We start from the raw sequence: 55,771 nt of genomic DNA, 5'->3' as shown, positions 1-55,771 counted from the left end.
CGTTCACAACGAAATTATCCATGTTTCGGATTAAGCGCTAATGATAGTGCATTCTGACAGAGCGGATCATTGGGAAAGATCACATCAGGCTGCAATTCCTTGAGATGCTTACCGGTGAGGGCGGGAATTTTTTGCGGCCTGGCGAAGACGGTGAGGCCTTTCATTAACAGCGTATCGCGGATGCGGTCGTCTTCGTCGACGGCAATGGCGACAACGGCCCGCGGCTTGAACCGCCCCGAGGAACGGCCCACGCCGACGCGGCCCTGCTGGCACAACCGGTCGAACGCGCGATTGAACTGCCGGATTTGCCAGCCGCCAAAGGCGAGCTGGGTTATCCAGGCGATGGCGGCGACGGTGATAAGTACGGTAACCATAAAAGTCTCCATAAAGTGTGGTGTAGGGAAGACCCGGGTCGCGGCGCGTGCGCCTTACCCGGGCTACGGACCGGCGCGGGTTGCCGGTTTTGTAGCCCGGGTAAGCGCAGCGCAATCCGGGAATCCTGTTTTAAAACATCACCTGCCCGCCGGTGACGTTAATGGACTGGCCGGTGCAGTACGAAGCCTGCGGACTGGCATAAAACATCAACACGTTAAGTACGTCCTGGTAATCGCATCCGCGCTTCAGCGGGACTTTGTCGATGTAATACTGCTCGACCTGCTCCTCCGGGATCCCCAGCTTGGTGGCGTACTGCGGCAGGAGAGACTGGAACATCGGCGACTTCAGCAGGTTGCCGAGCATCAGGGAGTGCACGGTAATCCCGTACTCCGCGAGGTCCAGCGCCAGCGACTGCGTCAGCCCCACGCCGCCGAACTTCGCCGCGCTATAGCCGGAGTTATGCTTGCTGCCCACTTTGCCGGATTTAGAATTGATCTGAATAATGCGTCCTTTAATGCCGTCGCGGATCATCAGGCGGGAAAACTCGCGGGCGCAAAGGAAGTAGCCCACCAGATTCACCTGCAGCGAGCGGTCGAAATCCCCCAGTGCGAAATCGCTGATAAACGCCGCTTTAGCGATCCCGGCGCTATAGACCAGCAGGTCGACGCGGGAAAAAATGTCGTCCACCCCGCGGGCGAGGGCGACGACGCTGGCTTCGCTGGTGGCGTCCGCGCCGAAGCCCCACGCCGTTCCTTCGCCATATTCCGCGTTAATTGACTGCGCGACGCGGGACGCTTTATCGCTTTGAATATCGACCACCGCCACGCGATAGCCTTCCGCGGCAAGCCCGCGACACAGAAACTCCCCTAAGGTTTGTCCCCCACCGATGACAACAGCAACCTGATTCATACTTTTCTCCTTACAGCTTAAGCAACAAATTTCAGTACGCAGCCGGCGGCGATGCCCTCCGGCACCGGGCCAGCCACGTGTACGGTTCCGGGGAATTCCGCTTCGCGGTGACCGTCAAAGCGCAGCGTGATATGGCCCAGCTCGCGCAGGTTCTGCTCGGCGACGTCGCCGACGGCGGTGACCGGGTAGCGCATCTCGCCAAGCTGCAGCTCCGCACCCGGCACCAGCGCGCCGGACAGCTCGCCGTGGTTGTGAATAAAGCAGTACTCTTCGATATCGGCCGGGGCGCCTTCGCGGAAGGTGATCAGCATCTGCTCGTCCAGCGCCATCGCCGCGCTGGCGCCGATATGGGTAATGGTGGTCTGGTAAATCACGGTCATCTTCAGGAACCTCTTATTGGTAAATAAATCCGGAAACGAACCAGGCGATCAGCACCGTTGGCGCGCCGGTCAGGAAGCGGCTCACCAGTACCGACGGTACGCCGACGCGCACGGTGTCCTGGCGCGCTTCCGCCAGCGACAGGCCAACCGGGATAAAGTCGCAGGCGGCCTGGGCGTTAATGGCGAACAGCGCGGGCAGGGCGAGGTGCGGCGGAATATTGCCAAGGCCAATCTGTACGCCAATCAGCACGCCGATGACCTGGGCGATGACCGCGCCGGGGCCGAGAAACGGCGACAGCAGCGGGAAAGAGCAGATCAGCGCCAGGGTGACGAGGCCCAGCGGATGGCTGGCGAGCGGCGCCAGGCCGTGGGCAATCCAGTCGCCGATGCCGGAGGCCATGATGATGCCGATCAGCGCCGCGACGAAGGCCATAAACGGCAGAATAGTTTTCAGCACCGTATCGATGGTGTCGCGACCGGCCTGGAACAGCACCGCCACGACCGAACCCATCCCCATTCCAACTTTGGCCAGCAGGCCGTCGCTCTGCTCGGTTATTTTCTTGCTGGTGTCATAGTCGCGGGCCGCCGGCTGAACAGGCGCGGCCTGCGGGGCCGGGGAGTCGCCATCTTCCAGCGCGATAATGTTCTCCTCTTTGACGCCGGAAACGTAAATATCTTCGACGATGTACTGCGCCAGCGGACCCGATTTGCCGGTCGCGTGAATATTAATGGTCGGAATGCGGCGCTTCGGGTAGATACCGCAGCGCAGGGTGCCGCCGCAGTCGATAATCACCACGCCGATTTCCGCTTCCGGCGGTTCGCCCTCTTTGAAGCCATCGACCGCCTGCCAGCCGGTGAGGCGGGCAATTTTATCGACGATCGCCGGGCGGGTGCCCGCGGTGATATAGACAATCTTTTTACCGGCAACGGCGTCGAGTTCGAGCGGGCCGCCCCAGCCGCCGGCGCCTTTTTCAATGCGAATACGGGTCATGATGTCGCTCCTGACAGATGCACTTTCTGCTCAAGCTGGATAGCCATTTTTTTCTCAAAAATCGACGTGGTCAGGTCGGTCACCCAGCCGCGGAAGAAGTTCGTCACCAGGCCCACCAGCAGATAGCTCACCGCCAGCGGCCCTAACGGCAGACCGAGGGTGGTTAGCCCGTTGGCAATCCCCAGATAGACGAACAGTTCGCCGGGGTTGATGTGCGGAAACAGGCCGTTCATTGAGTGGCAGCTGTAGGAGGCCGCCGCGTAGTAGCTCGGTTTGTATTTCTCGGGCATAAAGCGCCCAAGGCTCAGGGTCATCGGGTTACAGAAAACGAAGGTGCCGATGCAGGGCAGCAGCAGGTAGCGGGAGATCGGATTACCGGCGCAGCGCTGCGCCAGCTTTTCGATCCGCTGCTGACCAATAAAGTTGATCAGCGCGTTCATGATCACCAGCAGACTGATCAGCAAAGGCAGGATCCCGGTGACCATACCGGTGAACACCTCGCCTCCCTTCTGAAACAGGCCGATAAACCATTCGGCGCCGTGGGTAACGACTTCAATCATTGTTCTCTCCTTCAGCGTGTTATTTTTCTTGCTAACTGGCAGCTAATTTTAATCATTTTAAAAGGTTTGAAATTGTTATATTGATCGCAAAATGAAAGATAAATATTTTATTTTGAAAGATTGTGGCTGAAGTGAACGAAGGATCCGACGGGGCGAGAGGAAAAAAGGCGATAAAAAAGAATTTACATTGCCGCCGCTTCCTTGTGAGCGGGCGCATGCTTTACCATAATTACCCCTTGCCGATTTGTTAAATGGATGTCCCATGTTGAAGCGTCGTTCCCTGGCTTTACTCCCCCTGTGCGTTCTCCTCGCTGCCTGCAGCAGCAAACCTCAAACTCCTGCGGAAAAGGAAATGGCGGGCGGTACGGGCGGTTTTTTACTCGAGCCGCAGCATAACGTGATGGAGATGAGCGGCGATTTCGCCAATAACCCGGCGGCGGAACAGTTCATTGATAAAATGGTGAGCAAGCACGGCTTCGACCGACAGCAGCTGCATCAAATCCTCTCCCAGGCCAAACGCCTGGACTACGTGCTGCGTCTGATGGACCGTCAGGCGCCCACCGGACTGCCGCCGTCAGGGCCAAACGGCGCCTGGCTGCGCTACAAAAAGCAGTTTATTACCCCGGATAACGTGCAGAACGGCGTGGCGTTCTGGAACCAGTATCAGGATGCGCTCAACCGCGCGTACCAGGTATACGGCGTGCCGCCGGAGATTATCGTCGGGATTATTGGCGTCGAGACCCGCTGGGGGCGGGTGATGGGGAAAACCCGCATCCTTGATGCGCTGGCGACGCTGTCGTTTAACTATCCGCGCCGCGCCGAGTACTTCTCCAGCGAGCTGGAAACGTTCCTGCTGATGGCGCGCAGCGAACAGGACGACCCGCTCGATCTGAAAGGCTCCTTCGCCGGCGCGATGGGCTACGGTCAGTTTATGCCTTCTTCTTACAGGCAGTACGCGGTGGACTTTAACGGCGACGGGCATATCAACCTGTGGGATCCGGTCGATGCGATTGGCAGCGTGGCGAATTACTTCAAGCAGCACGGCTGGGTGAGCGGCGATCTGGTGGCGGTACAGGCGCTGGGCCAGGCGCCTGGGCTGAACAATGGGTTCAAAACCAAATACAGCGTCTCGCAGCTGGCGGCGGCAGGACTTACCCCGACTCAGCCGCTGGGTAACCATCAGCAGGCGAGCCTGCTGCGTCTGGATATCGGCACAGGCTACCAGTACTGGTACGGCCTGCCGAACTTCTACACCATCACCCGCTATAACCACAGCACCCATTATGCGATGGCCGTCTGGCAGCTGGGGCTGGCGGTTTCTCAGGCCCGCATGCAGTAATCCCGCCTTCTGCGCTCCTCTCCGTGCGGAGAGGAGTCTGTAACATTTTGCAGCATTTCCTTTTGTTGACGCCAATTTACATTCCGCGCTTCTTTTAATATTGTTATGTTATAACATTTTATTGAGGCGTTAACATTGACTTCCTTATTGATGACATCAGGTATAGCCCGGCTGGGGATGGCCTGCGTGCTGCTGGCCGCTCTGTGGCTGGCAACCTGGTGGGCGGTATCGCTGCCATGATTGAGCTCGATCATCTGGTGGCTGGCTATGAAGGGCTGGCGATCACGCCGTCGCTGAGCGGCGCGATTGCAGCGGGGAGTATGACCGCTATCGTCGGCCTGAACGGCTGCGGCAAATCGACGCTGTTAAAGACGCTGGCCGGATTTATTCCGCCGGTCAGCGGCCGCCTGAACTGGCGCGACGGACGGCCGGTTATCGGCTGGCTGGCGCAGCGGCATGCGCTGGAGTCGCAGTTTCCGCTCACGGTGCAGGATGTCGTCAGCCAGGGGACCTGGCCGTGCGTATCGCTGCTGCGTGGGCTCGGAGGAGGGGGGCGTCAGCGCATCGTCGCAGCCATAGAGCGGGTGGGGCTGTTAACGATGGCGAAAACGCCGATTGAGGAGCTCTCCGGCGGTCAGTTTCAGCGCATGCTGTTCGCGCGGGTGATGGTGCAGCGCGCGCCGCTGGTGATGCTCGACGAACCGTTTACCGGCATCGACGAAGCCACCTGCCGCGAGCTGATGGCGCTGATCCTGGAAATGCATCAGCAGGGGCAGACGATTCTGGCGGTGCTGCACGATAACCAGCGGGTCGCCGACTATTTCCCGGAAACGATGCTGCTGACGCCGCAGCGCGCCCGCTGGGGCAGTACGCCTGATGTGCTGCCCGCCTTTCACGGCGCGAGGCTGGCATGATCTGGCATACCTTCATTCAGCCCTTTATCGAATTTGGCTTTATGCGCCGCGCGCTGGTGGTGTGCCTGGCGTTGTCCCTGAGCACCACCATGCTCGGCGTCTTCTTGCTTTTACGCCGCATGAGCCTGATGGGCGATGCGCTCTCGCATGCGATTTTGCCGGGTGTGGCCGCGGGCTATCTACTTAACGGGATGTCGCTGCTGGCGATGACCGTCGGCGGTTTTATCGCCGGGATTGCGGTCGCGCTGGTGGCGGGGTGGGTCAGCCGACGCACGCCTTTAAAAGAGGATGCCAGCTTTGCCGGATTTTATCTTGGCTCCCTGGCGCTGGGCGTGACGCTGGTCTCGCTGCGCGGCTCTAACGTCGATCTGCTGCATCTGCTGTTCGGCTCGATTCTGGCGGTGGACAGCGATTCTGCGTTGTTTGTGAGCGGCGTCGCCAGCCTGACGCTGATCTGCATCGCCCTGTTTTATCGCGGCCTGGTCAGCGAAGCCTTCGACAGCGTCTGGCTTCAGGTCAATGCACGAAGGTTGCCTGCGCTGCTGCACGGCCTGTTCCTCGCCCTGCTGGTTCTCAATCTGGTGGCCGGGTTTCAGGTGCTCGGCACGCTGATGGCAGTGGGGGTCATGATGCTGCCCGCGGTCGCGGCGCGATGCTGGGCGCGGACGCTGCCGGGCATTCTGCTGCTGGCGGCGCTCATTGGCGGTTTTTGCGCGTGGATGGGGCTGAGCCTGTCGTGGGCGGCAAACCTGCCTGCCGGGCCCGCCATTGTGCTGACTGCCAGCGGCATCTTTTTTATATCGGTGTTTTTTGGCACGCGCAGCCGGCTGGTTGTCGGCTGGCGCAAATTAATGGGGTAAGGAATATGATGAAACGTACCGGGATATGGCTAGCGCTGGCGCTGGGTTTGGCATCGCACGGGGTGATGGCGAAAACCCTAAACGTGGTGAGTAGTTTTTCCGTATTAGGCGATATGGTGCAGCAGATTGGCGGCGAACATGTGCATGTGGATACGCTGGTAGGGCCGGACGGCGACCCGCACACCTTTGAACCCTCGCCGAAAGACAGCGCGCTGCTGAGCAAAGCCGATGTGGTGGTGGTGAACGGCCTGGGGCTGGAAGGCTGGCTGGACAGGCTGATTAAGGCATCGGGGTTTAAAGGCGAGCTGGTGGTGGCTTCCGACGGCGTAAAAACCCATACGCTGGAAGAAGATGGCGCAACGGTAACCGATCCGCACGCGTGGAACAGCGCCGCGAACGGTGCGCTGTATGCGCAGAATATCCTCAACGCCCTGGTGAAAGCCGACCCGGAAGATAAGTCGGCGCTGGAGGCATCCGGTCAGCGCTATATCAGCCAGCTCAATGAGATCGATCGCTGGGCAAAAGATCGGTTCAGCGCCATTCCGCAGGCAAAGCGTAAGGTTCTGACCAGCCACGACGCGTTCGGCTATTTTGGCCGCGCCTATGGTGTGACCTTCCTCGCGCCGCAGGGATTGTCTTCGGAAAGTGAAGCCAGCGCGGCGCAGGTGGCGGCCTTAATCAAACAGATTAAAGCCGACGAGGTGCATACCTGGTTTATGGAAAATCAGCTTGATCCAAGACTGGTTAAACAGATTGCCAGCGCAACGGGCGCGCAGCCGGGGGGAGAGCTCTACCCTGAAGCGCTCTCTAAACCGGGCGGCGTGGCGGACAGCTACGTGAAAATGCTGCGTCACAACGTGGAGCTGATTGCGGCGAGTATGAAATAAATGAAGCCGGCCCGCGGCGGGCCGGTTATCTGACCTGATTATTCTTCAAGTATCTTTTTGATTTTTTTGGTTAATGTGAAACCAAAGACAATACAGCCCACCCCCAGCAGGATCTGTACGCCTTCGTACAGCGGGTTGAATGAGCGGGTAAATATATTCAGTAGCGCGGTAAACAGTGACACGACGCCACAGATAAACAGGCACAAGCGCACCTGGCGTATTTTTTTCACGTTCTGCTCTGAGGTAAGCGGTGTTTTGACCATTCCTGGTAACCTCTTATTTCACTCTTCCTGATATGTGCGGTGAATTGTGACACCGGCGACCCCTGGCGGCTATCCGAAAATGCGTCGTCGGACATGGTCGATGTTTTTCTGAAGCAGACTCGTAAATTCGTTACCTCATCCCCATATCTCTGCTGGAAGTGCTATCTTTGATGGCCTGGTTGTACAGCTTACGTGGGGCGACGAATGACAGATTCCGAATTAATGCAGCTGAGCGAGCTGGTGGGGCAGGCGCTGAAAGCGCGCGGCGCGACGGTGACCACGGCGGAGTCCTGCACCGGCGGCTGGGTCGCCAAAACCCTTACCGATATCGCCGGTAGTTCGGCATGGTTTGAGCGCGGTTTTGTGACCTACAGCAATGAAGCGAAATCGCAGATGATTGGTGTCAGCGAAGCGACGCTGCTTGAGCATGGCGCGGTGAGTGAACCGGTGGTCGTGGAGATGGCGATTGGCGCCCTGCGCGCGGCCCGCGCGGACTATGCCATTTCGGTCAGCGGCATTGCCGGACCGGATGGCGGCAGCGCGGAAAAGCCGGTGGGAACCGTCTGGTTTGGCGTCGCCAGCGCCAGCGGACAGGGCGTGACCCGGCGCGAATGCTTTGCCGGAGACCGCGAGTCGGTACGCCGCCAGGCCACGGCCTATGCGCTAAATCTCCTCTGGCAACAATTTCTACAAAACACTTGATACTGTATGACTATACAGTATAATTGCTTCAACAGAACAGAATTCACTACCCGGTTACACCCGGCATGAGAGGAGTAATAATGGCTATCGACGAAAACAAACAGAAAGCGTTGGCGGCAGCACTGGGCCAGATCGAAAAACAATTCGGTAAAGGCTCCATCATGCGCCTGGGTGAAGACCGTTCCATGGATGTGGAAACTATCTCCACCGGCTCGCTTTCCCTTGATATCGCCCTGGGCGCAGGCGGCCTGCCGATGGGCCGTATCGTCGAGATCTACGGGCCTGAATCTTCCGGTAAAACTACGCTGACGCTGCAGGTTATCGCCGCCGCGCAGCGCGAAGGCAAAACCTGTGCGTTCATCGATGCGGAACACGCGCTGGACCCGGTTTATGCACGCAAGCTGGGCGTCGATATCGACAACCTGCTGTGCTCCCAGCCGGATACCGGCGAACAGGCTCTGGAAATCTGTGACGCGCTGGCGCGTTCCGGCGCGGTAGACGTTATCGTCGTCGACTCCGTTGCGGCGCTGACGCCGAAAGCGGAAATCGAAGGCGAAATCGGCGACTCTCACATGGGCCTCGCGGCGCGTATGATGAGCCAGGCGATGCGTAAACTGGCGGGCAACCTGAAGCAGTCCAACACGCTGCTGATCTTCATCAACCAGATTCGTATGAAAATTGGCGTGATGTTCGGTAACCCGGAAACCACCACCGGCGGTAACGCGCTGAAGTTCTACGCCTCCGTTCGTCTGGACATTCGTCGTATCGGCGCGGTGAAAGAGGGCGATAACGTTGTCGGCAGCGAAACCCGCGTTAAAGTGGTGAAAAACAAAATCGCCGCGCCGTTTAAACAGGCTGAATTCCAGATCCTCTACGGTGAAGGGATTAACTTCTATGGCGAGCTGGTCGATCTCGGCGTGAAAGAGAAGCTGATCGAGAAAGCCGGTGCCTGGTACAGCTACAACGGCGATAAAATTGGTCAGGGTAAAGCGAACGCAATCTCCTGGCTGAAAGAGAACCCGGCTGCGGCAAAAGAGATCGAGAAGAAAGTTCGTGAACTGCTGCTGAGCAATCAGGACTCCACGCCGGACTTCGCGGTTGATGGCAACAGCGAAGCGGAAACCGAACAGGATTTCTGATATCGTCTGAACAGACTAACAAGGGGCCGCTTACGCGGCCCTTTTGCTTTTTTGATTAGCGAGGCTGCCCGTGACTGAAACTTCATCCCGCCGCTCTGACTACGCCAGGCTGCTGGATCGCGCGATTCGCATTCTGGCAATGCGCGACCACAGCGAACAAGAGCTAAGGCGCAAACTGGCCGCGCCGGTTATGAGTAAAAATGGGCCTGAAGCGCTGAACGTGACGCCGGAAGAGGTCGATAAAGTTGTTGAATGGTGCATTGAGAACCGCTACCTGGACGACGAACGCTTTGTTCGTCAGTTTATTGCCAGCCGTAGCCGCAAGGGATACGGCCCGGCGCGCGTCCGCCAGGAGCTAAAGCAGAAGGGGATTTCCCGCGAGACGATAGAGTCAGCCATGCGCGAGTGCGTAATCGACTGGGCGCAGCTTGCTAAAGAGCAGGCGCAGCGAAAATATGGCGAACCCCTGCCCACCGTATTTGCCGAAAAAGTCAAAATTCAGCGCTTTTTGCTCTATCGCGGTTATCTGATGGAAGATATTCAGGAAATCTGGCGAAATTTTGCAGATTGACCCATCCGGGATTTTACTTCCCCGTGAAGAAAACTTATCTTATTCCCACTTTATTTTCGTGAGTAGCCTGCCGGTCGATACTGGGCAGTGGCTGCCAGCGACATTTCGTTAGCTTGATTTCAGGATAATTATGAGCAAGAGCACCGCTGAGATCCGTCAGGCGTTTCTCGACTTTTTCCATAGTAAAGGACATCAGGTAGTTGCGAGCAGCTCCCTGGTGCCGCATAACGACCCGACCCTGCTGTTTACCAACGCCGGGATGAACCAGTTCAAGGATGTCTTCCTTGGTCTCGACAAACGTAATTATTCGCGCGCGACCACCGCGCAGCGTTGCGTTCGTGCGGGTGGTAAACACAACGATCTGGAAAACGTCGGCTACACCGCGCGTCACCACACCTTCTTTGAAATGCTGGGCAACTTTAGCTTCGGCGATTACTTCAAACAGGACGCCATCAAATACGCATGGGAACTGCTGACCGGTGAAAGCTGGTTCGCCCTGCCGAAAGAAAAACTGTGGGTGACCGTTTACGAAACCGACGACGAAGCGTTCGACATCTGGGCAAATGAAGTTGGCGTACCGCGCGAGCGTATTATCCGCATCGGCGACAACAAAGGCGCGCCGTTTGCTTCCGATAACTTCTGGCAGATGGGTGACACCGGGCCGTGCGGTCCCTGTACCGAAATCTTCTTCGACCATGGCGACCATATCTGGGGCGGCCCTCCGGGAACACCGGAAGAAGACGGCGACCGCTATATTGAGATCTGGAACATCGTCTTTATGCAGTTCAACCGTCAGGCTGACGGGACTATGGAACCGCTGCCGAAGCCGTCCGTGGATACCGGTATGGGCCTCGAGCGTATTGCCGCCGTTCTGCAGCACGTGAACTCCAACTACGATATCGATCTGTTCCGCGATCTGATTAAGAACGTGGCGAAGGTTACCGGCGCCACGGATCTGTCTAACAAGTCGCTGCGCGTTATCGCCGACCATATTCGTTCCTGCGCGTTCCTGATTGCCGATGGCGTTATTCCGTCGAATGAAAACCGCGGCTACGTGCTGCGCCGCATCATTCGTCGCGCAATTCGCCATGGTAATATGCTGGGCGCGAAGGAGACCTTCTTCTGGAAACTGGTTGCCCCGCTGATTGACGTAATGGGTTCTGCCGGTGATGAGTTGAAACAGCAGCAGGCTCAGGTTGAGCAGGTGCTGAAAACCGAAGAGGAGCAGTTCGCCCGTACTCTGGAGCGCGGACTGGCGCTGCTGGATGAAGAGCTGGCTAAACTGCAGGGCGACACGCTGGACGGTGAAACCGCTTTCCGCCTGTACGATACCTACGGCTTCCCGGTTGACCTGACCGCGGACGTTTGCCGCGAGCGCAACATCAAAGTTGATGAAGCGGGCTTTGAAGCGGCAATGGAAGAGCAGCGCCGCCGCGCGCGCGAATCCAGCGGCTTTGGCGCGGACTACAATGCGATGATCCGCGTTGACGGCGCCTCTGAGTTTAAAGGCTATGACAGCCTGGAACTGAACGGCAAAGTCACCGCGCTGTTTATCGATGGCAAAGCGGTTGATGCGGTTAACGCGGGCCAGGAAGCTGTGGTCATTCTGGATCAGACGCCGTTCTACGCGGAATCTGGCGGCCAGGTGGGCGACAAAGGCGAACTTAAAGGCGCCGGTTTCTCCTTCCACGTCAATGACGCGCAGAAATACGGTCAGGCCATTGGTCATATCGGTAAAGTCACCAGCGGCTCGCTGAAAGTCGGCGACGCCGTGCAGGCCGATGTTGATGAGGCTCGTCGTCAGCGTATCCGCCTCAACCACTCCGCGACGCACCTGATGCACGCGGCGCTGCGCCAGGTACTTGGTACGCACGTTGCGCAGAAGGGGTCGCTGGTTAACGACAAAGCGCTGCGCTTTGACTTCTCGCATTTTGAAGCGATGAAGCCGGAGGAGATCCGCGCGGTAGAAGATCTGGTGAACGCGCAAATTCGTCGCAACCTGCCGATCGAAACCAATATCATGGATATTGACGCTGCGCGTGAATCCGGCGCGATGGCGCTGTTTGGCGAGAAGTATGACGATCGCGTTCGCGTACTGAGCATGGGCGATTTTTCCACCGAGCTGTGCGGCGGTACTCACGCCTCGCGCACCGGTGATATCGGCCTGTTCCGCATTACCTCTGAATCCGGCACCGCCGCGGGCGTGCGCCGTATCGAAGCGGTCACCGGCGAAGGCGCGATGGCGATGCTGCATGCGCAGAGCGATCTGCTGGGCGATATCGCGCAGCTGCTGAAAGGGGATACCCACAGCCTCGGCGACAAAGTCCGCGCCGCGTTAGAACGCAGCCGTCAGCTGGAAAAAGAGCTGCAGCAGCTGAAAGAGCAGGCTGCTGTGCAGGAGAGCGCAAATCTCTCCAGCAAAGCGGAAGAGATTAACGGCGTTAAGCTGCTGGTCAGCGAGCTGGCCGGCGTTGAGCCGAAAATGCTGCGTACTATGGTTGACGATCTGAAAAATCAACTGGGTTCAACGATTGTCGTGTTGGCCACGGTCGCAGAAGGTAAGGTTTCTCTGATTGCTGGTGTGTCTAAGGATGTGACAGACCGCGTGAAAGCAGGGGAACTGATAGGTATGGTCGCCCAGCAGGTGGGCGGTAAAGGGGGCGGTCGTCCGGATATGGCGCAAGCCGGCGGTACCGACGCGTCTGCTCTCCCTGCTGCGTTGGCCAGTGTGAAAGGCTGGGTAAGCGCAAAACTGTAATAACTATAATTGCATAGATGCTGTGATTCTCGGATTACAGCATCTTGCGCGAGAAGCACTGATAACGATAAAGTCGGGTTGAAGTTGTGTATATCGGCTAAACTTAGGTTTAACAGAATGTGATGCCGTGACTGCTTACACCGTAGGGTGTTTGTCATCGCTTACTTTTTGGCGTTATATGATGGATAATGCCGGGATACGAGAGACCCGACTCTTTTAATCTTTCAAGGAGCAAAGAATGCTGATTCTGACTCGTCGAGTTGGTGAGACCCTCATGATTGGAGATGAGGTCACTGTGACAGTTTTAGGGGTGAAGGGTAACCAGGTACGTATTGGCGTTAATGCCCCTAAAGAAGTCTCCGTGCATCGTGAAGAGATCTACCAGCGTATCCAGGCTGAAAAATCCCAGCAGTCCAGTTACTAAGGTTTTCGCGCCTCGCTGTTCGGTGAGGCGCCTCCTTCTATCCCCCATTTGTGCCACTTTTCCTCTCCGATAGCTTCTCTTTTTTGTCTCTTTCTCAGCGTCCGCGACAGTTATCTTTTGCGTTAGCCGCGGCGTAATCGCCAATTTCTTGTTGATAAAATACTCTTTTTGCCGTTTTCACAGGCTAATTGCGCGGGAAGTGTGCAAACGAAAAAAAGGTCTCGAAAAAAGGTTTGACTTATAAGTACCAGAAAGTAATATGTGCGCCATCGCAGCGACGAAGAGCAGAAACAAGTTCTTCGAAGCACTCGTAAGAGGCGTGTGGTGAGGTGGCCGAGAGGCTGAAGGCGCTCCCCTGCTAAGGGAGTATGCGGTCAAAAGCTGCATCCGGGGTTCGAATCCCCGCCTCACCGCCATTTTGCATCCGTAGCTCAGCTGGATAGAGTACTCGGCTACGAACCGAGCGGTCGGAGGTTCGAATCCTCCCGGATGCACCATATTCTCCATACCTTCAGCAACGAAGGTGTGGATGAGGTGGCGGTATTAGCCGCAAGCACCAGAGAGGATAACGTTGCTTTAGCAACGGCCCGAAGGGCGAGCCGCAAGGCGAGTCATCCTCCCGGATGCACCATCTTACTTGATACGGCTTTAGCAGCGGTATCAAAATCTGCAGTAAAGTAAGTTTCCCGATGCATCCGTAGCTCAGCTGGATAGAGTACTCGGCTACGAACCGAGCGGTCGGAGGTTCGAATCCTCCCGGATGCACCATATTCTCCGAGATAGCAGCCACGCTGTTGTTTCACGGTCTGCGAGATAATCGCCAGCACCAGGGAGGATAACGTTGCTTCAGCAACGGCCCGAAGGGCGAACCGAGTGAGTCATCCTCCCGGATGCACCATCTCTTACTTGATACGGCTTTAGTAGTGGTATCAATATCGGCAGTAAAGTTAGTTTCCCGATGCATCCGTAGCTCAGCTGGATAGAGTACTCGGCTACGAACCGAGCGGTCGGAGGTTCGAATCCTCCCGGATGCACCATATTCTCCAAGATAGCAGCCACGCTGTTGTTTCATGGTCTGCGAGATAATCGCCAGCACCAGAGAGGATAACGTTGCTTCAGCAGCGGTATCAATATCGGTAGTAAAGCAAGTTTCCCGATGCATCCGTAGCTCAGCTGGATAGAGTACTCGGCTACGAACCGAGCGGTCGGAGGTTCGAATCCTCCCGGATGCACCATCTTCTCCGAGATAGCAGTCACGCTGTTGTTTCATGGTCTGCGAGATAATCGCCAGCACCAGGGAGGATAACGTTGCTTCAGCAACGGCCCTGAGTCATCCTCCCGGATGCACCATCTTCTCCGAGATAGCAGCCACGCTGTTGTTTCATGGTCTGCGAAATAAGCTCCAGCCACTCTCTTTGTCTCAAAACCTCTTAAGCGCAATAATACACCTCCCCCTTCAGCACTTTTTTCATTGGCAACTCCCTATTTCCACTATAATTTATTCCTGTTAACCGACCTGATACTGGGTGGGATAAGTGCAAGGAGAGAAATCCATGAAATGGTTCAAGGCAATATCTGCGTTTTGCGCGACGCTTCTGGTCGCCGTATCGCTGGCGGGCTGCGCAGGTTCGTCCACAAAGGAAAGTACCGGAGGGTATATTGACGATACCGTCGTGACCACCAAAGTCAAAACCGCGCTCTTCAATGACAAAGAGATTAAGTCTTCGGAAATTAGCGTCCAGACTTTTAAAGGTCGTGTACAGCTCAGCGGCTTTGTCTCATCCGCCGATAGCGCTAAACGAGCGGTAGAAGTGACGCGAAAAGTGCAGGGCGTTCGTATGGTTGAGAACGATTTAAGAATCAAATAAACGCACCACACTGCATCTGTATCAACAAGGGCGCCATCGAGCGCCCTTGTTGTATCTACCGCTGGCAGCGACAAAGCAGACCTTTTGCGTTACAGTAACTCCTCCTTAACAGGTTGGTGAGAAGACGATGTACGAACGTTACGCAGGACTGATTTTTGATATGGATGGCACGATCCTCGATACCGAGCCTACGCATCGTAAGGCATGGAACGAGGTTCTGGGACGTTACGGTATGCGTTTTGATATGCAGGCTATGGTCGCGCTTAACGGTTCTCCAACCTGGCGGATCGCTCAGGCCATTATCGAATTAAATCAGGCTGATTTAGATCCTCACTCTCTGGCGCAGGAAAAAACGGACGCCGTGAAAGCGATGCTGCTTGATAGCGTCCGCCCTTTACCGCTGATTGAGGTGGTCAAAGAGTGGCACGGTCGTCGTCCGATGTCGGTCGGTACCGGCAGCGAGAGCGCCGTTGCTGAAGCGCTGCTGGCCCATCTGGGCCTGCGCCACTACTTCTCGGCGGTGGTTGCCGCCGATCATGTCGCCAACCATAAACCCGCGCCTGATACTTTCTTACTCTGCGCTGAACGCATGGGCGTTGCAGCGGAGAAATGCGTGGTCTTTGAAGATGCGGACTTCGGTCTGCAGGCGGCAAAGCGCGCCGGAATGGATGCCGTGGACGTGCGATTGCTGTGAGCGACTCGCTGTCGCTGATATCGCTGTTTGCCAGCAGCTTTTTGAGCGCCACGCTGCTTCCCGGCAATTCGGAAGTGGTGTTAATTGCTATGCTGCTGGCGGGGGTGAGTCAGCCGTGGTTACTGGTTTTAATAGCAATAATCGGTAATAGCCTTGGAGGGGTAACTAACGTTATTCTGGGGCGCCTGTTTCCGCTGCGCAAAACATCGCGCTGGCAAGAGAAGGCGTCCGGCTGGCTGAGGCGCTACGGCGCGGCCGCGCTATTATTAAGCTGGGCGCCTGTTATAGGCGATTTGCTGTGTTTACTGGCGGGATGGATGCGCATTTCCTGGGGACCAGTGCTCTTTTTTTTATGCCTTGGCAAAGCAATACGCTATATCGTCGTTGCGGCGATAACGCTTCAGGGCATGACGTGGTGGCACTAATTGGACTGATTGTTCAACCATTACAATTATGCTAATTCAAACGATTTCGACAGGCGGGAGGTCAAATTGATCCCGGACGTATCACAGGCGCTGGCCTGGCTGGAAAAAAATCCGCAGGCGCTGCAGGGTATTCAACGTGGTCTTGAACGCGAAACGCTGCGCGTCAACGCTGACGGCACGCTGGCCACTACCGGTCATCCGCAGGCACTGGGTTCAGCGCTGACTCATAAGTGGATTACCACCGATTTTGCCGAAGCTTTGCTGGAATTTATTACGCCGGTTGATGGCGATATCCAGCATATGCTCACCTTTATGCGCGATGTTCATCGCTATACCGCACGTCATATTGGCGACGAGCGCATGTGGCCGCTGAGCATGCCTTGCTATATCGCGCCCGGCCAGGATATTGAACTGGCGCAGTACGGCACCTCTAATATCGGTCGCCTGAAAACGCTGTATCGTGAAGGGCTGAAAAATCGCTATGGCGCGCTGATGCAAACCATCTCCGGCGTGCACTATAACTTCTCGCTGCCGATGGCTTTCTGGCAGGCTAAGTGCGGCGTTGAGGATGCGGAAAGCGGTAAAGAAGCGATTTCAGCGGGCTATTTCCGCTCCATTCGCAACTACTACCGTTTTGGTTGGGTGATTCCGTACCTGTTTGGCGCTTCCCCGGCGATCTGCTCGTCGTTCCTGCAGGGCAAACCGACGTCGCTGCCGTTTGAGAAAGCCGGCAACGGCATGTACTACCTGCCGTATGCGACCTCGTTGCGTCTGAGCGATCTGGGCTATACCAATAAATCGCAAAGTAATCTCGGAATTACGTTTAACGATCTCTACGAGTATGTGGCAGGATTGAAGCGGGCGATTAAAACGCCTTCCGAAGAGTATGAAAATATCGGGCTGGAGAAAGACGGTAAGCGTCTGCAAATCAACAGCAACGTGCTGCAGATTGAAAACGAGCTGTACGCGCCGATTCGCCCGAAACGCGTGACCCGCAGCGGCGAAACGCCTTCCGACGCGCTGCTGCGCGGCGGTATTGAGTACATTGAGGTTCGCTCCCTGGATATCAACCCGTTCTCGCCGATTGGCGTTGACGAGCAGCAGGTGCGTTTCCTCGATCTGTTTATGGTCTGGTGCGTGCTGGCTGATGCGCCGGAGATGAGCAGCGACGAGCTGCTGTGCACGCGCACCAACTGGAATCGGGTGATTCTGGAAGGCCGTAAGCCGGGCCTGACGCTGGGGATTGGCTGCGAAACCGCGCAGTTCCCGCTGGCTCAGGTCGGCAAAGATCTGTTCCGCGATTTACGCCGTGTGGCGCAGACCCTGGATAGCATCCACGGATGCCAGGCCTATCAGCAGGCCTGCGATGAGCTGGTCGCCTGCTTCGACAATCCGGAATTAACCTTCTCGGCGCGCATTCTGCGTTCTATGCTTGAAGAGGGGATTGGCGGCACCGGCAGAGAGCTGGCCGATCGCTATCGGACGATGCTACGCGAAGAGCCGCTGGAAATTTTAAGCGAGGCGGATTTTGTTGCCGAGCGTGAGGCATCGCTACAGCGACAGAAGAAGGTGGAAGCGGCGGATAGCGAGCCGTTTGAAGCGCTGCTGGCAAGGCACGCGTAGCTTTACGCGCCGTAAAAAAGAAAACGGCCACATCACTGTGGCCAAACTTTCATCTCTGATTCAGGGATGATGATGATAATAAATGCGCGTCTTTCATATACTCAGACTCGCTGCCTCAAAAAGAGTTCATTTTATTTTTAAAAAAATCACTATCGGAGGTGAAGAATGCCGTTGTTAGATAGTTTCACAGTCGACCATACCCGAATGGAAGCGCCTGCGGTGCGTGTCGCGAAGAAAATGAACACGCCTCACGGCGATGAAATCACCGTTTTCGATCTGCGATTCTGCGTGCCAAACCAGGAAGTGATGCCGGAAAGAGGCATTCATACCCTTGAGCACCTGTTTGCCGGCTTCATGCGCGATCACCTGAACGGTAATGGTGTGGAAATTATCGACATCTCTCCGATGGGCTGCCGCACCGGGTTCTATATGAGCCTGATCGGTACGCCGGACGAGCAGCGCGTCGCGGATGCCTGGAAAGCGGCGATGGCCGACGTGCTGAAGGTGAAAGATCAGAACCAGATCCCGGAGCTGAACGTTTACCAGTGCGGAACCTACACCATGCACTCGCTGGAAGAAGCTCAGGAAATCGCTCGCCATATCATCGAGCGCGATGTCCGCGTCAACAGCAACGATGAGCTGGCGCTGCCGAAAGAAAAACTGCAAGAACTGCACATCTAGTGCTTCTGCTACGGCCCGGCGAACTCCGTCGGGCCGCTATTCCCTGACGCCGCGGCGATGGCGACGACCTTAACCTTCAATTTTCAACACCGTTCGCTGGTGCCTTTTGCCCATGATTACGCCCATGGCGATAGCGAACCCTGGCATCAGCACGATTGCGCCCAGCTGCTGCATATTCTCAGCGGCGTGGTGCGGGTAGAAACCGAGCATGGCTACTGGGTTGTGCCGCCGGGGCGAGGCGTCTGGCTGCCCGCCGGTACCCCACATACCCTGCGGGTTACCGGCGCTGTCGCTGCGCGAACCCTGTTTATCGATCCTCTCGCGCGTGCCGATCTTCCCTCTGCCTGCCAGATAGTGCAGGTGACTCCGCTGCTGCGTGAACTGATTGTCGCGTCGCTGACGCTGGCGGAATCCTACGCGCCGGGCAGCCGCGATGAACGCATCTACGAACTGATCCTTGATGAAATTCGCGGTATGGCGGTGCTGCCGTTTGGCCTGCCGGAGCCGCAAAGCGAAGCCCTGCGCCGTTTATGCCAGAAGGTAAGAGAAGCGCCCGGCGACTCGTGGAGCAGCGCCGAGGCGGCGAAAGAAAGCAGCATGAGCGAGCGCACGCTGAATCGTCATTTTCAGCAGCAGACCACGCTCACCTGGAGCGAATGGGTGCGCCGGGCGAAGCTGATGGAAGCGCTGGTTCGCCTGGCGCAGGGGCAGTCGGTACTGCGGGTGGCGCTGGATCTCGGCTACGGTAGCCACAGCGCTTTTAGCGCCATGTTTCGCCGGGTAACAGGCGTTGCCCCCAGCGACTACTTCCGTTCACCGGAATAATGACCTGCGCTCATCGCATTACACAGCGCCTGCAGCGAGGCGCGCGCCACGTCGTTATCAATTCCCACCCCCCAGCGGCTGTCGCCATTCGGGAAGACGCAGCGAATATAGGCTACTGAACGGCTGTCGCTACGTTCGCCGAGGGTATGCTCGTGATAATCCTTAATCACGAAGTTCTGTTTTAACAGGCCGCTCAGCCCGCTGGCGGCGGCGGACAGCAGGCCGTTGCCGCGGCTCTGCAGACGTCGCGTTTCGCCGGCGATACGCAGGGAGGCCTGCAGAGAAAGCTGACCGTCCTGCTGGCTATCACTTTGGTAATCCAGCAGAGCCAGCGGCGGCTGGGGGAGCAGCCCATAGCGGGCGCGAAACAGCTGCCACAGCGCGTTGTGGGTCATCTCTTTACCATGCGTATCGGTTTCGCGCTGGACGTGCAGGCTAAAATCCTGCTGCAGCGCGCGCGGCAGCTTCAGACCATGATTCTGCTCAATCAGCCACGCGCTGCCGCTTTTGCCGGACTGGCTGTTAACGCGGATCACCGCCTCGTAGCTACAGCCGATATCCTGCGGGTCGATGGGCAGGTAGGGCATTTCCCAGCGATCGCCGGGCCGGCGGGCATCGAACCCTTTTTTGATCGCATCCTGATGCGAGCCGGAAAAGGCGGTATAGGCCAGGCTTCCCGCCCATGGGTGGCGCGGATGAACCGGGATCTGGTTGCAGCTTTCGACGATCTCGACCACCCGCTTCATCTCAGTGAACCTGAGTCGGGGATCGACGCCCTGGCTGTAGAGATTCATCGCCAGTGTCACCAGACAGACGTTACCGGTGCGCTCGCCGTTGCCGAACAGGCAGCCTTCGACGCGGTCGGCGCCGGCCATCACCGCCAGCTCCGCGCTGGCGACGCCGGTTCCCCGGTCGTTATGTGGATGGACGCTGATGCACACATCGGCGCGGCGCGAGAAGTGACGACAAAAAAACTCAATTTGATCGGCATAAACGTTAGGCGTGTTGACTTCCACCGTCGCGGGCAGGTTGATAATCATCGGCCGTTCGGCGCAGGGCTGCCAGATTTCCGCCACCGCTTCGCAAATTTCCAGCGCGAATTCCGGCTCGGTAAAACAAAAAGTTTCCGGGGAGTACTCGTATTGCCAGCGGGTCTGCGGCTGCTGTTCGCATTGCTGGCGGATAAGGCGGGTGGCTCGGGTCGCCAGCTCGACGATCTGCGTTTTGTTCATCCCGAATACCCGCTCGCGGAACAGCGGAGCGGTGGCGTTATAGAGGTGGACGGTGGCGCGGCGGGCGTCGCGCAGCGATTCGAAGGTCCTGAGGATTAAATCTTCCCGTGCCTGGGTTAGCACCTGAATCGTCACATCCTGCGGGATACGCCGTTCTTCAATCAATTGACGCACAAAGTTGAAATCGGTTTGCGAGGCCGAGGGAAAGGCCACTTCGATCTCTTTAAATCCGCACTCCAGCAGTAAGTCCCAGAACTGCAGCTTGCGCGCGCTGTCCATCGGCTCGGCCAGCGCCTGGTTGCCATCGCGCAGGTCGGTGGAGAGCCAGCGCGGGGCGCGGGTAATTTGCTGCTCCGGCCAGCGACGGTCGGGCAGGGCAATAGGCGGATAGGGACGGTATTTTTCACCAGGTTGAGTCAGCATGATTTTCTCCTTCTAAGCGGATCTTTATCGTGCATGACAAGGCGAAGAGGCATCTCCAGCGAACTGGACATAAACTAGCGCAAACTGGACAACCTGCGCGGCGGCCATAAAAAAGGGATCCGTAGATCCCTTCAGGTCAAACCTTAGTGCGCGCCGCCACCGCCGCCGCCGGCGCTGAACGGCGGTCTGGCAAACCATACCAGCCCGAGCAGAAGGATAAATATCGCCGCCGAGAACCAGAAAATTTCGTTGGCGGAGATAATCAGCCCCTGGTTGGTTATCTGCTGCGCGATCCAGCCGGACGCCTGCTGCTGCGTCATCCCTAATCCCTGCAGTTGGTCATACATCTGCTGGGCGTTGGGATTATACGGCGTCACCGACTCGGTAAGCTGAGCATGGTGCAGCGCCTCGCGGTTCGTCCACATGGTGGTGGTAATCGAGGTGCCGATGGAGCCCGCCAGGGTACGCGTGAAGTTCGACAGGCTCGATGCCGCCGCTAGCCTTTCCGGCGGCAGGCCGGACAGCGTAATGGTGGTCAGCGGCATAAAGAAGCAGGCTACCGCGAAGCCCTGGATAAACTGCGGCCACGCCGAGGCGCCGAAATCCATACCCGGTTCGAAGGTCCACGCACGCCAGTAGAAGCAGACCGCGTACATAATAAAGCTGAAGGTGACCAGCCGACGCATATCCAGCTTATGCGCGAAGCGGCCGATAATCGGCGACAGGATAACCGGGATCACCCCGACCGGCGCCGAAGCCAGACCGGCCCAGGTGGCGGTATAGCCGTATACCTCCTGCAGTAGCTGCGGCAACAGCACGATAGCGCCGAAGTAGAGCATATAGGCGAGGCTGATACACAGGCAGCCGATGGTGAAGTTTCGCGACTTAAAGAGCGACAGATCGACTATCGGGTTGTCGTCGGTTAACTCCCAGACGATCAGGAAGCTTATCGCCACCACCGCGACAATGGTCAGGATGATGATCTCGTTCGAGGCGAACCAGTCCAGCTCTTTACCCCGGTCGAGCATCACCTGCAGGCTGCCGATACCGATGATCAGCAGCGCCAGGCCGACGCCGTCAATCCGCCGCTGCTCGGTGCGGGTTTCGCGATTGCGCAGGGTCTGTAGCGTCATCACCACCACGGCGATGCCAATCGGCACGTTGATAAAGAAGATCCAGCCCCAGTGGTAGTTGTCGCTGATATAGCCGCCGAGGATAGGGCCGCAAATCGGCGCGACGATCACCGTCATTGACCACAGCGCCAGCGCGATAGAGCGCTTGGCAGGCGGGTAGTTGCTGAGCAGCAGACTTTGCGATAGCGGGATCAGCGGACCGGCGACGATCCCTTGAATCACGCGGAAGAAGATCAGCATCGTCAGGCTGTTTGACATGCCGCAGGCCCAGGAGGCGATGGCGAACGCCACCGTCGACCAGAGGAACAGCTTCACTTCGCCAACGCGCTTTGCCAGCCAGCCGGTAATCGGAATGGAGATAGCGTTCGCCACCCCAAACGAGGTGATAACCCAGGTCCCCTGGCTCAACGATGAGCCAAGGTTACCGGCGATGGTGGGAATGGCCACGTTGGCGATGGTGGAGTCCAGCACCTGCATAAAGGTCGCGAGCGACAGCGCAATGGTCATAATGACCAGCTGCGCGCCTTCCAGCGGTTTTTGCTGTTGCATTACGCTCACCCCGAATTATCCGGCGTTGGCCTGGATGATGTCGTTTATCAGCTTATTGACCGGCTCAAGGCCGATTTCACGGGCATTACTTTCGTAAACCGGGGAGCTACGCACCTGGCTTGCCAGCATCTCGCCGCCGCGGTCGGTGGTGTTTACCTCAACGAGGGTCGAAAGGCCGATGCGCAGCGGGTGCTCTGCCAGCTGTTTTTCATCCAGCTCGATACGTACCGGCAGGCGCTGAACCACTTTGATCCAGTTGCCGGTGGCGTTCTGCGCGGGCAGCAGCGAGAAGGCGCTACCGGTACCCATATCGAGTCCGACCACTTTACCGGTGTATTTCACATCGTCGCCGTAAATATCGCTGATCACGGTGGCCGGCTGACCGATGCGCATATGCGCCAGCTGCGTTTCTTTAAAGTTGGCGTCAATCCACAGATTGGTCGCCGGAACGACGGCCATCAGCGGCGTGGTGCTGCTGATTTGCGCGCCGGGCTGTACGGAGCGACGCGAAACGTAGCCGCTAATCGGGCTGACGATTTTCGTCCGCTGCAGGGCCAGCCAGGCGTTACGCACTTCAGTGGCCGCCTGCAGTACCGCAGGCTGCTGTTCCAGCTTCGTGCCCAGCACGATCGCCTGGTTGGCGTTGTACTGCTGAATCGCCACGTCCAGTTCGGCCTGGGCGCTGGCAACCGTGTCGCGGGCGTGCTGCAGCTCTTCGCGACCAATCAGGTTGGCGGCCCCCAGCGGAATACGGCGGTTAAGGTCGGTCTGCGCCTGGGAGAGCGCGGTTTTTTTAACCTCAATGCTGGCCTGCAGTTGCTTGCTGTTGATCATCTGCTGGCGAGTTTGACGCACGCTGGCGGCCAGCTGGGTTTGCGCTTTTTCAAATGCCTGCTGGGCATCGGTCTGATCGAGGGTGACCAGCGGATCGCCTTTTTGCACGTAGTCAGTATTGTCGGCCCAGACTTTCGTCACGCTGCCGGACACCTGCGCCATAATTTGAACCTGATTCCCTGCCACGTACGCGTCATCGGTCTCTTCGAAGTGACGCAGTACTAAAAACCAATAAATCCCGTATGCCACGGCAACAATAATAAAGAGCAAGGTCAGCAGCAGTAGGGCGCCTTTACGCTTCCCTTTTTTGCTGCCCGGTTGCTGCGGGGTTTGGCTCTCCGCATTTGCGCTCATGTTATTCTCCACGATCTTATTATTTCACATCGGCTGAGCCGACCTGTTTATCAGAAAGGCCAGCAGAAGATCTGCTGGCCTGTTCGTTTCCTTGTCAATCCAGAAAAAGCGTTGAGCGGCTGGTTCCGCGCTTAGCGCAGAGACTCCGCAAGCACGCCATCCTCTTCCATTTGGTCGAGGCGACCAAGCAGCTTACGGGTGATGTGCTCGAGCTGATCTTTTTCGCTGGTGCTTAAAGAAGACCAGAGCTGATGCAGGCAGTTGTGCTGCGGCGGTAACACTTCGCGCAGGAACTGATGCCCCTTTTCGGTGAGCTGTAAATGCAGGCAGCGACGATCGTTATCGCTTTCGCGGCGCTCAATCCAGCCGCGTTTTTCCAGCTCGTCGGCAATGCGCGTGGCGTTGGTGCGCGAAGAGCCCAGCGCGCAGCTCAGCTCGGAAGGCTGAATGCTGTGGTTTTCCTGAGACTCAAGCGTGATCAGCGCCATAAACAATGTCTCGTTAATCCCTTGCGCTTTCAGCATCTTGTTACGGTTTTCCAGCAGCTTTCCCTGCATATGCATGCAAAGGCGGGTGAGCAGAATTTCCTGAAAAGGAAAGTCTTCGTGACGGCTGGCGCGGAACTTGAGCATTTGCTCAATGGGAGTAAACGAACTATCCATTTTGGTTATGACCTCATTAATTACAGTCGATATAATAACTATTGTGACAAATAAATCAAATGAATTATTGACAAAAATTGATACTTTAGGCTTATAGCCACAGGCCGATTTTCCAGACAACACCGTAGGTTAGAGCGCTTAACAGCGTAGGCAAAATAATGCTGCGCGTTCTCCAGAAGGTCAGGCCAAGTACGGCGAAGCCAGCCAACGTAGGCAGCAGGCGGCGGGCATCGTGGAGAATTTCCGGCACGCTGGAGACCACCAGCAGCGCGCAAATAGAGGCGATGCCGATGGTATCGAGCAGCACGCCGATCGGACCGCGACGCGTCGGACGCGCGTTAGCGGCGCGCAGGCGCAACGGCAGATAGCGAAACAGATAGTTTACGCAGCCGACCACAACGCCGATCGTCAGGACATCACTGTTCATCGGGCATCCCCTGTATGCTGGCCTGTACCAGAGCGGTCAGGCAGCCGCAGACAATCCCGGCCAGAATGGCGGCGGGTATGGAAAACAGAATCATTCCCCCCAGCGCCCCTGCCAGCGCGGCGGTCACGCTAAGCGACTGCTTGCGCTGGAAAGAAGCCAGTAAAAAACTCATAAACAGCGCGGGAAGCATAAAGCCCAGCGCCGCCTCCACCGCCGGAAAGTCGGTCAGCAGGCCGCTGCCTGAATACGCGCCGATCAGCGTGCCGAAGACCCACGACGCCCATGACAGAAAAGCGATACCGATCATCCAGCTTTCGCTCCAGCGTCGACCGTCGCGTACCAGTTTAGCGGTGGCGGCGGCAAAGACCTCATCGGTCAGGCCGAACGCCCAGATCGCGGTTTTTTTGTTGCTCAGCGCGCGCTGGATGCGGCTGCGCAGGGAAGGGCCGTAGAGCACGTGACGAACGTCCATCGCCATGACGGTGAGCGCGGCGACCCACAGCGAGCTTCCCGCCGCCAGCATTGCGACGATCACGAACTGGCTGGCGCCCGCGTAAATAATGCAGGAGAAGAACAGGCTTTCCAGGGGAGTGAAACCGAGCTTCGTAGCGTTGAGGCCGAAGGCGAAGGCCACGGGAATATAGCTAATGACGATCGGTAGGCTGTCTTTCAGGCCTTCAGCCAGCGTGGCCGCGTCAGCGGGAGGAGAGTGCGTCAATGCGTCAGGATTTTCCATAGGAATTGCTTATTAATCACTCACGTGAAAATCACATGATTAAACAGGTAGATTTACCTTAGCAGAGAGCCGTGCGGCTTAACAGCCGCTAACAGGCCGATGCTTAAAGTTATGCACTTTTTTTGCATATAAAACCATCGGGCGGGAAGGGCGGGGCGATGATAGCGAAGGTTGAGTCTGTACGTTCTGATGGCCCGGAAAGGCGGGAACCTTTCCGGGGAAACGCGATAAAAGCGGGAGATTATTTCTGCGCGGCCAGCGCTTCGTTTACCCAGCCGTCAAACTGCTGCTGGTGGGCTTTGATCCAGCCGTCGACGTGGCCCTGAATATCCGCTTCCGAACCATGCCCCTCGTGCATCATGGCATTCTCGGCGTTGATATCGGCAATCGGCAGCTTCATGATGCTAAACAGCTTCGCCGCCGCTGGGTTTTTCTCGGCCCAGGCTTTGTTGGCGACGATATGCATGGTGCTGACCGGGAAGCCGTAGTTGGCGCCATTAGAGAGCTTCGTGTCGATATTTTTTTGCACGCCCGGCAGGGAGGAGAACGGTACCTGCAGCCAGACGACGTCTTTACCCGGTTTCAGCACATCGCTGACCCAGTAAGGCGTCCAGGTGTAGTAGATGACCGGCTTGCCTTCTTTATAACGGGCAATGGTGTCGGCCATCATGGCGGCATAGTTCCCTTGATTGTGGGTGACGGTGTTATTCAGACCATAGGCATCAAGCTGATGGTTAATCACCGCTTCACAGCCCCAGCCAGGCGTACAGCCGGTCAGGTCGGCTTTGCCGTCGCCGTTGGTGTCGAACAGTTTGGCGATTTTCGGATCTTTTAGCTGATCGATAGATTTGATGTGGTACTGCTCGGCGGTTTTCTTATCAATCAGATAGCCCTGCGCCGCGCCGTTCACAAACACGCCTTCGCGGTAGAACTTTTTATCGCCGCCGGCGGCAGCGTACATATCGTCGTGCAGCGGCTGCCAGTTGACGGCGGTAAAGGTGGCGTCGCCGGAAGCGAGCGAGGTATAGCCGACGTTGTAATCCACTTCGCTCGGCTTATCGACGGTATAACCGAGTTTCTCCAGCGCGCGGCTGACCAGCAGGGTCTGGAAGGTCTCTTCCGAAATGGTGCTCTGAATTGGCTTAACGGTAATGCCTTTGCCAGGCAGATCCGCCGCGAAGGCGGTGGTGGAAATGAGGGCGGTTAACGCTGTGGCAAGGATCGCTGTATGTCGCATCGTTGTTCCTTTTACTTATCAGAAGGGAAGTCTATCCCCCCGGCTCCCGGGGGGATGGGCTCTTATTTACAGAAAGGGCGAGTAATCAGCCCCAGAGGGCCGGTTGCATACCAGCGGCGGTTGCCGCGGCTGCGCGAGTCCCGTCCTACGGCCTGAGTCAGACGGTCAAGAATAATGGCGAGGATAACAATCCCGACGCCGCCAACGGTGGCCAGGCCCATATCAAGGCGACCGATGCCGCGCAGTACCATCTGGCCGAGACCGCCAACGGCAATCATCGAGGCGATGACCACCATCGACAGGGCCAGCATCAGCGTCTGGTTGACCCCGGCCATAATCGTCGGCATGGCCAGCGGCAGCTGAACCTTAAACAGCAGCTGACGCGGGCTGGCGCCGAAGGAGCGCGACGCCTCAATCAGATCCGCCGGCACCTGGTTAATTCCCAGAATGGTCAGGCGGACAATCGGCGGCAGAGCGAAGATAATGGTGACCACCACGCCCGGAACGTTGCCGATACCGAACAGCATCACAATGGGCACCAGGTAGACAAACGCCGGCGTGGTCTGCATCGCGTCGAGCAGCGGACGGATGATTTTCGCCGCCCGCGGGCTCCTCGCCAGCCATATCCCAAGCGGCAGGCCGATCAGCATACAAAACAGCAGCGCGGTCAGCACCAGCGCCAGGGTTACCATCGCCTGCGACCAGGCGCCGATAGCACCGATAGCGATCAGCGAAATCAGCGTCGCCGCGCCCATGCCGATGCTGGAAATCTGCCAGGCAATCAGCGAGAAAATAATAATCGCCACCGGCGCCGGCATACCCAGCAGCAGCTGCTGGAAGGCGCTCAGGATGTAATCCACCGGTACGCGAATCCCCTGGAATAGCGGACGGAAATGCATCACCACCCAGTCGATACCGTGCGTGACCCAGCTGTCGAGCGGGATCAGCGTGTTATGGAACGGGTCCATAATATTGAAGTGTTCCGGCTGCGGCGCGGGCGCGCTGCTCAGCCAGTCGGCGCCGCCGCCGTTGGTCGGCGCTGGCGTAGAGGTGCCCCATGCATCGGCGGATTGCGCTGCGCTATCCGCCGCCGGTGCGGTGTCCCACGGGTTAGATTGATCAGCCATTGTTTGCCCCCTCGCGATCTAAAGCCTGCAGCAGCATTCGTTTGGAAATGATGCCGATATACTGGTGCCCCTCGTCGACAACCGGCACCGCGCACGGTGCATGGCCGACGTGAGAGAGGAGTTCGCTGAGCGGCGTTTGCGCATCCACCGCCTGCGGGGAGTCGATTAACGCCGCATCGATTCCCTGGCCTTCGCTCAGCGCGGCTTTGAGAGAATCAATGGAGACAATGCCAACAAATTTATTCCCGCGTTCAATGACGTAGCCATATTCGCGGTCTTCATCCTGCAATAATTTCAGCGCGGAGCGCGGGCCGAAACCGGGCGTTTTACGAATCAGACCCACCGGGCTGCGGCGGGCAATATCTTTGGCGCTGAATACCTGGCTAATATCGACGCCGCGGAAGAAGGTTCTGACATAATCATTGGCCGGATTATTGAGTATTTCATCCGGCGTGCCGACCTGAACCACTTCACCATTTTGCATAATGGCAATACGATCGCCAATACGCATGGCTTCATCAAGATCGTGGGAAATAAAGACCACGGTACGCTGATGTCTGGCCTGTAATTTAGTTAGCTCATCCTGCATCTCGGTACGAATTAATGGGTCGAGCGCCGAGAAGGCTTCATCCATTAACAGAATATCGGGATTAATCGCCAGCGCGCGGGCGAGACCAACGCGCTGGCGCATACCGCCGGAGAGTTCGTCCGGGTATGCATGAGCATAGTTTTCCAGGCCGACCTGACGCAGCGCCTCCAGCGCTTTTTCCTGGCGTTCCTGAGTCGGCACGCCGGCCAGCTCCATGCCGAAACCGGCGTTGTCGAGCACGGTCATATGCGGCATAAGCGCAAAGGATTGAAAAACCATTGCAATCTTTTTTCTGCGCACCTCGCGGAGCTCGGCGTCAGAGATTTTAGCGATATCGACGCCGTCGATCAGGACCTGGCCGCGGGTGGGTTCAATCAGGCGATTGAGAAGGCGAACCATGGTGGATTTCCCCGATCCGGAGAGCCCCATGATGACGAATATCTCGCCTTCTTCAATGGTCAGACTGGCGTTCTTTACGCCAAGCGATAGCCCCGTCTTTTCCAGTATTTGTTCTTTCGATAGTCCTTTATCGATATATTTGAAAGCCCTCTGCGGGTGCTCGCCAAATATCTTATAGAGATTCTTGATTTCTAATTTAATTGCCATGCAATAGAGTGTTTCCTGTTATTTATTAATATCGATACGGTACCCGATGGTGATAATTGCTTTTTTACACCCTAACATACTGAGAATCTGTGACAACCCTTTATGTGGAGCTGCCAGGGAAATGCGCAGGGGAGAATTCCGGTTCATCCCCCGTGATATAAGGGCTGAGCCTGAATGACCTGTGGTTGATATTTTTTAGTTATGTTGCCTTAATTCAGGCAGAAATCGCGGACATACTGTTGAATATGACACGGTGATGACCGAAAGATATTGAGTGAGGCGAAAACAAATAATGTGAAATAAATCACCAGGAAATATGCTGATATATTCCTGGTGAAAGTAGGGCTAAAAGTCCCAATCGCCGTCGACGGTTTCTTCCGCTTTTCCCATCACATACGATGAACCTGAACCGGAAAAGAAGTCGTGGTTTTCGTCGGCATTCGGCGAGAGCGCGGCGAGGATCGCCGGATTGACGGCGGCCATTTCCGCCGGGAACAGCGCGTCGTAGCCGAGGTTCATCAGCGCCTTGTTGGCGTTGTAGCAGAGGAAGGCGTTGACCTCTTCAATCCAGCCGCTATCGGCGTACAGTTCGCGGGTGTAGGCCAGTTCGTTGTCATACAGATCCATCAGCAGGTCGAGGGCGAAGTTTTTCATCTCTTCGCGCTTCTCGGCGCTGACTATTTCCAGCCCTTTCTGGAATTTGTAGCCAATGTAATAACCGTGTACTGCTTCATCGCGGATGATCAGACGAATCAGATCGGCGGTGTTGGTCATTTTCCCCCGGCTGGAGAAGTACATCGGCAGCCAGAAGCCGGAATAGAAAAGGAAGGATTCGAGAAAGACGCTGGCGATTTTTTTCTTCAGCGGTTCATCTGCCTGATAGTACTCCAGTATCAGCTGCGCTTTGCGCTGTAGCGGCGCGTTTTGTTCGCTCCAGGCATAGGCGGCATCGACGTCTTTGCTCTGGCAGAGCGTCGAGAAAATGGAACTGTAGGAGCGGGCGTGCACCGCCTCCATAAAGCTGACGTTCGACAGCACCGCTTCCTCATGCGGGGTGAGGGCGTCGGCCATCAGCGCCGGGGCGCCGACGGTATTCTGGATGGTATCGAGCAGCGTCAGCCCGGTGAAGACGCGAATCGTCAGCTGCTGCTCCGCCGGAGTGAGGGTTTGCCAGGCGGGGATATCGTTGGACAGTGGCACCTTCTCCGGCAGCCAGAAGTTGCTGGTCAGCCGATTCCAGACCTCCAGATCCTTATCGTCTTCAATCTTGTTCCAGTTGATGGCGCTGATGCGCGATAAATGGGTCATCCTGTTCTCCTTACAGCGCGCAGGACACGCAGCCTTCGATTTCGGTACCTTCCAGCGCCAACTGGCGCAGACGGATGTAATACAGCGTTTTGATGCCTTTCTTCCACGCGTAGATTTGCGCTTTATTGATATCGCGCGTGGTGGCGGTATCGGGGAAGAACAGGGTCAGCGACAGCCCCTGATCGACATGGCGCGTCGCCTCGGCGTAGGTGTCGATGATCTTCTGCGGTCCGATTTCGTAAGCATCCTGATACAGCGCCAGGTTGTCGTTGGTCATAAACGGCGCCGGATAGTAAACGCGCCCGGTTTTCCCTTCTTTGCGGATCTCAATCTTCGACACGATCGGGTGGATGCTGGAGGTCGCGTGATTGATGTAGGAAATCGAGCCCGTCGGCGGCACCGCCTGCAGGTTGCGGTTATAAATGCCGTAGCGCATCACGTCATCGCGCAGCTGCCGCCACATATCGCGGTCGGGCAGGGCAATACCGGCACGGGCGAATAGCGCGCGGACTTTCGCCGTTTTCGGCTGCCAGTCGCCTTCCAGGTAGGGGCGGAAATAGTCGCCGCTGGCGTACCGCGACTGCTCGAATCCGGCAAAACTCGTGCCTTTTTCCCGTGCTATCAGCATCGAGGTGCGCAGCGCGTGCCAGGTGATGGTATAGAAATAGAAATTGGTGAAATCCAGTCCCGCTTCGCTACCGTAGGCAATACCTTCGCGCGCCAGATAGCCGTGCAGATTCATCTGCCCAAGGCCGATGGCGTGCGAAGCGGCATTGCCCGCCGCCACCGACGGTACCGAACGGATATCGCTCATTTCGGACACCGCGGTCAGACCGCGCACCGCGACCTCGACCGTGCGGGCGAAATCAGGAGAGTCCATGGTGTGGGCGATATTCAGCGAGCCGAGGTTGCAGGAGATATCCTGGCCGATGCTGGCGTAATCCAGGTTTTCGTCAAAGGTAGAAGGCGCGTTGACCTGCAGGATCTCCGAGCACAGGTTGCTCATATTGATGCGCCCGGCAATCGGGTTCGCACGATTCACCGTGTCTTCAAACATGATGTACGGATAGCCGGACTCAAACTGAATTTCCGCCAGCCGCTGGAACAGATCGCGGGCGCGGATCCAGCGCTTGCTGACCCGCTCGTCGGCCACCAGTTGCGCATACATTTCGCTCACCGCGATATCGCCGAACGGTTTACCGTACAGACGCTCGACGTCGTAAGGGGAGAACAGCGCCATCTGCGCATCTTCTTTCGCTAGCTGAAAGGTGATATCCGGAATCACCACCCCGAGCGAGAGCGTTTTGATGCGGATTTTTTCATCGGCGTTTTCGCGTTTAGTATCCAGGAAACGCAGGATATCGGGATGATGGGCGTGCAGATAGACCGCGCCGGCCCCCTGGCGCGCGCCAAGCTGGTTGGCGTAGGAGAAGGCGTCTTCCAGCATTTTCATCACCGGCACCACGCCGGAGGACTGATTCTCGATGCGCTTGATTGGCGCACCGGCTTCGCGAAGATTGGAGAGCAGAAACGCCACGCCGCCGCCGCGCTTAGATAGTTGCAGCGCCGAGTTCACCGCCCGGCCAATGGATTCCATATTGTCTTCGATGCGCAGCAGAAAGCAGGAGACCAGTTCGCCGCGCTGCTGTTTACCGGCGTTGAGGAACGTCGGCGTGGCGGGCTGAAAGCGCCCGGAGAGGATCTCATCGGTCAGCTGATGGGCCAGCGTCTCGTTACCCTGCGCCAGGGTCAGGGCCACCATGCAGGTACGGTCGGCAAAGTCTTCAAGGTAGCGCTTACCATCGAAGGTTTTTAGCGCGTAGCTGGTATAGAACTTCCACGCGCCGAGAAACGTCTGGAAGCGAAAGCCGTAGCTGTGAGCGTGCGCGAACAGCGCAAGAATAAACGAGCGAGGGTAGCGGGTCAGCACCCTGGCATCGTAATAGCCTTCGGCGACCAGCCACGTCAGCTTGTCGTCCTGAGTGGTAAAGGGCACGGTCTTCGGCTCAACGTGGCTGGTCATAAACGCCGCCACCGCCTGATGGTCTTTGTCAAACGGGATGCGGCCGTTGCTGTCGTAAAGATTCAGCATCGCGTTGAGAGCGTGGAAATCCGGCGCCTCGGTGGTCATATGTTCTGCGGTTGTCGTTGCCAAAATTCGCTTACTCCTTTACGCACGTTGTCGACATCTTGCGGGGTGCCCATTAGCTCAAAGCGATAGAGATACGGTACGCCGCATTTCTGCTTGATGACGTCGCCAGCCCGGCCATAGGCCTCGCCAAAATTGCGGTTGCCCGCGGCGATGACGCCGCGAATGAGCTGGCGGTTGTGCGGATCGTTGAGGAAACGGATCGCCTGTCGGGGAACCGCGCCCGCCGTGCCGCCGCCGCCATAGCTGGGGACGATGAGAATGTAGGGTTCGTCTACCTGGATGCGCTCGCGCTCGTTAAGCGGAATACGCACGGCGGGCAGTCCCAGACGCTGGACGAACCGGTGCGTATTTTCGGAACTGCTGGAGAAGTAGACGATCAGGCTCATACGCTGGCCGTTGTAACTGTCGGGCGCAGGCGGTTGATCATATCGGGACGAAAGCCGGACCAGCGGGTCTCTCCGGCAATCACCACTGGCAGCTGACGGAAACCCTGCTCGCGCAGCATATCGACGGCTTCAGGATGGTGGTCGATGTTGATCATGTCGAATTCAAACCCGCCGGTTTCCATGGCCCGTTTAGTGGCATGGCACTGTACGCAGTCGTTTTTAGTGTAAATAGTAATGCGCATGATTCGTATTTCCATTTAAGATAGCGGTACGGCGCTCAAACAGACGTCGCTTGCTATGGGTTATCGATGAAGGAAATACTAGATGTAGTTATTTAAAAGTTCAACAGCGCAATATATATGGTTTTTGTAAAGGTTAGCCCCCGCAAAAGGATCCTGCGGGGGGCGGGACTTTGTGACGTGAAATTACAGGCGCATGCTCACCGCCAGGCGGTTAAAGGCGTTCATCAGGCTGATGGCGAAGGTTAGATCGCTAATCTGGCGGGCGCTAAAATGGTCCAGCAGCGGCAGATAAACATCGTCTTCCGCATGGCTTTCGGCGATATAGGTGACCGATTCCGCCCACCCCAGCGCCGCGCGTTCGGCATCGCTGAAATGGGCGCTCACCCGCCAGCCTGCCAGCGCGTCCAGCTTATTCTGCGCCACGCCGGATTTACGCAGGGCTTTGCTGTGCATCTCCAGGCAGAAGGCGCAGCCGTTGATTTGCGACACCCGCAAATACACCAGCTCTATCAGCGCGCCATCCAGCTCGCTTTTTTCCAGCGCAATTTTGGCCTGAACCAGGGCGTTATAAACTTCCGGGCTCAGTTCATTGTACGGCTGACGTAGTGTGTTCATTTTACTCTCCTCATTAAGACGCGAGGAAAATAGCACTATAATGGACTGCATAAGATAGCCATATTGTGATGAAAAAAGCAGACCATGATGGACGGTAAAAAAATTCCGCACTACCAGCGCATTGCCCGACAGCTTAAGCAGGCGATTGAGGGCGGCGAGCTGGCTCCCGGCAGCAGACTGCCTGCGAGTCGGGTATATGCTCAGGAGCTTGGCGTGTCGCGGGCGACCATTGAGAACGCCTGGGGGGATCTGGTCGCGCAGGGGTGGCTGGAGCGGCGCGGACAGGCGGGGACCTTTGTCAGCGAGCGGCTTATTCCGCAGCAAAACGCGCTCGTTCAGACTGTCGCGGGCGATGAGCCCGCGGCGGCGCTGCCGTTTCAGCTGGGGTTGCCCGCGCTGGATCTGTTTCCACGCGGCCTGTGGGCGCGCGTAATGGGGCGTCGTCTGCGTACGCAAACGCGTTTTGACCTTGCGCCAGGCGATCCCTGCGGTGAACTGACGCTTCGCCGGGCGATCGTCGATTATTTGCGCCTGTCGCGCAGCATTGAGTGTCGGCCTGAGCAGGTCTTGATCACCGGTAGCTACGCGGCCTCGATGCGCCTTATTTTGCGCACGCTGGCGCGGCCTGGCCAGCAAATGTGGATGGAAGATCCGGGGTTTCCGCTGATCCGGCCGGTCGTGAACGACGAGGGGGTGGCGATCAGCCCCGTTCCGGTCGACGGAGACGGGATGGATATTGCCTGGGCGCAGCGGCATTACCCGAATGCCCATTTCGCACTGCTGACCCCGGCTCATCAGAGCCCGCTTGGCGTGGCGCTCTCGCTGTCCAGGCGCAGACAGCTCCTGTTATGGGCGGCGCAGAATAACGCGTGGATTGTCGAAGATGATTACGATAGCGAATTCCGCTATCACGGTAAGCCGCTACCGCCGCTGAAAAGCCTCGACGCCCCGCAGCGGGTTATCTATGCCGGGACGTTCAGTAAGTCTTTGTTTCCGGCATTACGCGCCGCCTGGCTGGTGGTGCCTGCGCAACTGGTGGCGCAGTTTCGTGAACAGGCCGCGCTAATGAGCTGTAGCGCACCGACGCTGTGGCAGCAGACGCTGGCGGATTTTATTCGCCAAGGCCACTTTTGGCGCCATCTGAAGAAAATGCGTGCCGGCTATGCGCAGCGCCGCCTGTGGCTTGAGTCGGCGCTGCGCGCGCAGGGCTTTACCGTGGTGCCTCAAGCGGGCGGGATCCAGATGGTGGTCAGGGTGGCCGGTGACGATCGCCTACTGGCGCAGCTCGCCAGGCAGGCCGGTCTGGCCGTCCAGGCGCTAAGCGACTGGCGAATGGAGAGTCGAGGAGAAGGGGGGCTGATAATGAGCTTCACCAACCTGACGTCGGCAGAAGTGGCGAATCAGGCTGTGCGTATGCTGGATGCCGCGCTTTACGCGAAGAGATAACAAAAACCCCTGCAGTGCAGGGGTAGACGCGTATTTGTTATCTTCATGGGTCTGGCAACTTTATTATCGACGTAGATTCAGTAATACGCCAATAAATACCCCAACGGCTGCTGCGGCGCCGACGCTTTGCCACGGTTTGTCGCGCACGTAGCTGTCAGCGCAGCCCATGGCGTCGCATGCCGCCTGCTGGACGCGGTTGTTGCCGTTAAGCCGGGCGCGGGTCTCTTTGAGCAGCGCCTGCGCTTTTTTGCGCGCGGCCTCCGCTTCATCTTTGGCGTCGCTGCCCCACGATTTCAGCACCTCTTCCAGCGTATCCGCTAATTGGCTGACATCGTTATGGATATCTTCAGCGCTCTCTTCTACGTTGTTGCGGTTTGCTCGGTTGGCCATTGGTTTCTCCCTTAATTCCATTGAGACTATAAGTGTAGGACAAGATTTTGAATTATGCTGTAAATAGCCCTTTATGGAATATTCCGAAAGCGTTGACTTTAATGAATAAGGTAAGGTTAACGTGCGGTAAAAGATAATGAGGAATGAGTATGTATTTAAGACCCGATGAGGTGGCGCGTGTTCTTGAAAAAGCCGGCTTCACCATGGATGTTGTGACGCAAAAAGCGTACGGCTATCGCCGTGGCGATAATTATGTTTATGTGAACCGTGAAGCTCGTATGGGGCGTACCGCGTTAATTATTCATCCGGCTTTAAAAGAGCGCAGCACAACGCTTGCGGAGCCCGCGTCGGATATCAAAACCTGCGATCATTATGAGCAGTTCCCGCTCTATTTAGCGGGTGATGCTCAACAGCATTATGGTATTCCACACGGGTTCAGTTCGCGAATGGCGCTTGAGCGTTTTCTGAGTGGCCTGTTTGGCGAAACGCAGTATAGCTGACAAAAAGCGGCTGGCGGAACCAGTCGCTTTTTTGTATCAACTCAGGCTTTGGCCTGCTGGTAGGGGGCTGACGCGGAACAGGCGACGGCAGTAGTCGAGGAAATAACCGTACGCTGCGCCCATCATCATTGATACAACGATATTGGAACTTACCGCCGCGGCGATCTGATGCCAGTCGGCGCCAACAACCAGCAGAATCGCCACGTATACCGGCGACTGGAACGTCACATAGGCCACTACATCGGCAATATTCTTCATCCAGCCGGACGCGCTGATGCGGCGCGCCTGGCGCATCGCGAAATCGCGATAAAAGCCGTAAGGCACGGCAATAATAATGTTCACCGGAATCGCCACCAGTCGCGAAGATAACGACTGCTGGAAGGTCATTCCGGAGAGAAAAATTTCGATCATCATGTTCACAACGGTGCAGTAAACCACCATCGCAAAGGTGTCTGCTACCGCATGACGCAAGCGGGACTGCGCAGAGAACATCGGTGTGCTCCTCGAAAATGAAGTCGATAATGCCAAAAGACTGGCCGTTAATCAGAGTTTTTGGGTATCTGTTTTGATGTGCGTAGATTATATCTCCGCATTAAAAGAGGCAACTAGCTATAAATTTTTATTTAAAGGCTTTTGGTCGATAAAATACTCTGCTTCAGGCTGTTTTTTGTTCGTTACGCTACTTTTGTTCCTGGTGTTTATTTTTTTTATATTTTTTCAAAGAGATAGTTTATTATTGCGCCGTGGGGATCGGCGGGAGGCAGGGCGGAAGAGGACGATTGCGCGACAGAATCGCGTCGCGGTGGGCAGTGCATCACTTTTGGCATTTTTTACTCTTCTAAAAGCAAATTGTCAGCATGATATGCTGATTTAATTGCTGGGTGAGCATTCAGATTTTTTGCATGACTATTCCGCCAACGACAGTGCCGCCTTGTGATGGCCTGGCCGGGGTATACGGATAACTTGCTGAGCATGCAGGTAATAAGCTAAAGACATTGGCTGGTTGATATTTCTCTTTTTGACCGGGTTTATTCACTGTGGGAAATTTCGCTTTTATCGATTTGTTTATCTTATTTATTGTCAAATATAGCTGATGGTATATCCGCAATTAGTGAAAGGCTGGAAATAAATAATTGTATCAATTAAACTAGCGTCGTAATCTTTGTTTCATTTGCTATTTGGGAATTTTTGAATTATATGTCATTACTATTAGAGAAGCTGAATAATATACGTTCACTCCGCGCCATGTCCCGTGAATTCTCCATTGACGTGCTTGAAGATATGCTGGCAAAGCTAAGGACCGTCACTGAAGAAAAACGTGCTGAAGAGCAGGCTGCTCAGGCACAGCGGGCAGAACATCAGGAAAAACTAAATACCTGGCTGGAGTTAATGATTGCTGATGGTATTACCCCTGAACAATTAGTGGGCCACAATAGCGCTTCCTCGAAAGGGAATAAAAAGCGCCAGCCGCGTCCGCCTAAATATCGTTTTACCGATCATACCGGCGCCGAGAAAACCTGGACCGGACAGGGACGTATGCCGAAGCCGCTTGCGAAAGCGATGGCTGAGGGAAAATCCCTTGATAGTTTCCTAATCTAATCGTTAAAACGGTGGGGAGACCCACCGTTATTGTTACCCGGCTTGATCAGCACACGCCAAAATCGCCGTCTTCTTTATATGCCGTCACATCGGCAGCCTTCAGCGTATATTTCTCGCCCTGCTCGTTGCTTGCCTGAACGGCAATAATGCGATCGTCCTCGACTTCAACGACTTTAAGTTTTGGCCCACCCGCGCGCGGTTGTACCAGGTCACCGACTGAAAACATACTGCTTCTCCTGTGTGCTGATAAATCTTTCGCTGACAATAACCATAGCTCAGCAAAAGCGTTACCAACAACTGACCAAAAGAGGTAGAGGCTAGCGACGGTTCCAGGGCATCAAAGCCAAAAGACGCGCCATACCGCAAAAACCGGTGATCCCGGCGAAGGTTAATCCGGCGCCGACGAAGGCGCTAAGCAGAAAAAAGCCGCTATTAAAAGCGTAACCTAAAGCGACGCCAAGCAAGATCAGAACCCCGGCGGCGATCTGGACCTGGCGCATCAGCGGTAGCGGCTGAGATTTATCCTCTTTCACCGGCAGACCCGCCGCTTTCCACGCCTGAATTCCGCCAGCCAGTAGTTTTGCCTGCGCCGGTGCGGCGGCCTGCGCCAGACGGGAGGCATTATTCTGGGTGCGCGATCCCGCCTGACAGTGAAAAACGATCGTTTCTTCAGGGTTGGCGCGCAGCGCCGAGCCATTTGTCAGGGTTGCCAGCGGCATGAGTTCCGCTCCGGGAATATGCTCGCGGGCGTATTCATCGGCATCGCGGATATCGATCAGCCGCGCGCCGCGGCCGATGAGGTCCCGGGCTTCGGCGGGAGAAAGAGTGGCAATAGTCATAAACGCTCCTTAAGGGCAATAGATTGACTTCAGCGCGGCGACGATGTGCTGAACCGCTGGCCGGGTAATGAAGTAGTGAATGCGCTGCGCCTGGCGTTCGCAGCCGATCAGGCCTTCATCGCGCATCCGCGCCAGATGCTGGGAGGTAGCGGAGGGGCTCAGTCCGGTGATGCGCGCCAGTTCGCCGGCGCTGGTGCCCGGCGCATCGCATAGCATGCACAGAATCAATAGCCTGCTGGGATGGCTCATGGCTTTCAGCAGCGCGGCGGCTTCGCCGGCGCTGGCCTGTAGCTGTTCGGGTGTATTCATTTATTTTAGTCTTTTCTAAATTTAGTAAAGTCTAAAATAAAAAAGCGTCTAACGCCAGCAATGAATGCTGCAGTGACAAAATGGCGCGGCTGAAACCTGGTAACGCTAATGCCGGTAATATGGCCACCGCGCTTCACGCCCTGAGCGAATCAGAAGGCTATGCGCTATGGCTCCCGCGACGGGCGGCGCGGCGATACAGCGTGCTGCGCGCGACGCCTAAAGCCTGCGCGGCTTTACTGATATTGCCGTTATAGCTTGCCAGCGTATCGGCAATCAGCTGCGCATCGTGCTGCTGAAGCCCGCGCGGCGGGCGGGGGACGGGAGAACTTCGGTATTCCTGGGGCAAATCATCCACCGTCAGCGTTTCACCCTCTTCGGCGAGCGCCAGCAGTACCCTCATTAGGCTTTGCAGCTGGCGGACGTTGCCTGGCCAGGGTTGAGTCGCCAGGTGTTGCACAACCTCCGGGGCCAGCGCGACGCGACGTTTTTCTCCGCCGAGCTCGCGCCACAATCGCTGGATAAACGCCGGGCGTTCAGGCCACTCGCGCAGCGGCGGCAGCGTCAGAGCAAACTCGCGCAGGCGGTAGAGCAGGTCTTCGCGGAAGGTACCTTCGGCGACGCGCTGCGCCAGGTTGCGGTGGGTGGCGCAAATCACCGCGAAGTTAACCGGCGAGCTCCGGCTGGCGCCAAGGGGCGTGACCTCTTTCTCCTGTAAGATCCTCAGCAGCCGGGTCTGCAGCGTTAACGGCATATCGCCGATCTCGTCAAGAAACAGCACGCCGCCGTCGGCCTCGCGAATCTTGCCGATATAGCCGTTTTTGTTTGCGCCGGTAAACGCCCCGGGTTGGTAGCCAAACAGCTCGGATTCAATCAGCGACTCCGGAATGGCGGCGCAGTTGATGGCGACGAACTTGCCGCCGCTCCAGCGGCTGTGCCGGTGCAGGGTGCGGCTGACGTACTCTTTGCCGCAGCCGGTTTCGCCTTCGATACACAGACCGATCCCGGCGTTAAGCAGGCGCAGCAGCTTCTCCCCTTCGCGCTGGCTGGAGAAGGGCAGATCGATACCTGGGCGTGGGGTCACCGCGACGCTTGCGGTAGCGGGCGCGCGCAGACGGAAATAGTAGTGACGATCCCCGGCGGCGAGCGGCAGCGGTATGCTGACGGCGGTTTGCCGCAACCGTGGAAAAAGCTGCTGAAAAGTGAGATGGCCGAACTGTTCTGCGTTGAGCGAGAATTCGCGCATCGCCAGCCGGTTGGCGGCCGTCAGAACTGCGTCCGTAAACACCAGCAGCAGTTCATCGACGCCGTCGAGTTTCTCCGGCTGAGGGTGAAGGCTCATCAGCCACTGCTGTGGATGCAGACTCTGCTTAAACCACAGATACTCTATCTGCTTCGCGGCGCCTTTCACCCACGCCAGCGTTCGCGCGTGCGGATAGTGAGCCGGGCCGGAGATATCCAGCACCCCGGCTATATTGCCCTCGGGACTTTGCAGCGGCACGGCGGCGCAATAAAGTCCCCGGTTGCTGGCCAGGAAATGCTGGCGGCCATCGATTTCGCAGCTGTCGTCAATCGCCAGCGCGGTGCCAATGGCGTTGGTTCCGCGTCCGCTTTCGCTCCACAGATTGCCCGGCGCTAAAGCGAAGCGCTGCGCTTTCTGCATGGCGTGCGTATCGCCAAAGGTTTGCAAAACCAGACCGCTGGCGTCGGAGAGAACCACGACGGATTGCAGGTCGTTGACTTTGCGGGAAAGCGCATTGACGACCGGCTGGGCCAGCGTTTGCAGGCGGCTATGGTTGGCGAGCCTCTCGGCCAGTTCGCTGGCGTGCAGGCGAGGGAAGTCATCCGTGGCGGGGTCGAGGCCATAGCGCTGGCTGCGGCACCAGGAGTCGCTCAGCAGCGGACTCGCTTCGATCTCTGGCGTCAGGGCAAACGGATTTCCTGGCACGGGACACCTCATGGTTTTATTTGTGTTGCAATATTGTAGCTATAAGGTTTTTGTAGTGTTGCGATTTGCGACACATAAGAGACATTCCATGCGACAGAACGAAAAGTGAATCTATTAAGTAATTGAAAATAAATAATTATTTAAAATAAGGAAAAATGGCATAACCCCTGCAATAGGGGAGAGGCGCAGCGAGCAGCCGTACAAAACTAATACGCCGCTGCGCTTCAACCCTACATGAAGGAGATTCGCGATGCGTTATGCACATCCTGGCACGCCGGGCGCTTTGGTAGCACTGAAGTCAGCCTACGGTAACTTTATTGACGGTAAATTTGTCGAACCGATCGGCGGTGAATTCTTTATGAATACCTCCCCGGTCGACGGTAGCAACATCGGGCAGTTTCCGCGTTCTGATGCCAAAGATATCGACTTCGCCCTTGATGCGGCGCACCGGGCTGCCGACGCCTGGGGCAAAACGTCGGCTCAGCACCGCGCGAATCTGCTGCTGCAGGTTGCCGACCGTATTGAAGCCAATCTGGAATATCTGGCGGTGGCGGAAAGCTGGGATAACGGTAAGCCAATCCGCGAAACCCTTAACGCCGATCTGCCGCTGGCGGTCGATCACTTCCGCTATTTCGCCGGCTGCCTTCGCGCGCAGGAGGGAAGCACGGCGGAGATTGATGAAACGACGGTGGCTTACCATTTCCATGAGCCTCTCGGCGTGGTCGGGCAAATTATTCCGTGGAATTTCCCGCTGCTGATGGCCGCCTGGAAGCTGGCTCCGGCGCTGGCGGCGGGCAACTGCGTGGTACTTAAACCGGCGGAGCAGACGCCGCTCAGCATTACGCTGCTGCTGGAGATTATTGGCGATCTGTTCCCGGCGGGCGTGCTTAACGTGGTGCAGGGTTTTGGCAAAGAGGCGGGCGAAGCGCTGGCAACCAGTAAACGCATCGCCAAAATCGCCTTCACCGGCTCCACGCCGGTTGGCCGGCATATTATGGCCTGCGCGGCGGAAAATATTATCCCCTGTACAGTTGAGCTGGGCGGTAAGTCGCCGAATATCTATTTTGCCGACGTGATGGAAGGCGAAGAAGAGTATATCGAAAAGGCGGTAGAGGGCCTGGTTCTGGGCTTCTTTAACCAGGGCGAGGTCTGCACCTGCCCGTCCCGCGCGCTGATTCAGGAGTCTATCTACGAGCCCTTTATGGCGCGGGTCATGGACAAGGTAGCGCAAATTCGCCGCGGCGACCCCTTTGATACCGACACGATGATTGGCGCTCAGGCGTCGCGTCAGCAGTTCGATAAGATCCTTTCCTATATTAAGATCGCCCGCGATGAAGGCGGTAAGATCCTGACCGGCGGCGAACGCGCCAGCATCTCTGCCGAACTGGATAACGGTTTCTATATTCAGCCGACGCTGATTCAGGGCCGCAACGATATGCGCAGCTTCCAGGAGGAGATCTTTGGCCCGGTTATCGGTGTCACCACCTTTAAAGATGAAGCCGAGGCGCTGTCTATTGCTAACCAGACCCAGTTTGGCCTTGGGGCCGGGGTGTGGACGCGTGATACCAATCTGGCCTATCGCATGGGGCGCGGCATTAAGGCCGGCCGGGTGTGGACCAACTGCTATCATATTTACCCTGCGCACGCCGCGTTTGGCGGTTACAAACAGTCCGGCGTAGGGCGCGAAACCCATAAGATGGCGCTTAACGCCTATCAGCAGACGAAAAACCTGCTGGTGAGCTACGGTACGGCGCCTCTGGGTCTGTTCTGATCGGTAACGTCAGCTATTTATTTTAGTAAAACCCGCAATCTTCAGCATAGATTGCGGGTTTATTATTCCATAAAGAAAGTGTTGTTATTTGTTTTGCCTCCCTTGCTTTCACATGAAATACCCTTGGCATTGATATTCTCTATATATAATTACTCAGGTGATTATTGTTTTTTTGGTTACGAAAATAAGATAGAAACCAACCTAGGATTTATCCTAATATTGTGTAAATTCACGGTCCGCTCACAGAATGATTGCCGAAAAATCGCGGTAAATTCTAGGGTAATTGTTAAATTACACTGTCTGATGTTGATTTTTAATGTTGTTGTCTCGTGATTTTTGGTTGCGTTAATTAACAAACGGCGCAATGTTTTGAATATTATTCTTATATGTAAAATAAAACAGCATTTCATTAACATAACAAAATATTGCGAATTGTAATGGGTAAGGATAGTATTTATTTGTTCCCTTAATGAATGGTTGATCAATTACGCCGAAGTAACTTTCTTTTTTAATAAAAGATTCGAATAAGCAGCTCAGTTTTTTGCTGCCTGCTATCTTGCGGACGGAACGCGAATATTATTAACATGGAGGATCTGTACGCAGATTAGCCCGAGGCTTAAGCCATCGCGCTCAATCTGTCGAAAATATAAGTTAGAGATGAGATGAATAATGAAAACGCAATTTCGTATTATGGCAATGTTTGTCGGTGCTCTGGTTTCCGCTAGCGCATTATCCAGTCCTTCACAATCGGCCAGTTCAGTAATGACCGTTAACCCCGGCTTTAGTGCGGGAACGCAGGGCACGGGCGGTCAGGTAGAATTTACCGGCTCCATTACTGACTCCTCTTGTAATGTCGATAGCACCAGTGCGAACCAAAGCGTCGATCTGGGAAAATGGGCGAGCAGCTATTTTACCGGAGCAGGTTCTGAAACGACGAAAACCGCCTTCCATATCAAAGTAAAAGATTGTCCTTCCACCGTTACCACCGTCTCGGTACTGTTTGACGGTACCCGTGATACCAACAATAGCGATCTGCTGGCGATTAACGGTACCGCAAGCGGGGTGGCGATAAAGCTTTACGAAGACGATAAGTCAACACCGGTTGATCTCGGCGCCGTATCACGTGGCCACAGCGTTACCGCTGGCGCGAGCGGGGCGGCAACAGGTACCGCCGATCTGGAATTCTTTGCCGACTATGTCTCAACCAGTGCGGTTTCCGCCGGTTCTGCCAACGGTACGGCCAACTTCAATATGATTTACAACTAATACCCTAAAAGCGGGTAAAGCTGCGGTTATTTATGGCTTCCCATGCTGGGCCGCTGCCTGGCTGAAATACGGATGCATCATTTCTGCAGACTTTTTATCAGCTTCAGGTAGCGATACCCGCTTTTATTATTCCCGGACGGTAGTCATTATGAAACGAACGATCGCCGCGATAGCCTTTTTATTGCTATCAACTGCGGCACAGGCCGGTATTGTCATGGGAGGAACCCGTGTTATTTATCAGGAAGGGAAGCGTGAAGCCGCAATATCGGTCACCAACGCTGATACTCATTCACCTTATCTGGTGCAATCGTGGGTGGAAAACTATGCGGAAAACAATAAAAGCCGCGTGCCTTTTATTGTGACGCCGCCGCTTTTCCGTCTCGATCCCGAACAGCAGAACGTATTGCGTATTAACTATATTGGTGGAACGCTGCCCACCGATCGCGAATCCGTTTTTTGGCTCAACGTAAAAAGCATTGCGCCCACGAAAAAAGATGAAGCGAATAAGCTTCAGGTTAATATTAAATCAAAATTTAAGATTTTCTATCGTCCGAATGGTCTCCCGGGGGAGCCTGCCGATGCATGGCGCAAGCTGACGTTTAAAATTGAAGGTTCCAGACTGGTTGCCCAAAATCCGACGCCCTATTTTGTCTCCTTTTTTGTTATTTCGGTTGGCGCGACAGAAATTCCCGAACCCGGCATGATTGGCCCCCTTGACCATAAAGAGTGGCCAATTACTCATTCCGGGGCAGTCAAATGGCGCGCCATTAATGACTTCGGTGGTATTACGGATTACGCGCAACAGTAATTTTTGTTTGGCCTGGTCAGGATATTGTGAAAAATACAACCTCGGGTATGACTTCCGTTTATTCGGCGATCGCTGCGCCAACCGGTGGGATTTTATTATTGCCGACGGCGCTTATTTTACTATGCCAAAGCGGTATCGCGCGGGCGGAGGACTACTTTGATCCGGCGGCATTAGAATTTGCCAATCCGCAGCAAAAGACCGCTGATTTACACTATTTTGCTAAAACAGGCGGCCAGCAGCCCGGGACATATCCAGTCAGCATCTGGGTAAATAACCAGGAAATAGCCCAGAGCGAGGTGACATTTGTCGACAGCAACGGCGCGCTGCAGCCGCAGTTAACCCCGGCGCAGCTGGCGGAATATGGCGTCAACGTCAGCGCTTTCCCGGCGTTTAATACCCTGCATGAGGGAGAGCCGTTCACCCGCATCGAGCGTTATATTCCTGATGCCAGCAGCCGTTTTGACTTCGCCACTCAGCGCCTGAACTTAAGCATTCCCCAGGCGGCAATGAACGTGCAAAGCCGCGGGTACGTCGATCCGGCGCGCTGGGATGAGGGGATTCCGGCGGCATTTGTTAACTATAACCTGACCGGGTCGCAAACCCGGCAGTCGGATGACAACAGCCGCTCCAGCTACCTGAATTTACGCAGCGGAGTGAACTTTGGCGCCTGGCGACTGCGTAACGTCTCGTCGATGGAGTATGACCGGACCCGGCGCTGGAATTCACAGAGCACCTGGCTGCAGCGCGACCTGAAGTCACTCAAAAGCCTGCTGCGGATGGGCGATACTTTTACGAGCGGCGACGTTTTCGACAGCGTGCAGTTTCGCGGCGTTCAGCTGATGTCGGATGATGAAATGCTGCCGGATAGCCAGCGCGGCTTTGCCCCGACGATCCGCGGTATGGCGCACAGCAATGCGAAAGTCACCATCTCCCAGCATGGCTACGTTATCTATGAAACGTTTGTCTCGCCGGGAGCGTTCGCCATTAACGATCTCTATCCGACGGCGCAAAGCGGCGACCTCGAAGTCCAGGTTAAAGAGAGCGACGGTTCGGTGCGGACCTTTACCCAGCCCTTTTCAGCCGTACCGTTTATGCTGCGCGAAGGACGAGTGAAATTTAGCCTGAGCGCCGGGCGCTACCATTCGGGGCAGAGCCAGACGCCATCGCCGACATTTTTGCAGGGGACGCTATTTTATGGGCTGCCGGCCGAGTTCACGCTCTACGGCGGTAGCCAGCTGGCGCAGGATTACCAGTCCTGGGCGCTCGGCGTCGGACGTGGTTTTGGCGAGCTGGGCTCGCTTGGGGGCGATGCAACATGGGCGAATACCAAAACGCCTTCGGGAAAGCGCTCGGCGGGCCACTCGCTGCGCGTGCAGTACCAGAAGGATTTTGCCGGAACCGGCACCTCATTTAGCCTCGCCAGCTATCGCTACTCCTCTGGCGGTTATTACGACTTTAGCGAGGCCAACGCGCTTGAAAGCCGCAATGGCCTTGTGGACAACAAGCGCAGCCGGGAGGAAATCTCCGTATCGCAGGCGTTTGGCGGTATGAGTAGCCTGGCGATTTCCGCCTGGTCACAGGAGTACTGGCACCGCCAAAGCCGCGATGAAACAATCCATCTCGGATTTTACAGCGCCTGGCGAGGCGTTTCGTGGGGCGTGGGTTATTACTACACCCAGTCTTCCGATCGCCAAAAAGCCGATCGCTCATGGTCCTTCAACCTGAGCATTCCGCTTGGCGGCCCGCTTGCCGAGAGCGCGATTAGCTATAGCACCACTTCCGACAATAACGGACGCACCTCGCAGCAGGCGTCGCTGTACGGTTCGATTCCGCGTAATCCCCATCTCTATTATTCCCTTCAGCAGGGCTACGCTAACGGCGGACAGGGCAGTAACAGCAGCGCATCGCTGGATTACCATGGCGGCTACGGAACCGCGCAGCTCGGCTATCGCCAGGATAGCGGAAGCCATCAGCTGACCTGGGGCGCTGCGGGCTCCATCGTCGCCCATCCTCATGGCGTGACGCTGGGGCAGACCGTCGGCGATAGCTTTGCCATCGTACGCGCGCCGGGAGCCGCCGATGTGGCGATTCAAAACGGCAGCAACGTGCATACCGACTGGCGGGGTTATGCGGTGGTGCCCTCGCTGACGGCGTATCGCAAAAACACCATTACGCTCGATACCGAATCGCTGGCCGACGATGCCGATGTTGAACTTGAAGGACAGACGGTGATCCCCGGCGGCGGGGCGGTGGTGCAGGCAAACTATCAGACCCATATCGGCAACCGAGTACTGTTTACGCTCAGCGATAGCCGCGGTCCGCTGCCGTTTGGCGCCAGCGTTCGCCTGCGTAAGGCTGAAGACGAGCAAGGCGCGGTTCCGGGCGGCATGGTGGCTGATGGCGGGCAGGTCTATCTGAGCGGTATCCCGCAAGAAGGGACGCTTGATGTTGCCTGGAACGCCGACAATATCTCGCGGAAATGCGCGCTGCATTTCCATCTTACCGATACCGTACAGCAGGGACAGAGTCCGGTAAAAACCGTCTCTGGCGTTTGCCAGTAGGTCAGCACTGAGGTGATTTTGCGCATAGTATCGTTTTTATTGCTACTGATGGCCGGGATTTATAGCCACGGCGGGTGGGCGGAAACCTGTAAAGGGGATATCGGTCAGATGACCGTTAACGTCCAGAATATTAAGTATCTGCCTACGCTGCCGCTGAATACGCAGATGACCAGCGTGATGGCGGATAACGGCAGCGGGATTCATTTCACCTGCGATCTTCAACTGCCGAAAGCGGCGGCTAAACGTCTGGTGTATCGGCAGCTTAAAACCGCCTCATCGCCCCTGTCGATCGGCGGCCAGCACGTTTTTCCCTCCGCGCTGGACGGCATGGGCTACACGTTGGGCTTTCAGTGCAGCGGCGGCGCCATTCGCGTGATTGATGGCAGCCATGCGGCCGGTAGCGCGGAGTCCGTGACGGTTTGCGACAGCAATGAAATAGCTAACCTGCTGACGCAGCAGCAGATTGTGGTGAAAGTCTTCGTGACGTTTTATAAGACCGGCGAGGTCGCTCTGGCCAGCGGTAACCACGCTAACGTTCCGGCGCAGCCGCAGATTGGTGAACTGACTATTCAGCAGCAGGCCGATAGCAGCGCCGCTTTTGTCGCCAGCCCGCCGGTCACTCTCGATATGGCCGCGCTGAACGTCGATATCGGCAGCAGCGGCAGTTGTCAGGTCTCAACCGCGAATATTCACGTCAGCCTCGGCGCGGTAAATAAAGCGGAGTTTAAAGGCAAAAACACCGTCGGCGGCAGCGCCAGGAGCTTCTCCATTCCGGTCTTCTGTTCCACGCCGACCGATATCCGTATTGGTTTTTTTGGCGTGACGACGCAAACCGGGGGGACGGATACCCTGGCGCTCAGCAAAGACAATGCCTCCGCGAGCGGGGTGGGCGTCAGGCTGACCTACGGCAATAACAGCGCCCCGGCGCCAGCAGTCGGAACCGGCGTCAAAATCAACGAAGCCAGCAACTTACCTGTGCTCAAGCGAATTACCGCCAGCAGCGCCGGCGCGGCGGAAAATATCAACTTCAACGCCCAGTACATACAGACGGATGACGCGGTAACCGCCGGTACCGCCAATAGCATGGTGACGTTTGCGCTGGAGTATAACTGACCGTCGCTTTCGCGCTGCGGCTCACAAAAAAGAGATGTCATAACGATTTTTCGCACAGTGAGCGGATCGGTACGCTATCAATGATCGAGAGATTAAGCGGCTGACCGGGAGTACTTATGTGCGGGAAAATCGAAAATGAAAATCGCCTTTGGTGAGCTTAAGCCTCTTTTGCAGGCGCAGCGCGTTTTTGTCGGCGGGCAGAAACTGGTCTGCGCCCACGCCTTTTACCGTGATGACCTGCCGATCGATGTACCGGAAAACCTGGCCACCGAGGCCTATACCACCTACTGGGGGCGCTGCGGTGAACGGCTGGCCTCACTGGGTGCTTTTAGCTATACGCGAACCCTGCTGCCAGCGCTCATCAGGGTAGGGCGCTACACCTCGATTGCCGATCGGCTACAGGTGCTGGGCGACCGGCATCCGTTGGAGTGGGCCAGCGCCAGCCCGGTTTTTTATGCTCATCACTCTGGCGTGATGGCGACGCTGGCAGCCGACAGCGGCAGGCCCAACCAGTTTTACCCTTTTGAGAAAACGCCCCGGCCAATAACCATCGGCAACGATGTGTGGATTGGTCAGAATGTCACCCTGGCGCAGGGCATCACGATTGGCGATGGGGCAGTGATTGCCGCCAACGCGCTGGTGGTCAAAGACGTCGCGCCGTACGCCATCGTCGGTGGTCATCCGGCGAAGGTCATCCGCATGCGCTTTAGCGAGGCGATTATCGAGCAACTGCTGGCGCTACGCTGGTGGCGTTACTCTGCCCAGGATATTGCCGTTTGTCCGGTTAATCAGGTTGAACGCTTTTGCGAGCTGCTCGCCGGGCGCGTCGCTGAAGGGACGCTGTCCGCTTTTTCGCCGCCGGTATTGACGGCGACCATGATTAAAGATTTTATGGCGAATAAACAGCATCCGCCGCGCAGCGCGGTGTAATCAGAAACGGTTCACATTTGGACAAGGATAAAAAGATGAAGTTGAAGTCAGGTATTGCTTTCATCATTGCCGCCATCGCCTTTGGCGCTCAGGCGCGCGACATGAACAGCATCCAACAAAGCGGCGAACTTAAAGTCGGCGTGCCGGGAGACTACGCGCCGCTGGCGTTTCACAATAAAGCCGGAGAGCTGCTGGGCTACGATGTGGATATGGCGAAAGATCTCGGCAAGCGCCTTGGCCTGAAGGTGCGCTTCGTGCCGACCAGCTGGCCAACTCTCTCCGCCGATCTGAAGGCCGACAAGTTTGATATCGCCATGGGCGGGGTGACGGAAACCGCGGCGCGGGCGAAAGATTTCGCGTTAAGCCAGCCGGTGGTGCCGAACGGCAAAATTGCGCTGGCTAACTGCGCGGCAGCGCCGGCCCTCGGTAGCCTGGAAAAAATCGACCAGCCGAACGTGAAGGTGGTGGTGAATCCGGGGGGAACCAACCAAAGCTTTGTTGATGAACATATCAAGCATGCGCAAATTATCCGGGTGAAAAACAATATCGATAACCTTGAAGCGCTGCGGCAGAAAACGGCGGATATGATGGTGACCGACCTGATCGAAGGCGTCTATTACCAGAGCAATGAACCGGGCGTATTCTGCGTGGCTAACGAGACGCCGTTCCCGGGAACCGCGAGCTTTAAAGTCTATATGATGAATAAAGATAACCCGCAGCTGCTGGAGAAAGTAAACCAGTGGCTGGATAGCCAGGATAAAAATGTGCTTAAGCAGAAGTGGCGCATTCATGACCAGGTAAAACCATAAAGCAATAAAGGTTTTCTATGCGGATCTGGCGGAAGATAATCAGCGCATCGGGTTTTCCGCCAGTACATCGTGAAGCAGCCAGTCATAAAACACCTTCACTTCCGGACGCATGATCGCATGCTGCGGCGTCACGATGTAGTAGGACCAGGTTAGCGGCCAGCGGCGGGTGGCCTGTAGCTGGACGAGTTGCCCCGTGGCGAGGTGCTGCCTTACCAACGCCCGGCGGACGAGGGCGACGCCGCGCCCGCTGAGGGCGGCAAGGATAACCGCCGACGTTGAGTCGATATGCATCCCGCTATCGCGCGCCGTCGGGGCCTGAGCCGCGGCCAGCACATCCTCCCATGAGGGAAAGCTGGCACCGGGATGCGGCGTATCATCATGAATCAGCTTTTGCGCCGCCAGCCACTCGCCGCAGGTGGTTTTGTCTGCCGGGACGATAAGTGGGCTGCACACCAGCAACGCCTCTTCATCCATCAGCCAGGTTTTATCGACCCCGGGCCAGTCACCGCGGCCGCAGCGAATACCTAAATCCGCTTCGCCGTGGGCCACATCCATCAGCTTTTCCGTAACGTTGAGGCGCAGGTCGATATTTTCATGGGCGGCGGAGAAGCGATTTAAGCGCTCCATCAGCCAGTTCATCATCAGCACCTGCGAGGCGGTGATCACCACCACCGAACGCGCCCGGCGGCCGCGAAGCTTATTCAGCCCGCTCTCCAGCCTATCCAGTCCCTGAGTAATATCCTGCAGCGCTTCCTGGGCCTCGCTCACCAGGGTCAGACGCGCTTTACCGGCACGGGTGCGGTGCAGCAGCGGATGGCCGACCCACTCTTCCAGCGCCCTGACCAGCTGCCCGACGGCGGCGGGGGTCACCCCCAGCTCGCGCGCCGCGCCGGTAAAGCTGCCGTGGCGGGCGGTGGCTTCAAAAGCGTGAAGCCATTTCAGTCGGTTAAGCGATCGCATGCTGGATATCCCTCAGTCAAATTTCGCCTCAGTATAGGCCATCAAGATAGATTTTCTTTGCTGCAGGACTATTTCTTCTCATTCGTCAGCGCGGTTCAGGGCAGGCATGCTGAGGCCATACAAGCAACCGTGAAGAGGTGAATGATGAATACGACGTTTATGGGAAAAAAACTGCTCGTGATTGGCGGGACCAGCGGTATGGGGCTGGCGACGGCCAAACGGGTGGTGGAGAATGGCGGCAGCGTGGTGTTGGTGGGCAATCGTCGGGAAAAGGCCGAACAGGCGCGTCAGGCGCTGGCGACATACGGTAAGGTGGATATTCTCGTGGCCGACCTGATGAGCGAGGCCGGTATGCAGCAGGTCATGGCGAACATCAATGCAGAGCATCAGGATATCAGCCTGCTGGTCAACGCTGCCGGCGTCTTCTTCCCGAAGCCGTTTATCGAACATGAAATGGCCGATTACGATCGGTATATGAATCTCAACCGCGCGACGTTTTTTATCACCCGTGAGGTGGTGCGCAATATGCTGGTCAACGGCATCAAAGGCTCGATTGTGAATATCGGGTCGATGTGGGCGCAGCAGGCCATCGGCGCGACGCCGTCCTCGGCATACTCCATGGCGAAGGCGGGGCTGCATGCGCTGACGAAAAACCTGGCGATTGAGCTGGGCGGTAGCGGTATTCGGGTCAATGCGGTATCTCCGGCGGTGGTGCATACGCCAATCTATGAAAACTTTATTCCTGAAGAGGATGTGAAGGCTGTGATGAATAGCTTTGACGGCTTCCATCCCGTTGGCCGCGTCGGCACGCCTGATGATATCGCGCAGACCGTCACTTTTCTCCTCAGCGAGAGCACCCGCTGGGTGACCGGTGCGGTTTGGGATATTGATGGCGGCGTGATGGCTGGTCGGAATGTCTGATTACGTTCATTATGTCAGTCAGGGTATTGGCATAACGAAAACGAATTCAGGATAAAAGAGTCCATGAGCGCTGAGATAACGCTGCCCGTCGGGCAGCAAAACCAGAATATTATTCGCCTGGCGACGGCACAGGCGCTGGCGGGAGCAAACTCGGTGGTGTTTTACGCCACAGGGGCGATTGTTGGCAACGCCATCGCGCCCGTACCGACGCTGGCAACGCTGCCTGTCACCATTTTTGTGCTGGGTATGGCGGCCTGCATACTGCCGTTTGGCGAACTGGCCAGACGGCGCGGACGCAAGACGGTCTTTATGACCGGCACCGGGGCCGGTGTGTTGACGGGAATGCTGGCGGCGCTGGCGGTGGTGCTCGGTTCGTTCTGGCTATTCTGTATCGCGGCCTTTTTCGGCGGCGCCTATGCGGCGGTGGCGGTTTCTTTCCGCTTTGCCGCCACTGATGGCGTCAGCGGCGAGCGGCGCGCCCGGGCGCTCTCCCTGGTTATGGGGGGCGGCGTGGCGGCGGGGGTTATCGGCCCGATGCTGGTGACCGGCACCATGAATCTGTGGCCACCACACACCTTCGCAATGACCTTTATCGCTCAGGGACTGGTGGCGGCGCTATCGGCGCTGGTTTTACTGGGGGTAAAAACCGCCGCGCCGGTGGCGCAGACCCAATCTGGCGGGCGTCCGCTGGGCGAAATCGTACGCCAGCCGGGGTTTTCCCGGACGGTATTCAGCGGCGCAATCTCCTATATGGTGATGAATTTTTTGATGACCGCCGCGCCGCTTTCCATGCACATGCACGGTATCTCGCAGCAGGCATCGAATCTGGGCATTCAGTGGCACGTGATCGCCATGTATGGCCCAGGATTTTTTACCGGCAAGTTGATTAATCGCTTCGGCGCCCGGCGTATTAACGCTGCAGGGTTGATTCTACTGGTGCTGTCGGTGATGGTTGGCCTCGCCGGTATCGACATTATGCACTACTGGCTGTCGCTTATTCTGCTCGGCATTGGCTGGAACTTCGGCTTTACCGGCGCGTCGGCGCAGATTATGGATTTCCACCGCCCGGAAGAGAAAACCCAGGTGCAATCGCTGAACGATTTTATTGTCTTCGGGGTCATGATGATTGGCTCGTTTTCCTCCGGCGCATTGATGAATCTCTTCGGCTGGAATGCCGTGCTGTGGGGGTCACTGGTGCCGGTTGTGGTTGCGCTGATCGCATTATTGTTCGGCAGGCGTCCAACATTAAGAGGATAAGCCGCTTCGCTTTTTAAACGCGAGCGGAAGTATTTTTCCGCTCTTTATTTTTGTCACGACAGCATTTTTCAAATGTGAATTGATTGCATGAAATAGAATTCATATCTCATTTTTTCAGGTGATGGATCTCGTTAATGCGATCCCTCACATCCGCTTATGAACCTTTATAAGATAAAAGGAAATATGTGTGGGTGAGTTTTTATCCCCGGAGTGAGGTGCGGGATAATATTTAGATGATAGGGCTGGCTTATTATATCTATAGGTCCTGCCTGTCGTGGGTTTTGACGTTAATCAATATACGCAGTGCTTTCACCGCTATTATGTTACGTGAAATTATAAGTATAAGACGTCATTATCTCAGCTGCAATGCCTCAAAGGAATGATCTTATGAAGAAAATTGCGACCATTACGGCCTCTGTCATTACCGCAGGCTTGTTATGTTATTTAGGGTTGTCAGGCTATATCTGGTATTACGACAATCAGCGTATTAAAAAAAACGAGCAGCAACTCTCGGCGGTTGACGAAAATAATAAAGTTCTCTCTTTTTTTAGTGAAAAAGGTTGCGACTACTGCCATACGCCAGCGGCGGCGTTGCCCTTTTACGCCTCTTTTCCCGTAGCCAAACAGTTGATGGATTATGATGTGCGGCTGGGATACAAATCCTTTAGCCTGCAATCCGTGCGTACCTCCCTGATTGACGATAAACCCGTTTCACAAAGTGAATTAAACAAGATTGAGTGGGTTATGCAGCATCAAACGATGCCGCCCACGCGTTACGTCGCGCTGCACTGGGCCGGCAGTGTGAGCGACAGCGAACGTATTGAGATACTCAACTGGATAAAGCACCAGCGGGAGCGCTACTACGCCAGCGCGGATACCGCCGCGGAGCATCGTAATGAACCTCTCCAGCCGATCCCAAAAAAACTGCCCGTCGATGAGCAGAAGGTTGCGCTGGGTTTTCGTCTTTATCATGACGCGCGAATATCGGGCGACAGCACAATATCTTGCGCACACTGTCACGCCTTAAACGCGGGCGGGGTAGATGGCAGAAAAACGTCCATTGGCGTAGGGGGGGCTATTGGGCCAATTAATGCGCCAACGGTATTTAACGCTGTCTTTAATATTGATCAATTCTGGGACGGTCGGGCGTCAACGCTGCAGGAACAGGCCGGTGGCCCGCCGTTAAACCCCATTGAGATGGCATCAAAATCCTGGGGAGATATTATTAATAAACTGGATAAAGATCCTGTATTGAAAAAGGATTTTTTAGCCGTTTACCCGCAAGGTTTTAGCGGTGAACGCATTACTGATGCTATCGCTGAATTTGAAAAAACATTAATTACCCCCGATGCGCCATTTGATAATTGGCTGCGCGGTGATGAAGGCGCTCTGACCGCCCAACAAAAACATGGCTATCAGCTATTTAAGGATAATAAATGTGCCACCTGTCACGGCGGTATTATTCTCGGCGGCCGCTCTTTTGAACCTCTGGGGCTGAAGCGTGATTTTGATTTTGGCGAAATAACGGCTGCTGATATTGGCCGAATGAATGTGACTAAACAAGTTCGTGATAAATTACGCCAAAAAGTGCCGGGTCTGCGTAATGTGGCTCTCACCGCCCCCTATTTCCATCGCGGCGATGTTCCGACGCTTGATGGCGCGGTAAAACTTATGCTGCGCTATCAGGTCGGTACTGAATTAGCACAAAAAGATATCGATGATATTGTCGCTTTTCTGCATAGCCTGACCGGTGTCTATACGCCATATCAGCCTGGGCAATAACGGTATGACGATGAGCGAACGTTCCCGGAGTTGGCTGAGGGCCATTAAACTGTACCGCGAATGCGATGGTCGGACGCTGATGAAGGATTTTTCATTCAGCGTTTCGCCGGGCGATTGGGTGCAGATCGCCGGAGGCAACGGTGCGGGGAAAACGACCCTCCTGCGCCTGCTCGCCGGACTGGCTCGCGCGGATGCCGGTGAAATCTACTGGCAAGGCCAACCCCTGCATCGCGTACGCGACGGCTACCAGCAAAACCTGCTGTGGATTGGCCATAAGCCGGGAATCAAAGCCCGTCTGACTGCCCTGGAAAATCTACGCTTTCTTTATCAACACGACGATATCGCTCAATGCCGGGAGGCCCTGGAACAGGCGGGGCTTGCCGGCTACGACGATACTCCCGTTAACCAGCTCTCCGCCGGTCAGCAGCAGCGCGTGGCGCTGTCGCGTCTCTGGCTGACCCGCGCCCGGCTGTGGATCCTCGACGAACCTTTTACAGCTGTCGACACGGCAGGCGTCGAGCGCCTGATTCAGCGCATGGCGCAGCACACGGAACAAGGCGGCATCGTTATCTTCACCACCCATCAACCCATTACCGCGGCGTCCGGCAGGATACGGCGCATTGCGCTGAGCGGCGAGGGGACGGAACGGTGATGTGGCGGATTTTTTGTCTTGAACTGCGGGTCGCGTTTCGCCATCGCGCGGAAATCGCCAATCCGCTGTGGTTTTTTCTGATGGTCATCACCCTGTTCCCGCTGGCTATTGGT

At 56.3% G+C, this 55,771-nt stretch carries 57 protein-coding genes, 5 tRNA genes and 1 pseudogene (1 of these 63 only partly in view); 36 read left to right on the top strand and 27 right to left on the bottom strand.

The window, feature by feature from the left end; all coding sequences use genetic code 11:
* Window positions 1–14 precede the first annotated feature (14 nt).
* The 5 genes from gutM to srlA form a co-directional block, all read right to left on the bottom strand.
* Window positions 15–374 (bottom strand): transcriptional regulator GutM, encoded by a 360-nt coding sequence (gene gutM / locus KCG39_RS12590; protein WP_139529000.1) that lies wholly within the window; start codon window positions 372–374, stop codon window positions 15–17.
* 130 nt (window positions 375–504) lie between these two features.
* Complete coding sequence (srlD, locus tag KCG39_RS12585; RefSeq protein ID WP_004124038.1) at window positions 505–1,284, bottom strand: sorbitol-6-phosphate dehydrogenase; 780 nt, start codon at window positions 1,282–1,284, stop codon at window positions 505–507.
* A 17-nt stretch (window positions 1,285–1,301) separates the two neighbouring features.
* The gene (gene srlB, locus KCG39_RS12580) at window positions 1,302–1,664 is read right to left on the bottom strand and encodes a PTS glucitol/sorbitol transporter subunit IIA (RefSeq protein ID WP_004124022.1); all 363 of its coding nucleotides are present in this window, start codon (window positions 1,662–1,664) and stop codon (window positions 1,302–1,304) included.
* A gap of 13 nt (window positions 1,665–1,677) precedes the next feature.
* Window positions 1,678–2,655 (bottom strand): PTS glucitol/sorbitol transporter subunit IIB, encoded by a 978-nt coding sequence (srlE, locus tag KCG39_RS12575; protein WP_211811620.1) that lies wholly within the window; start codon window positions 2,653–2,655, stop codon window positions 1,678–1,680.
* Window positions 2,652–3,215 carry a PTS glucitol/sorbitol transporter subunit IIC gene (gene srlA, locus KCG39_RS12570; protein WP_004104818.1) on the bottom strand — a complete coding sequence of 188 codons (564 nt, stop codon included), beginning with the start codon at window positions 3,213–3,215 and terminating at the stop codon, window positions 2,652–2,654. The genes srlE and srlA overlap by 4 nt, the downstream gene beginning before the upstream one ends.
* Window positions 3,216–3,477: 262 nt before the next feature.
* Between srlA and mltB the strand changes: the two genes are divergently transcribed.
* The 4 genes from mltB (at window position 3,478) to KCG39_RS12550 (ending at window position 7,215) form a co-directional block, all read left to right on the top strand.
* The gene (gene mltB, locus KCG39_RS12565; RefSeq protein ID WP_009651581.1) at window positions 3,478–4,554 is read left to right on the top strand and encodes a lytic murein transglycosylase B; all 1,077 of its coding nucleotides are present in this window, start codon (window positions 3,478–3,480) and stop codon (window positions 4,552–4,554) included.
* 203 nt (window positions 4,555–4,757) lie between these two features.
* The gene (locus tag KCG39_RS12560; protein ID WP_162626111.1) at window positions 4,758–5,468 is read left to right on the top strand and encodes a metal ABC transporter ATP-binding protein; all 711 of its coding nucleotides are present in this window, start codon (window positions 4,758–4,760) and stop codon (window positions 5,466–5,468) included.
* Window positions 5,465–6,328 (top strand): metal ABC transporter permease, encoded by an 864-nt coding sequence (locus KCG39_RS12555; RefSeq protein ID WP_004124010.1) that lies wholly within the window; start codon window positions 5,465–5,467, stop codon window positions 6,326–6,328. Before KCG39_RS12560 ends, KCG39_RS12555 begins: the two co-directional genes overlap by 4 nt.
* Window positions 6,329–6,336: 8 nt before the next feature.
* Complete coding sequence (locus KCG39_RS12550) at window positions 6,337–7,215, top strand: metal ABC transporter substrate-binding protein (RefSeq protein ID WP_004124008.1); 879 nt, start codon at window positions 6,337–6,339, stop codon at window positions 7,213–7,215.
* A gap of 38 nt (window positions 7,216–7,253) precedes the next feature.
* Here KCG39_RS12550 and KCG39_RS12545 read toward each other — a convergent pair whose 3' ends face one another.
* Complete coding sequence (locus KCG39_RS12545; RefSeq protein WP_004124007.1) at window positions 7,254–7,478, bottom strand: hypothetical protein; 225 nt, start codon at window positions 7,476–7,478, stop codon at window positions 7,254–7,256.
* Between the two features lie 204 nt (window positions 7,479–7,682).
* Between KCG39_RS12545 and pncC the strand changes: the two genes are divergently transcribed.
* The 16 genes from pncC to KCG39_RS12465 all read left to right on the top strand — a co-directional run bounded on the left by pncC (window position 7,683) and on the right by KCG39_RS12465 (window position 19,188).
* Window positions 7,683–8,180, top strand: coding sequence for a nicotinamide-nucleotide amidase (gene pncC / locus KCG39_RS12540; protein WP_004124005.1), 498 nt, complete (start codon window positions 7,683–7,685; stop codon window positions 8,178–8,180).
* Window positions 8,181–8,260: 80 nt separating this feature from the next.
* Window positions 8,261–9,319 carry a recombinase RecA gene (gene recA / locus KCG39_RS12535; protein WP_004124003.1) on the top strand — a complete coding sequence of 353 codons (1,059 nt, stop codon included), beginning with the start codon at window positions 8,261–8,263 and terminating at the stop codon, window positions 9,317–9,319.
* Window positions 9,320–9,389: 70 nt separating this feature from the next.
* Window positions 9,390–9,890, top strand: a complete 501-nt coding sequence (gene recX, locus KCG39_RS12530; protein WP_004124002.1) for a recombination regulator RecX — start codon at window positions 9,390–9,392, stop codon at window positions 9,888–9,890.
* 130 nt (window positions 9,891–10,020) lie between these two features.
* Entirely contained in the window at window positions 10,021–12,648 is a 2,628-nt protein-coding gene (gene alaS, locus KCG39_RS12525) for an alanine--tRNA ligase (RefSeq protein ID WP_112167306.1), read from the top strand.
* 238 nt (window positions 12,649–12,886) lie between these two features.
* Complete coding sequence (gene csrA / locus KCG39_RS12520) at window positions 12,887–13,072, top strand: carbon storage regulator CsrA (protein WP_000906486.1); 186 nt, start codon at window positions 12,887–12,889, stop codon at window positions 13,070–13,072.
* 323 nt (window positions 13,073–13,395) lie between these two features.
* Window positions 13,396–13,488: transfer RNA gene (locus tag KCG39_RS12515), tRNA-Ser, on the top strand.
* Window positions 13,489–13,492: 4 nt separating this feature from the next.
* A tRNA-Arg gene (locus KCG39_RS12510) sits at window positions 13,493–13,569 on the top strand.
* Window positions 13,570–13,763: 194 nt separating this feature from the next.
* Window positions 13,764–13,840 (top strand) — tRNA-Arg (locus KCG39_RS12505).
* A 192-nt stretch (window positions 13,841–14,032) separates the two neighbouring features.
* Window positions 14,033–14,109: transfer RNA gene (locus tag KCG39_RS12500), tRNA-Arg, on the top strand.
* 121 nt (window positions 14,110–14,230) lie between these two features.
* A tRNA-Arg gene (locus tag KCG39_RS12495) sits at window positions 14,231–14,307 on the top strand.
* Window positions 14,308–14,625: 318 nt separating this feature from the next.
* Complete coding sequence (locus tag KCG39_RS12490; protein WP_004123998.1) at window positions 14,626–14,940, top strand: BON domain-containing protein; 315 nt, start codon at window positions 14,626–14,628, stop codon at window positions 14,938–14,940.
* A 127-nt stretch (window positions 14,941–15,067) separates the two neighbouring features.
* On the top strand, window positions 15,068–15,634 hold the full coding sequence (gene yqaB / locus KCG39_RS12485) for a fructose-1-phosphate/6-phosphogluconate phosphatase (RefSeq protein WP_004123996.1): 567 nt from the start codon (window positions 15,068–15,070) through the stop codon (window positions 15,632–15,634).
* Window positions 15,631–16,059: a YqaA family protein gene (locus KCG39_RS12480; RefSeq protein ID WP_004123993.1), complete on the top strand. Its 429-nt coding sequence runs from the start codon at window positions 15,631–15,633 to the stop codon at window positions 16,057–16,059. The genes yqaB and KCG39_RS12480 overlap by 4 nt, the downstream gene beginning before the upstream one ends.
* Before the next feature lie 66 nt (window positions 16,060–16,125).
* On the top strand, window positions 16,126–17,682 hold the full coding sequence (gene gshA, locus KCG39_RS12475; RefSeq protein ID WP_004123989.1) for a glutamate--cysteine ligase: 1,557 nt from the start codon (window positions 16,126–16,128) through the stop codon (window positions 17,680–17,682).
* Window positions 17,683–17,847: 165 nt separating this feature from the next.
* Window positions 17,848–18,363, top strand: a complete 516-nt coding sequence (gene luxS / locus KCG39_RS12470) for an S-ribosylhomocysteine lyase (protein ID WP_004104795.1) — start codon at window positions 17,848–17,850, stop codon at window positions 18,361–18,363.
* Between the two features lie 57 nt (window positions 18,364–18,420).
* Window positions 18,421–19,188: an AraC family transcriptional regulator gene (locus KCG39_RS12465; RefSeq protein WP_211811619.1), complete on the top strand. Its 768-nt coding sequence runs from the start codon at window positions 18,421–18,423 to the stop codon at window positions 19,186–19,188.
* Here the strand turns inward: KCG39_RS12465 and leuA are convergent.
* The 14 genes from leuA to KCG39_RS12395 form a co-directional block, all read right to left on the bottom strand.
* Window positions 19,167–20,843, bottom strand: coding sequence for a 2-isopropylmalate synthase (gene leuA, locus KCG39_RS12460; RefSeq protein WP_123828890.1), 1,677 nt, complete (start codon window positions 20,841–20,843; stop codon window positions 19,167–19,169). The genes KCG39_RS12465 and leuA overlap by 22 nt on opposite strands.
* Window positions 20,844–20,986: 143 nt before the next feature.
* Window positions 20,987–22,525, bottom strand: coding sequence for a multidrug efflux MFS transporter permease subunit EmrB (gene emrB, locus KCG39_RS12455; protein ID WP_004123984.1), 1,539 nt, complete (start codon window positions 22,523–22,525; stop codon window positions 20,987–20,989).
* A gap of 15 nt (window positions 22,526–22,540) precedes the next feature.
* A complete protein-coding gene (gene emrA, locus KCG39_RS12450) occupies window positions 22,541–23,713 on the bottom strand; it encodes a multidrug efflux MFS transporter periplasmic adaptor subunit EmrA (RefSeq protein ID WP_004123983.1) in 1,173 nt (390 codons plus the stop codon).
* Between the two features lie 131 nt (window positions 23,714–23,844).
* Window positions 23,845–24,375, bottom strand: a complete 531-nt coding sequence (gene mprA / locus KCG39_RS12445; RefSeq protein ID WP_004104785.1) for a transcriptional repressor MprA — start codon at window positions 24,373–24,375, stop codon at window positions 23,845–23,847.
* A 91-nt stretch (window positions 24,376–24,466) separates the two neighbouring features.
* The gene (ygaH, locus tag KCG39_RS12440) at window positions 24,467–24,802 is read right to left on the bottom strand and encodes an L-valine transporter subunit YgaH (protein ID WP_004123982.1); all 336 of its coding nucleotides are present in this window, start codon (window positions 24,800–24,802) and stop codon (window positions 24,467–24,469) included.
* Window positions 24,792–25,538 (bottom strand): AzlC family ABC transporter permease, encoded by a 747-nt coding sequence (locus tag KCG39_RS12435; protein ID WP_087829205.1) that lies wholly within the window; start codon window positions 25,536–25,538, stop codon window positions 24,792–24,794. The genes ygaH and KCG39_RS12435 overlap by 11 nt, the downstream gene beginning before the upstream one ends.
* A gap of 241 nt (window positions 25,539–25,779) precedes the next feature.
* Complete coding sequence (proX, locus tag KCG39_RS12430) at window positions 25,780–26,775, bottom strand: glycine betaine/L-proline ABC transporter substrate-binding protein ProX (protein WP_014226500.1); 996 nt, start codon at window positions 26,773–26,775, stop codon at window positions 25,780–25,782.
* 62 nt (window positions 26,776–26,837) lie between these two features.
* Window positions 26,838–27,902, bottom strand: coding sequence for a glycine betaine/L-proline ABC transporter permease ProW (gene proW / locus KCG39_RS12425; protein ID WP_004123967.1), 1,065 nt, complete (start codon window positions 27,900–27,902; stop codon window positions 26,838–26,840).
* Window positions 27,895–29,097 carry a glycine betaine/L-proline ABC transporter ATP-binding protein ProV gene (proV, locus tag KCG39_RS12420; RefSeq protein WP_004123964.1) on the bottom strand — a complete coding sequence of 401 codons (1,203 nt, stop codon included), beginning with the start codon at window positions 29,095–29,097 and terminating at the stop codon, window positions 27,895–27,897. The genes proW and proV overlap by 8 nt, the downstream gene beginning before the upstream one ends.
* Before the next feature lie 345 nt (window positions 29,098–29,442).
* A complete protein-coding gene (gene nrdF, locus KCG39_RS12415) occupies window positions 29,443–30,405 on the bottom strand; it encodes a class 1b ribonucleoside-diphosphate reductase subunit beta (RefSeq protein WP_004123962.1) in 963 nt (320 codons plus the stop codon).
* Between the two features lie 10 nt (window positions 30,406–30,415).
* A complete protein-coding gene (nrdE, locus tag KCG39_RS12410) occupies window positions 30,416–32,560 on the bottom strand; it encodes a class 1b ribonucleoside-diphosphate reductase subunit alpha (protein ID WP_142468446.1) in 2,145 nt (714 codons plus the stop codon).
* Entirely contained in the window at window positions 32,533–32,943 is a 411-nt protein-coding gene (gene nrdI / locus KCG39_RS12405; RefSeq protein ID WP_004123956.1) for a class Ib ribonucleoside-diphosphate reductase assembly flavoprotein NrdI, read from the bottom strand. Before nrdI ends, nrdE begins: the two co-directional genes overlap by 28 nt.
* The gene (gene nrdH, locus KCG39_RS12400) at window positions 32,940–33,185 is read right to left on the bottom strand and encodes a glutaredoxin-like protein NrdH (RefSeq protein WP_004123953.1); all 246 of its coding nucleotides are present in this window, start codon (window positions 33,183–33,185) and stop codon (window positions 32,940–32,942) included. Before nrdH ends, nrdI begins: the two co-directional genes overlap by 4 nt.
* Window positions 33,186–33,368: 183 nt before the next feature.
* Window positions 33,369–33,800 (bottom strand): carboxymuconolactone decarboxylase family protein, encoded by a 432-nt coding sequence (locus KCG39_RS12395; RefSeq protein WP_004123949.1) that lies wholly within the window; start codon window positions 33,798–33,800, stop codon window positions 33,369–33,371.
* Between the two features lie 87 nt (window positions 33,801–33,887).
* On the opposite strand from KCG39_RS12395, the gene pdxR reads away from it, so the two are divergent.
* Entirely contained in the window at window positions 33,888–35,246 is a 1,359-nt protein-coding gene (pdxR, locus tag KCG39_RS12390) for a MocR-like pyridoxine biosynthesis transcription factor PdxR (RefSeq protein ID WP_185910512.1), read from the top strand.
* A gap of 63 nt (window positions 35,247–35,309) precedes the next feature.
* Here pdxR and KCG39_RS12385 read toward each other — a convergent pair whose 3' ends face one another.
* Window positions 35,310–35,636, bottom strand: coding sequence for a DUF883 family protein (locus KCG39_RS12385; protein WP_004123945.1), 327 nt, complete (start codon window positions 35,634–35,636; stop codon window positions 35,310–35,312).
* Between the two features lie 149 nt (window positions 35,637–35,785).
* On the opposite strand from KCG39_RS12385, the gene KCG39_RS12380 reads away from it, so the two are divergent.
* A complete protein-coding gene (locus KCG39_RS12380) occupies window positions 35,786–36,136 on the top strand; it encodes a DUF2002 family protein (protein WP_004123942.1) in 351 nt (116 codons plus the stop codon).
* A 41-nt stretch (window positions 36,137–36,177) separates the two neighbouring features.
* Here KCG39_RS12380 and alaE read toward each other — a convergent pair.
* A pseudogene (gene alaE, locus KCG39_RS12375) lies at window positions 36,178–36,628 on the bottom strand (L-alanine exporter AlaE).
* Between the two features lie 4 nt (window positions 36,629–36,632).
* Here alaE and KCG39_RS12370 point away from each other — a divergent pair.
* Together KCG39_RS12370 and stpA are read left to right on the top strand one after the other, a co-directional pair.
* Window positions 36,633–37,010, top strand: a complete 378-nt coding sequence (locus KCG39_RS12370) for a hypothetical protein (RefSeq protein WP_211811618.1) — start codon at window positions 36,633–36,635, stop codon at window positions 37,008–37,010.
* Between the two features lie 323 nt (window positions 37,011–37,333).
* Window positions 37,334–37,735 carry a DNA-binding protein StpA gene (stpA, locus tag KCG39_RS12365; protein ID WP_004123936.1) on the top strand — a complete coding sequence of 134 codons (402 nt, stop codon included), beginning with the start codon at window positions 37,334–37,336 and terminating at the stop codon, window positions 37,733–37,735.
* Window positions 37,736–37,781: 46 nt separating this feature from the next.
* Here the strand turns inward: stpA and KCG39_RS12360 are convergent, their stop codons facing one another.
* The 4 genes from KCG39_RS12360 to KCG39_RS12345 form a co-directional block, all read right to left on the bottom strand.
* On the bottom strand, window positions 37,782–37,961 hold the full coding sequence (locus KCG39_RS12360; RefSeq protein WP_004123934.1) for a YodC family protein: 180 nt from the start codon (window positions 37,959–37,961) through the stop codon (window positions 37,782–37,784).
* Between the two features lie 91 nt (window positions 37,962–38,052).
* Complete coding sequence (locus KCG39_RS12355) at window positions 38,053–38,574, bottom strand: rhodanese family protein (RefSeq protein WP_049114730.1); 522 nt, start codon at window positions 38,572–38,574, stop codon at window positions 38,053–38,055.
* 9 nt (window positions 38,575–38,583) lie between these two features.
* Complete coding sequence (locus KCG39_RS12350) at window positions 38,584–38,883, bottom strand: ArsR/SmtB family transcription factor (protein ID WP_049114729.1); 300 nt, start codon at window positions 38,881–38,883, stop codon at window positions 38,584–38,586.
* Window positions 38,884–39,040: 157 nt separating this feature from the next.
* On the bottom strand, window positions 39,041–40,828 hold the full coding sequence (locus KCG39_RS12345; protein ID WP_004123925.1) for a sigma-54-dependent Fis family transcriptional regulator: 1,788 nt from the start codon (window positions 40,826–40,828) through the stop codon (window positions 39,041–39,043).
* 250 nt (window positions 40,829–41,078) lie between these two features.
* Here KCG39_RS12345 and exaC point away from each other — a divergent pair, with 250 nt between their 5' ends.
* The 7 genes from exaC (at window position 41,079) to KCG39_RS12310 (ending at window position 50,086) form a co-directional block, all read left to right on the top strand.
* Window positions 41,079–42,599 carry an acetaldehyde dehydrogenase ExaC gene (exaC, locus tag KCG39_RS12340; RefSeq protein ID WP_004123921.1) on the top strand — a complete coding sequence of 507 codons (1,521 nt, stop codon included), beginning with the start codon at window positions 41,079–41,081 and terminating at the stop codon, window positions 42,597–42,599.
* 669 nt (window positions 42,600–43,268) lie between these two features.
* Window positions 43,269–43,865 (top strand): fimbrial protein, encoded by a 597-nt coding sequence (locus KCG39_RS12335; protein ID WP_004123918.1) that lies wholly within the window; start codon window positions 43,269–43,271, stop codon window positions 43,863–43,865.
* A 148-nt stretch (window positions 43,866–44,013) separates the two neighbouring features.
* Entirely contained in the window at window positions 44,014–44,673 is a 660-nt protein-coding gene (locus KCG39_RS12330) for a fimbrial biogenesis chaperone (protein ID WP_004123915.1), read from the top strand.
* A 26-nt stretch (window positions 44,674–44,699) separates the two neighbouring features.
* On the top strand, window positions 44,700–47,234 hold the full coding sequence (locus tag KCG39_RS12325) for a fimbria/pilus outer membrane usher protein (protein WP_004123911.1): 2,535 nt from the start codon (window positions 44,700–44,702) through the stop codon (window positions 47,232–47,234).
* 48 nt (window positions 47,235–47,282) lie between these two features.
* The gene (locus KCG39_RS12320; protein ID WP_049114728.1) at window positions 47,283–48,347 is read left to right on the top strand and encodes a fimbrial protein; all 1,065 of its coding nucleotides are present in this window, start codon (window positions 47,283–47,285) and stop codon (window positions 48,345–48,347) included.
* A gap of 135 nt (window positions 48,348–48,482) precedes the next feature.
* Window positions 48,483–49,277: a CatB-related O-acetyltransferase gene (locus KCG39_RS12315; RefSeq protein WP_112167337.1), complete on the top strand. Its 795-nt coding sequence runs from the start codon at window positions 48,483–48,485 to the stop codon at window positions 49,275–49,277.
* A gap of 35 nt (window positions 49,278–49,312) precedes the next feature.
* The gene (locus KCG39_RS12310) at window positions 49,313–50,086 is read left to right on the top strand and encodes a transporter substrate-binding domain-containing protein (protein ID WP_049114726.1); all 774 of its coding nucleotides are present in this window, start codon (window positions 49,313–49,315) and stop codon (window positions 50,084–50,086) included.
* Window positions 50,087–50,125: 39 nt separating this feature from the next.
* On the opposite strand, the gene KCG39_RS12305 is transcribed toward KCG39_RS12310, so the two are convergent.
* Window positions 50,126–51,046 carry a LysR substrate-binding domain-containing protein gene (locus KCG39_RS12305; RefSeq protein WP_112167336.1) on the bottom strand — a complete coding sequence of 307 codons (921 nt, stop codon included), beginning with the start codon at window positions 51,044–51,046 and terminating at the stop codon, window positions 50,126–50,128.
* A gap of 144 nt (window positions 51,047–51,190) precedes the next feature.
* On the opposite strand from KCG39_RS12305, the gene KCG39_RS12300 reads away from it, so the two are divergent.
* The 5 genes from KCG39_RS12300 to ccmB all read left to right on the top strand — a co-directional run.
* The gene (locus KCG39_RS12300) at window positions 51,191–51,967 is read left to right on the top strand and encodes an SDR family NAD(P)-dependent oxidoreductase (protein ID WP_004123898.1); all 777 of its coding nucleotides are present in this window, start codon (window positions 51,191–51,193) and stop codon (window positions 51,965–51,967) included.
* A gap of 63 nt (window positions 51,968–52,030) precedes the next feature.
* The gene (locus KCG39_RS12295; protein WP_087828903.1) at window positions 52,031–53,224 is read left to right on the top strand and encodes an MFS transporter; all 1,194 of its coding nucleotides are present in this window, start codon (window positions 52,031–52,033) and stop codon (window positions 53,222–53,224) included.
* Between the two features lie 387 nt (window positions 53,225–53,611).
* On the top strand, window positions 53,612–55,006 hold the full coding sequence (locus KCG39_RS12290; protein ID WP_087828904.1) for a cytochrome-c peroxidase: 1,395 nt from the start codon (window positions 53,612–53,614) through the stop codon (window positions 55,004–55,006).
* A 10-nt stretch (window positions 55,007–55,016) separates the two neighbouring features.
* Window positions 55,017–55,658 carry a cytochrome c biogenesis heme-transporting ATPase CcmA gene (gene ccmA / locus KCG39_RS12285; RefSeq protein WP_032741933.1) on the top strand — a complete coding sequence of 214 codons (642 nt, stop codon included), beginning with the start codon at window positions 55,017–55,019 and terminating at the stop codon, window positions 55,656–55,658.
* Window positions 55,658–55,771, top strand: the beginning of a protein-coding gene (gene ccmB / locus KCG39_RS12280; protein ID WP_087828905.1) for a heme exporter protein CcmB. It continues 543 nt past the right edge of the window; 114 of the gene's 657 nt are visible here — the first part of the coding sequence; it begins with the start codon at window positions 55,658–55,660; its stop codon lies beyond the right edge, outside the window. The genes ccmA and ccmB overlap by 1 nt, the downstream gene beginning before the upstream one ends.

Source organism: Klebsiella pasteurii (assembly GCF_018139045.1).
GTDB lineage: Bacteria > Pseudomonadota > Gammaproteobacteria > Enterobacterales > Enterobacteriaceae > Klebsiella > Klebsiella grimontii.
The sequence above is the reverse complement of the archived record's forward strand: the minus strand, read 5'-3'. Positions and strand labels throughout refer to the sequence as shown.

Excerpts from the sequence above, each read along its gene's own strand:
- gutM (WP_139529000.1), bottom strand. The coding sequence starts at position 374 with ATGGTTACCGTACTTATCACCGTCGCCGCCATCGCCTGGATAACCCAG.
- srlD (WP_004124038.1), bottom strand. The coding sequence starts at position 1,284 with ATGAATCAGGTTGCTGTTGTCATCGGTGGGGGACAAACCTTAGGGGAG.
- srlB (WP_004124022.1), bottom strand. The coding sequence starts at position 1,664 with ATGACCGTGATTTACCAGACCACCATTACCCATATCGGCGCCAGCGCG.
- srlE (WP_211811620.1), bottom strand. The coding sequence starts at position 2,655 with ATGACCCGTATTCGCATTGAAAAAGGCGCCGGCGGCTGGGGCGGCCCG.
- srlA (WP_004104818.1), bottom strand. The coding sequence starts at position 3,215 with ATGATTGAAGTCGTTACCCACGGCGCCGAATGGTTTATCGGCCTGTTT.
- mltB (WP_009651581.1), top strand. The coding sequence starts at position 3,478 with ATGTTGAAGCGTCGTTCCCTGGCTTTACTCCCCCTGTGCGTTCTCCTC.
- KCG39_RS12555 (WP_004124010.1), top strand. The coding sequence starts at position 5,465 with ATGATCTGGCATACCTTCATTCAGCCCTTTATCGAATTTGGCTTTATG.
- KCG39_RS12550 (WP_004124008.1), top strand. The coding sequence starts at position 6,337 with ATGAAACGTACCGGGATATGGCTAGCGCTGGCGCTGGGTTTGGCATCG.
- KCG39_RS12545 (WP_004124007.1), bottom strand. The coding sequence starts at position 7,478 with ATGGTCAAAACACCGCTTACCTCAGAGCAGAACGTGAAAAAAATACGC.
- pncC (WP_004124005.1), top strand. The coding sequence starts at position 7,683 with ATGACAGATTCCGAATTAATGCAGCTGAGCGAGCTGGTGGGGCAGGCG.
- recA (WP_004124003.1), top strand. The coding sequence starts at position 8,261 with ATGGCTATCGACGAAAACAAACAGAAAGCGTTGGCGGCAGCACTGGGC.
- alaS (WP_112167306.1), top strand. The coding sequence starts at position 10,021 with ATGAGCAAGAGCACCGCTGAGATCCGTCAGGCGTTTCTCGACTTTTTC.
- csrA (WP_000906486.1), top strand. The coding sequence starts at position 12,887 with ATGCTGATTCTGACTCGTCGAGTTGGTGAGACCCTCATGATTGGAGAT.
- KCG39_RS12490 (WP_004123998.1), top strand. The coding sequence starts at position 14,626 with ATGAAATGGTTCAAGGCAATATCTGCGTTTTGCGCGACGCTTCTGGTC.
- yqaB (WP_004123996.1), top strand. The coding sequence starts at position 15,068 with ATGTACGAACGTTACGCAGGACTGATTTTTGATATGGATGGCACGATC.
- luxS (WP_004104795.1), top strand. The coding sequence starts at position 17,848 with ATGCCGTTGTTAGATAGTTTCACAGTCGACCATACCCGAATGGAAGCG.
- KCG39_RS12465 (WP_211811619.1), top strand. The coding sequence starts at position 18,421 with ATGGCGACGACCTTAACCTTCAATTTTCAACACCGTTCGCTGGTGCCT.
- leuA (WP_123828890.1), bottom strand. The coding sequence starts at position 20,843 with ATGCTGACTCAACCTGGTGAAAAATACCGTCCCTATCCGCCTATTGCC.
- emrB (WP_004123984.1), bottom strand. The coding sequence starts at position 22,525 with ATGCAACAGCAAAAACCGCTGGAAGGCGCGCAGCTGGTCATTATGACC.
- emrA (WP_004123983.1), bottom strand. The coding sequence starts at position 23,713 with ATGAGCGCAAATGCGGAGAGCCAAACCCCGCAGCAACCGGGCAGCAAA.
- mprA (WP_004104785.1), bottom strand. The coding sequence starts at position 24,375 with ATGGATAGTTCGTTTACTCCCATTGAGCAAATGCTCAAGTTCCGCGCC.
- ygaH (WP_004123982.1), bottom strand. The coding sequence starts at position 24,802 with ATGAACAGTGATGTCCTGACGATCGGCGTTGTGGTCGGCTGCGTAAAC.
- KCG39_RS12435 (WP_087829205.1), bottom strand. The coding sequence starts at position 25,538 with ATGGAAAATCCTGACGCATTGACGCACTCTCCTCCCGCTGACGCGGCC.
- proX (WP_014226500.1), bottom strand. The coding sequence starts at position 26,775 with ATGCGACATACAGCGATCCTTGCCACAGCGTTAACCGCCCTCATTTCC.
- proW (WP_004123967.1), bottom strand. The coding sequence starts at position 27,902 with ATGGCTGATCAATCTAACCCGTGGGACACCGCACCGGCGGCGGATAGC.
- proV (WP_004123964.1), bottom strand. The coding sequence starts at position 29,097 with ATGGCAATTAAATTAGAAATCAAGAATCTCTATAAGATATTTGGCGAG.
- nrdF (WP_004123962.1), bottom strand. The coding sequence starts at position 30,405 with ATGACCCATTTATCGCGCATCAGCGCCATCAACTGGAACAAGATTGAA.
- nrdI (WP_004123956.1), bottom strand. The coding sequence starts at position 32,943 with ATGAGCCTGATCGTCTACTTCTCCAGCAGTTCCGAAAATACGCACCGG.
- nrdH (WP_004123953.1), bottom strand. The coding sequence starts at position 33,185 with ATGCGCATTACTATTTACACTAAAAACGACTGCGTACAGTGCCATGCC.
- KCG39_RS12395 (WP_004123949.1), bottom strand. The coding sequence starts at position 33,800 with ATGAACACACTACGTCAGCCGTACAATGAACTGAGCCCGGAAGTTTAT.
- pdxR (WP_185910512.1), top strand. The coding sequence starts at position 33,888 with ATGGACGGTAAAAAAATTCCGCACTACCAGCGCATTGCCCGACAGCTT.
- KCG39_RS12385 (WP_004123945.1), bottom strand. The coding sequence starts at position 35,636 with ATGGCCAACCGAGCAAACCGCAACAACGTAGAAGAGAGCGCTGAAGAT.
- KCG39_RS12380 (WP_004123942.1), top strand. The coding sequence starts at position 35,786 with ATGTATTTAAGACCCGATGAGGTGGCGCGTGTTCTTGAAAAAGCCGGC.
- stpA (WP_004123936.1), top strand. The coding sequence starts at position 37,334 with ATGTCATTACTATTAGAGAAGCTGAATAATATACGTTCACTCCGCGCC.
- KCG39_RS12360 (WP_004123934.1), bottom strand. The coding sequence starts at position 37,961 with ATGTTTTCAGTCGGTGACCTGGTACAACCGCGCGCGGGTGGGCCAAAA.
- KCG39_RS12355 (WP_049114730.1), bottom strand. The coding sequence starts at position 38,574 with ATGACTATTGCCACTCTTTCTCCCGCCGAAGCCCGGGACCTCATCGGC.
- KCG39_RS12350 (WP_049114729.1), bottom strand. The coding sequence starts at position 38,883 with ATGAATACACCCGAACAGCTACAGGCCAGCGCCGGCGAAGCCGCCGCG.
- exaC (WP_004123921.1), top strand. The coding sequence starts at position 41,079 with ATGCGTTATGCACATCCTGGCACGCCGGGCGCTTTGGTAGCACTGAAG.
- KCG39_RS12335 (WP_004123918.1), top strand. The coding sequence starts at position 43,269 with ATGAAAACGCAATTTCGTATTATGGCAATGTTTGTCGGTGCTCTGGTT.
- KCG39_RS12330 (WP_004123915.1), top strand. The coding sequence starts at position 44,014 with ATGAAACGAACGATCGCCGCGATAGCCTTTTTATTGCTATCAACTGCG.
- KCG39_RS12320 (WP_049114728.1), top strand. The coding sequence starts at position 47,283 with ATGGCCGGGATTTATAGCCACGGCGGGTGGGCGGAAACCTGTAAAGGG.
- KCG39_RS12315 (WP_112167337.1), top strand. The coding sequence starts at position 48,483 with ATGAAAATCGCCTTTGGTGAGCTTAAGCCTCTTTTGCAGGCGCAGCGC.
- KCG39_RS12310 (WP_049114726.1), top strand. The coding sequence starts at position 49,313 with ATGAAGTTGAAGTCAGGTATTGCTTTCATCATTGCCGCCATCGCCTTT.
- KCG39_RS12305 (WP_112167336.1), bottom strand. The coding sequence starts at position 51,046 with ATGCGATCGCTTAACCGACTGAAATGGCTTCACGCTTTTGAAGCCACC.
- KCG39_RS12300 (WP_004123898.1), top strand. The coding sequence starts at position 51,191 with ATGAATACGACGTTTATGGGAAAAAAACTGCTCGTGATTGGCGGGACC.
- KCG39_RS12295 (WP_087828903.1), top strand. The coding sequence starts at position 52,031 with ATGAGCGCTGAGATAACGCTGCCCGTCGGGCAGCAAAACCAGAATATT.
- KCG39_RS12290 (WP_087828904.1), top strand. The coding sequence starts at position 53,612 with ATGAAGAAAATTGCGACCATTACGGCCTCTGTCATTACCGCAGGCTTG.
- ccmA (WP_032741933.1), top strand. The coding sequence starts at position 55,017 with ATGAGCGAACGTTCCCGGAGTTGGCTGAGGGCCATTAAACTGTACCGC.